This window comes from Thermogemmatispora onikobensis (assembly GCF_001748285.1).
GTDB classification, from domain to species: Bacteria; Chloroflexota; Ktedonobacteria; order Ktedonobacterales; family Ktedonobacteraceae; genus Thermogemmatispora; species Thermogemmatispora onikobensis.
Genome location: NZ_BDGT01000030.1, coordinates 1 through 57,671, shown reverse-complemented (window position 1 = coordinate 57,671; position 57,671 = coordinate 1). Strand labels below are relative to the sequence as shown.

The window sequence follows — 57,671 nt, the reverse complement described above, 5'->3', positions numbered from 1 at the left end:
TCTGGTTGAAGCGCGGCTGGCAGTGGTTCTTGATCTGTCGGCCTCGATGGCCTCGTCTGGCGAGCGGGCCTGTCATCCGGTAGCTCTGGCGCTGGCCCTGGTGCGCCTGCTGCAGCAGCGTGTGACTTCGCTGACGCTCTATCAGGTCGGTGGCAGTATGCCGGCCAGTGAGGAGCTGTTGCCCCAGCCGCGGGGTATGACCGATCTGGCCAGCGCTTTGCTGGAGGCTGCTCGCAGGCAGCCGCAGGCGATTCTGCTGATTACCGACGGCTACGAGAATCTGCGTCAAGGCGATGCCGCCCTGATCTTACAGGGCTTGCGCCTGCTCGGTCTGACCATGCCTGTCTATCAGGTAGTGCCCGTCTATACCAGCTCTGAGCAGCTGACCCGGCGCCGTCTGGGCGACGATTTCGTGCTGTTGCCTGTGCAACATGAGCAGGGAGTGCGTGAGGTGCTGACACGTCTCTTCCTTGATTACGCGGCTGAGTCTATCTCTTCGGTTGAGGCGGAACAGGTGCAACAACTCTTGCTTACGAGGTGATAGCTATGATGGAGATTCAGGTCAAGCAGGAGGCGGCGGAGACCTCTCCTCTTACAGGGCTGCTGGCCCACCTGGCCCCTGGTCCGCTGGTCTCCTGGGGTGTGCTGGAGGTCATCGGCCTTTTTCCGGTCTGCACCGAGCTGGAGCAGAGCCGTGCGCGCTTTGTTCCTCCTATGCGCTCCCTGGAGGTGGTCGGCTCCCCCAACTATGGAACGCTCGTTTTGCGCAATCGGGCCACAGAGGGAGTGCTGGTGCTGCCTATGCATGTGGCGTTCTTCCAGCCAGGGGTGCAGAATCACGCGACCAGCCGTGTGCTGATCCTTGATGCCGATGAAACGCTGACAGCAGACGACTGCTACTGCATCCAGCAGACCCAGAGCGGCACGCTGCGCCAGGCCCAGCAGCGCTTCTCTATGTTGCCTCTCGGGCTCCGCCGCGCTGCCTTCGAGTTGCAGGGAATCAAGGATTTCAGGCGCCTCTGGACGGCAATCGCCGCCTATTCGCGCCGCTACGGGATCAATTACGGCGGCCATCTGGATCGCTGGCTGCGTCCTAACTTCGCCAGTTTGCTGCCTTACCGCCACGCGTTGGAGTGGCTGCCTGGTCAGGTCGGCGCTGCTTTCTTCCTGGCCGGTAGGTTGGTCGGCGTGGAGGTGACTCCGAACAGCGCTTACTGGACCGAGATGCTGCCTGTCCTGCTGATCTACTGCTATGGCTCTGCTGCCTTGCTGGCCGAGCACCAGCATCGCGCACCAGCGCGCCCGGTCCTCGATCTGGAGGGCCTGCGCGATTTGGATGATCTGCAGCAGCGCCTCGCTGAGGCCCGTCGCCAGGAGCAGGAGCAGCGCCTGACGCAGCTCTCCTCGCTGGCTTCGCTCTATAAGCGGGCTCGTCCCGCTGAGGAACATGCCGGCCTGCGCCTGCTCTCTATCAGCCAGGGCGAGTGGCTCGGCCAGATCGTCTACGCTGGCTCTGAGGTGGTCTATCTGTCTCTGTTCCGCAGCGAGCTGTAACCTGTTTCCTCGCTGCCTTGTGGAAGCGTCGGTCTCTCTTTCTTCTCGTGGCCCGGGTGCGTTTCTCCCTTGGCTCGCACCCGGGCCTGGGCCACTCTCCTCGCTTTCCCTCCCCCTCCTCGAATGCCTGACTACCATGCCTTTCGGCAAGTTCTACCTGGAACTGCCAGGCGGGCCACAGATCTTCTTCTCTAACGCTGCTATCGATCCCAATCAGGGGCTGTCGCTGGCACTGAAGACTCTTGGCTGGAGTTGCGGTGAGCTTTGCCCTGCCTCTCGCCTCGCGACGCCTGCTCGATGCCGCTCTCTTCGTGAGCGAGGCCGGCCTGGCTGCGGCTGCAGCTTGCCTGCAGGAGCAAGCTCTGCTGTGTGGTCAGGCGCAGCTCTATCTTGTGCAACAAAAGCGCCAGCTCCTGCAGGACTGCCTCCAGCGCCTGACTGCTCTGGAGGCAGAGCTACCTGCCTTGCTTGCCGACTGACTGCTCGTTGTCATCCGTGATACGGTCCGGCTGGGAAGAACCTCCCTGGACCGCTCCCAGGCTTTGGGGGCCTGCTGCTGGCTGGCTGATCCCTGAAGCTATGTGCTAGAATGGAGGCTGAGCTGTGAGCTGGTTACTGCCAAACTCCTCCTGATAACTTCTCTACTCTGGCATACGCTTATGGACAATTTCCACGCAGATCAACAGAAGCCACCGACTCAGCCTGTATCTATTACAGTGAAAGCGACGCCTCCCCTTCGAGAGACCAGGGAGCCGCCGCCATCGGTCTGGGAGCTGCTGCGTATCTGGGTCTTGATCGGCCTGCAGTCCTTCGGCGGCGGCTCTTCGACGCTCTTGCTGATCCAACGAGAGTTTACCGAAAAACATCGCTGGCTGACCATCGAAGAATTTGCCCGTGATTGGAATCTCTGCATTATGACCCCAGGCATCAATCTGGTGGCCATCACCGTCCTCATTGGACGTAAGCTTGCTGGAGCCTGGGGAATAGTGGTCTCGCTCCTGGGTTTGCTGCTCCCGAGCGCGGCGATCACGACCCTCATCGCCGCCGGTTTTCAGGAAATCCAGCACCTGGCCTTTGTCGAAGCGATGTTCCGCGGGGTAGTGCCTGCCACGGCAGGAATCATGCTGGTGGTGGCCATCAACTTTGCTCGTCCGCTGCTCAAGCAAGGCTATCAGGAAGGCTTCGCCATGCTGGCGCTCAGTCTGGCGTTTATTGCTCTGGTGACCCTGGCGCTCATCGTTGGCAAAATCGCTGTAGTGTTCGTTGTGGTGGCCTCCGCCCTCGCCGGTAGGTTGCTCTTTGTCCGAGCGCCGTCGCTGGCCACGGAAGGGCAGCCGCCTGAGAGGGAGGAGCGGCCATGAAGAATCCGCTCCTCTATTTCTGGCTGTTTCTCAAGGCCTCGCTCTTCTCAACTGGCGGCTTCAGCAACTTTCTCAGCCTGCATCAGGATTTGCTGGCCAACCACTGGGCTGAAGAGAGCGACTTTAGCCAGGCCCTGGTCATTGGCCAGTTGAGTCCTGGGCCAAACGGTCTCTGGGTCATTGCCTTGGGTTATCTGACCTATGGCTATCTGGGTGCGGCGCTGGCGCTGCTGGCGATCATGATCCCGCCGTTTGTGGCGCTGATCTGGGAGGGGCTGTATCAACGCCTTGGGGGATTGCGCTGGGTCGAGGCGCTGATGCGTGGGGTCTCGCTGGCGGTGGTCGGGATCACTGTGGGCAATACCTGGACGATCATCGGCCATAGCGCCAGCGATTGGCGGGCCTGGATCATCGGGGCCGCTGCCTGCCTGCTAGCATTGAGTCGGCGCGTGCACGTCTTTGTCATCCTGCTGCTGGCCGCTGGGGCCGGCTTGCTGCTGTACGGAGGTCTGACACTCCCCTGGTGGCACTGAGCGCCCTCGCGGACCCGGCGCTGGCAAGGTAAGCCTCGCGGTGGCATCGGACTGACTGGTTACCTGCCGCAGCACTGTCCTTTCGTTCAGAGGCGGCCAGCGCTCTTTACGCTATACTAATAAACGAGGCAGGCTTAACCTGGCTTGCGAGGAGATGCTGAGGCGCGCAATCGTTGGAGGGGGGCGGCGGGCAGCCAGAGACGGGGCGGGTCAGCGCTCCTGTGTGGCCTGACGGAAAGGTATGCATCTGCTTGACAATCGCATATCTTATCGAATACAACTAAACAGGAGAGTGCTCTAGTGCTGGCTGACGCGACGCTCTGGCCGGTCCCTCGACTGCCCCATGTGCTCGGGCGCGCGCGTGCTCGTGTACATGCGCATCTGTGTCTGCCCGCTTGCCGGACCTGCTGCCCTGCTGCCGGGTCCGGTTCGCTTTTCTCTCCTTTGCCAGCCAGCTAGCGCGAGCGCAGGCGAGTGGGAACAAGGTGGGCCAGGGCGAGCATGCTCTCTGAAGCGCCATTCTGGTAATCTCTTGGGTATAAAAAGGAGAAGGTCTATGGCATTTGAACTTCCACCTCTGCCCTATAGCTACGATGCTCTGGAGCCGCACATCGACGCGCAGACGATGCAGATCCACCACGATAAGCATCACGGCACCTACGTCGAGAACCTTAACAAGGCACTGGAAGGCCATCCCTTTGCCAGTCTGCCGGTTGAGGAGGTGCTGCGGCGCATCAACGAGGTACCGGAGAATGTGCGCACGGCGGTGCGCAACAATGGTGGTGGGCATGCCAATCACAGCATGTTTTGGCGCATCATGAAGCCGAATGGCGGCGGCCAGCCCAGTGGCGATCTGGCGAAGGCTATCGAGCAGACCTTTGGCTCGTTCGAGAACTTCAAGGATCAGTTCATCGATGCCGGCCTGAAGCGCTTCGGCTCGGGTTGGGCCTGGCTGGTTCTGGACAAGCAGGGAAAGCTGCAGATCATCTCGACTGCCAATCAGGATAGCCCCTACATGGATGGCCTCTATCCCGTGATGGGTAACGATGTCTGGGAGCATGCTTACTACCTGAAGTATCAGAACCGCCGCGCCGACTACTTGAAAGCCTGGTGGAACGTGGTCAACTGGGAAGAGGTTGAGCGCCGCTACGCTGAGGGATTGAGCCAGCAGAAGTAGCAGCCTGACACGACGTTTTCTCCCTGGTCCCACTGCGGAACAGGACAGGGGGCAGTCAGCCGAGCCAGCTCGGCTGACTGCCCCTTTTTTTGTGCACTCCGCTGGCTCTGACCTGCCCGCTAGCCCCCGCGCTCCAGGGCCAGAGAGCTGTCGGGGCCGAACCAGGGGCACGAAGACCAGCCCGGCGGGCCGCATTGAGCAAATCTTTGGTTGACCTTGAGCTATTCTTGAGGTTTTTTTGCTACACTACCCTGCGGAGTGAAAAGCGCAGGCGCTTTCAAAGCGTGATCTGTCGTTGCGCTGTGACAACACCACGGGACTCTCTCGGACCAGGTCCTTCTGGTCCATGCATGACGCCATCACTGATCAGCTTTCAGGCCATTACTGCTATAGAGCTATAGAGAAAAGGCTATGGAGAAAATGAACAAAAAGTCAACAACCCTGGGCGCTACCGCCCTGCGCCCTCTACTCAGTCTCACTTTGTTGTTGACTCTGCTGGTGGCAACGCTGACCCTGACGGCCTGCGCCGGGCATGCTCTGCGCTCGCAAGACCAGGCCGCTCCGGCCAGCTCGCAGAGTCAATCGCTACCGGCAAGCACGAGCAGTCAGGACAGCACTACGCCATCGACATCAACAGGAAATGGCGCTCCGGCGCAGCAGGTGCAATCGATCGATCAGCAGGTTCAGGGTACGCTGCCATCGCTGGACCAGTCTCAGAACGACGCTAACTCTAGCGATCAGGGCCAGGATAACGCTCCTCTCCCCTAAGCGCCAGAGGAACGCGACTGGCTGGCCTGCTGGCGTCTCGTGGAAGATCCTACTATTTCCTGACCATTCATTTGTCACATACATCCAGGCGAACAAGCGAACAAGGAAGGAAGAATAAGCGTAAGAGGCCAAGGAGATGATGATGAAACTCTTCAAGGGGCTGAAGCGACCCGGTCAGCTTACCCTCCTGACTCTGGTTAACCTCATGCTGGCGGGCCTTGTTGCCTATCTGGCGCTGCCGGTCATTGCCCAGGCGGCGCCGGCCTCGGGCGGTCAGTGTGCTCGCAACGATGTCCAATGCGTCATCAACATTGGGAACCAGCTCATCACGGCGCGCCTGAATGCCTTGAATACCCTCAGCAGTCGAGTGACGCAGCAGCAGCAGGCTGGACACATCACTGCCGATGCTGCCAGCGCTCTCCAGGCTGACATTGCCACCAACCAAAACGGCCTGAAGTCGCTGCAGAGCAAGCTCGACGCCGAGACTTCGGCCCAGGCTGCCCGCCAGGATGTCAAAAACATTTTCTGGCAGTTCCGTATCTATGCGGTGGTACTGCCACGTGACTATCAGCAGCTCCACTTTGCTATCGAGCAGAAGCTGGCCAACAAGATGGAGTCAGCCAAGACTTCCATTGAGAAGGCCATCGCAGCCGCCCCTGCCGGCAAACAGGCCCAGCTGCAGAGCCTCTACAACGACTTCAAGGCCCAGCTTGCAACGGCGGAAGCCCAGTTTGATACCGTGCAGAGCACTCTTCCTACACTGACCCCTGAGAACTATAATCAGGACCGCACCGCCTACACCAGCAACCTCACAAAGGTGCGCAGCGCCGAGAAAACGGCCCATACAGCCCTGCATCAGGCCGCCAGCGATCTCCATCAGATTGCCCAACTGCTGAAGAACTAGTCTCCTCGTAACACAGTGTGGGAACAGGGTCCATAGCAACAGAAAGGGAAGAGGTTCATCCTCTTCCCTTTCTGTTGCTCTTCTGGGAGCCTCTGCCTCTGACCCGGCTGCCTGGTTAGACGGCAGAGGAGCGTGCCAATACCGGTCGGTTGGGGAAGGACGCAGGCGATCTCGCTGCAAGCGCCACCGGTCCCTAGCGTTCCCGCTGGCGGTAGCCATTGCGCAGGCGATCATAGGCAATGCGCAGACCTTCCAGAGGGAGGAACTGGTTGACATATTGAATTTCAGGGATGAGCGGAGCCATGAAATTCGCCAGGCCGCCGTGGGCGATGATTTTGACCTCGCCCTGATCGGGTACCTCGGGGATCTCAGCGCGCAAGCGATGGATCAGTCCCTGAACAAGACCTACATGGCCGTAGATGATGCCGGACTGCATGTTCTCTGTTGTGTTCTTGCCCAGGGCCGAACGCGGCGGAGTCAGCTCGACACGGAAGAGGCGCGCAGCGGCGCTGCTGAGGGCCTCGGCGGAGATCATCAACCCTGGGGCTATGGCACCACCGAGAAAGTCGCCCCGGACCGAGATCACGTCAAAGGTGGCGGCTGTGCTGAAAGAGATCACTATGGCGGGGCCACCATACAGCTCGTGAGCGGCGATGGCCGTGACAATACGGTCAGAGCCAACTTCCCACGGGTTATCAACCAGCAGACGCAGACCCAGGTCCAGTGTGTGATCGACAATAATGGCTTCCTGGTGAAAATAGCGCTGGACCAGTTCCTGGAAGACCGGCGTCAACGGTGGCACGACGCACGAGAAAATAACAGCGTGGACATCGCCGAAAGTGTGCCCGCTATGGTTCATGAGCGTGCCCAACAGCATCGCGTACTCGTCAGCAGTACGCTGGCGCACAGTGGAGACGGTCCAGTGATGTTTGAGGGCCTCACTGTTGTAGAGGCCAAACTTGATATTGGTGTTGCTGATGTCAATAGCCAGCAGCATAGGGCACTCCTATCGGTGGCCAAAAGATGGCGCGGAAAGGACAATGAGGAGATGCATGCGTATGCGCACGGCCCACAGGCAAGGCAAGAGAGAAGGAAACTCGCTCGTCAATCCGGCACCGACAGCTTAGGCGATCTGCTGCGCTCTGGCGGCGTATTGTTTCAGCAAAGCAGCGATTAGGAAAGGATCGCCGTAGGCTGTATCCGTCGTGACAACGACCTCGGTATCGGTGCGCGTGTCGATGAAAGCGAGCGAGGTAGGGGCCCGAGAACTCATCACCTTGCGCCGCTCTTCCGGAGACTGGGTCATGCCACGCCCAAAGAGAAAGCCCACCATGTTTTCGCTGGCGCTGCCAACTTGGGCAAGCTGGTTGGTGGGGGGCGTGCGGTCTGGCCTGGCACGGCCTCTGGCTGTCACGTAACGGACGTTGATCAAGGGGACGTGGACGACTTTGCTCCCCGCTTGCTGCACAAAGTCCTCGGGTGTGATGACGATCAGATAGTCCTGCGCTCTGATGAGACGACGTGCGTCGCTGATCAGACACCAAACGCTGCCCAGACCGATGAAGAGGAGCATACCAAGTGAAATCGTGCTGGCAATGGCTCCGAAGGTGCTGTGATAGTTTTCGGGTACCATGACAGGAAAGAAGGCTGCGAATAAGATGAGACCCACAGCCGCCCCAAAGAGCCAGCCGACGATCGAGAGGATCACTCTGCCGCGCTGCAACGGCAGCACAATCCAGCCATCGGGCTTGTCTTCCCCCGCTCTGGCGCGAGTCAATATTTCGGATGCTTCCATGACCAGGAACCTCCCATAGGTGTGAGGACGTGTCCGCTCCCTTGCCGCCGCGCTACGCCTGGCCGTCTCGCCCGCCGCGCGCACCAGGTAGGACTAGCCGCCTGCCTGTCTCCCTCAATTATAGCAAAATCAGGGCCACTGCGCAGAAGGTTTCTGCTCGCTCTCCGCTCTGGGCTGGCCAGTATTTGGCCCCCGTAGGCAGGCATGATATAATGCTGCTGAACCTGTGATCTCCTCTTCTCTCCTCTCTCCGATCCAGCCTGTGCTCTCAAATGAGGCAGTAGAAGACCAGGAAGAGCGAGAGGCAAGGAACGAGTTGCGGGAAAAGAGGCGCCATCGATGGAGCAAGAGACCCGCGCACTGGCCACGCTGGCCGCTCGCTATTTGCGCCAGCGCTATTGCTACGACAGGTCGTTGTGGGAGGCCGAGGCCCTGCCGCTAGATGAGCTGGTCGCCTGGCTGGGACTGGAGGTCGCCACCTTTCACCCTGCTGATCACCCCCCAGGTACCTATGGCTATCTGGAGCCGGGCGACAATCTGATCTGGATCTGCCGCAATCTGCCAGAGCCACAGCGGCGCTTTACGCTCGCGCATGAACTTGGCCATGTCATCCTCCATCGCCCTGTAACGGAGACGATGCGTCTCCTGCTGCCCGGGCTGGAAGAAATCCTGGGACCTCTGACGAGCAGGCTGGCGGCGCTTGCTCAGGAGGAGCAAGACCAGACTGAACGCTGCGGAGAAGGAGAGATCCGTGAGGAGATCGGGGCTCTGGCTGATGAGGGGAGCGTCGAGGAGCTACTCGGCCCTGGTCAGTCCTATAGTCCCCGCAGTCAGCGCGAGCTGGCGGCCAATCTCTTCGCCGCCGAGCTGCTGATGCCCCTGGAGTCAGTGCGCGCGCTCTATGTAGAGCAAGGTCTCCCGCCGGCCTCCCTGGCGAACCGCTTTGGGGTCTCGCAGGCGGCCATGCTTAACCGCCTGACCGGGCTCCTCAAAGAATATCCTCCTGTCATGGAGTCACGGGCACAGCCAGAGCAACAACTGCCAGAGCCGCCGCAGCGGCGTCTTGAGCCTGCTTGTGTATCTGTGCCAGCCCCAGCGGGCGCTGGCCGATCATACGATGAGTTTCAGCAGGCGGCCATTGCGGCGGAGACACCGGCCCTGGTGATCGCCGGGCCGGGCAGCGGCAAAACCAGCACCCTTATCGGGCGCGCCGAGTATCTGATCCGCTCCTGCGGCGTCGCGCCGCGCTCGATTCTGGCCCTCACCTTTTCGCGCAAAGCCGCTGAAGAAATGCAGGAGCGTCTGGGGCAGGCTCTGCGGACCTCGGCGGGACCGAAGTCCGTCGCCTGGGAGCTGCCGACGGTCAGCACCTTTCACGCTTTCTGCGCCGAGTTTCTGCGCCAGTATAGCGAGCTGGCTGGTCTTCGTCCTGACTTTACGCTGGTCGACGACGCCGAAGGGTATTTCTTGCTGCGCAGCCTGACGCCTCGTCTTCCCCTCTATTATTATCATCATCTGACACAGCCCACCCTCTATTTCCCCGACATACTCAAGGCCATCTCGCGCGCCAAGGACGAGCTGGTGACTCCTGAGCGCTATCGTCAGCTGGCGGAGCAGATGCTCGAGCAGGCCCAGACGGTCGAAGAGCGTGAGCAAGCAGAGCGTGCTCGCGAAATTGCCTCCGTCTATGCTCTTTATCAGGAGGAGCTAGAGCGGCGTGGCGACATCGATTTTGGTGGCCTGATTATGCTGACTGTGCAGCTCCTCGAAGGCCACAGCGATCTCCTGCAGCAGCTGCAGCATCGCTACCAACACATCCTTGTCGATGAATTTCAGGATATCAACCGAGCCAGCGGAGTTCTCCTGCGTCTATTAGCAGGAGAGGCACGTCGCGTCTGGGTTGTGGGAGATGCAAATCAGGCCATTTACGGCTTCCGCGGGGCCTCCCCAGCCAACATTGTCCGCTTCCGCGAAGATTATCCGGGGGCCGTGGTCCTCTCGCTGAGCCGCAACTATCGCTCGCGCCCCGATATTGTCGCGCTGGCCGAAGCCTTTCGCCTCCAGCGCCTGGAGGCTGGCCAACTCGGCGAAGAGGCGGCGCTGCGGCACAACGAAGCGGTGCGCCCCTCCCTGCCGGAACCGTATGTGACGCTGGCGGTAGCGGAAGATGAGGCCGCCGAGCTGGCGGGCCTGGTCGCTGATCTGCAGGAGCGCTCTCGCCAGGGCTATCGCTATCGCGACCTGGTCGTGCTCTGTCGCACACGCGCTCAGGCCCGGCGCATCTCGCAAGCTCTGGCGGCAGCGGACCTGCCTGTCATCGAGAGCGGGGGCACTTTGGAGCAGGAACACGTCAAAGATGCTCTGGCCCCACTGCTGTTGCTGGCGGGACCGGATGGCATGGGGCTGCTCCGCGCGGCACGCTGGCCGGAGTACTCTCTCTGTCAGGCCGATATCGAGGCCCTGCTGTTGGCGGCGCGCACGCAGCAGGTGGCCCCGGGTCTGCTCGTGCTGCGTGGCGACATTCCTGAGACGCTGAGCGAAGGCGGACGCCGCGCACTGCGTTTGCTCAGCGAGCTGCTGCAACGCCTGACTACGGCACCCGATATCTGGTCTCTGCTCGCTCAGTATCTCCTCATCGAAACAGATCAGGTGCGCCGCCTCCTGGCTCGCGACGACGCCCAGGCGCGGGCGATCCTGGCTGACTATGCCCTCTTGCTCCAGCTAGCGCGGCGTTTCGACCTGCAGCAACAGCGTCAGCAGCGTGAAGAACCCGCGCCAGCCGAAAGCCAGCCTCTCAGCGCAGCTCAGGCTGGCCCTCTCTATGAACAGGTCCGCAGCTTCCTGGAATATTTGCGCGTCCTTTTCATGCTACGCCAGGATAGCAGCACGCGCCAGCAGAGTCTTGAGGAGAGCCAGGGCGGCGAGGCCGATGTCGTGCGAGTCATGACCGTCCATGCCAGCAAAGGTCTGGAATTTCCTGTCATCTATTTGCCCGGGCTGAATCAGCAGCGCTTTCCTGCCACACGGCGCCATAATCCGATACCGCCGCCCGATGGCATGCTCTCCCTGGAAAGCGACGAGGCCACCCTGCACGAGATTGGCGAAGCCTGTCTCTTCTATGTCGGCATCACGCGCGCCCGCGACCATCTCGTGTTGAGCTATAGTCGTCGTCCAGGCAAGCGTACAGCCAAACCCTCAGTCTTTTTGGAGCCACTGCTGGCCGCTCTGCCGCCGGAACGCCTCGTCAGGACGGAATGGCGCAGACAACAGGACGGATCAGCTGCCGCTGGCGCAGCAGAGAGGCAGAGGCGCGAGGAGTCCGAGGCTGCTCTGCTGCGCCAGCCCCATGAGGAATTTATCCAGGCTATGCAGCCGGGGGTGCTCAATGCCTCCGCTATCGAATGCTATCAGCAATGCCCGCGTAAGTATCTCTACACCTACATCTATCGTTTTCAGCCGCTTCAAGAAGGCTATGCCCTCTTTGTGCAAGCCACGCGCAAGACGCTCGAGGCGCTCTATGAATGGGTCGGGCGGGCGCGTCGAGCTGTCGCTGAGGGGCAGCAGCTGTCAGCGGCCCTGCCGACGCGCGAAGAGGTGCATGAACTCTATGGCCAACACTGGCGCGAGCTTGGCGGCCATGAATCCCCTTTTGCCTCGCTGTACGAGCGACATGGACGTGAGGTCACCGAGCAGCTCCATCGCAAGCTGCTAGAGAGCGCCGAGACCCAGCACTGGCAGCTCTGGCGTGGCTTCACCATAGAGATTGCTGGCCAAACCATTCGCGTCGATGTCGATCGCGTCGAGATGCCACGGCAGCCAGAGCAAGCGGTGCGCTTTGTACGTACACGCTTTGGCCGGCGTAAGCAAGAGCCAGAGCCTGACACGCGCGAGCTGCTCTATATGCGCGCCTACCATGAGCACTATCCTGGACAGGAGGCCGAGCTCCACAGCGACAACCTGACCACGGGCGAGGTCAGAGCCGTGAAACTGGGGCAACGACGCGAGCAGAGCCTCTACGCCAGGCTGGTCGAGAGCCTGGAGCGGCTCAAAGAGCACGATTATGCCGCGGCCCCCGCTGATCCGGGACGCTGTCCCACCTGCCCCTTCTTTCTTATCTGCCCGGCCTGAAGTCTTTCCTCCTATCTCCCCTTGCCCGTCATACCGGGCCTGACCAAAGGGCCTATGGCCTGGCCTGGGCCGGCAGAGCAAGAGGGCTGATTTGCCTCCTCCCGCCAGGATTAGTATGGTATAATGGCCGCCAGGTGAGACGGGCCAGCGCTGCCCGTCGCTTCCGAGAGGATGACCCAGTCTGGCTTGAGTACTCCTGAGAGCAAGAGACGCTCTTCAGGAGAGGATAAAGCCAGGTCATTTTTCAAGAGAGAGAAGTAGCAGGTACAATAGATACAGGGCGTGCTCCTCCATGCCCGCACACGAGGCATCGGCATGTTTATAGGAAAGATCGTCAAATCCGATTCCCATATCAATTACGTCTGCCAGATTTATGGACCGCGCGAGGTCGAAGTCGAGCCGGCGCCTGAAGACTACGCCTTCGGACGCTTTGTGCGCATTGCTGTGCGTGCACGCCAGGGCGGCGACGATCCCGAGGCGGAGCTGCATCGCGTGCTGGGTATGAGCACAGAGCCAAGAACCTACGCTGTAGGCGTGATCTACGATACCATCCTGCTCAATCCGAGCTTTGGCTCTCTGGGGCCGCGTCTCTCCAATGAAACCCAGGTTGAGCTATTCTCGCCGGACTACATTGCCGAGCGGGCCGTGCTGATCTATGTCATGGTGCTCGGAATGATGCAGGAGAGGACCACTTCCGAAGGCCAGACAGAAGTCTTCTCTATCATGCATGGGGTTCCCCTGCTTTCGCTGGAGCTGGGGAGCGAGATTGAGACGATGGATGACGAGCAGGTGCGCGCTTTCCACTTCTTCAGCGACCCTGACAGGCTGGGCGAGCCGCCCTATCTCCATATGGGCTATCTGCCTCACATCATCGCCCAGCGCAATAGCTTACTGCCGATGGTCGCGCTTTGCATCATTGATCAGCTTGAACGCCTATTTCCGCAAAACCTCTCTCTGCTATCGATTGTCAAGCGAAACTTCGCCTGGCGTCTCAAAGTTGAAACCACCGGCTAAATCGGGGGTGCCGGGGCCGGGAGCAATGCAAGACTGCCGTCTGGCGTGCAGTTCAGGACAGGAACTCTCACAGAGAAGATGGAGTTAAGCGGCTATGGTAAGCGATTCTGCCAATGTGCCACCTGTTTCGCCAGGGCGCACGGGTCGCAAGCCTGTGGGCATTACCAAAGGACCGGGCGAGTCGGCCCACGAATATACCTTTGTCTCGCGCGACGATGAGCAGGTCCTAAAAAACGGCGAGTATGTCTATTATGAACTCAATGAGCCTGATGAGTGGGGTCAGAACGGCGCCCAGCCGGTGGCGCGGCGCGTGCTGGGCCGCATTATCAAGCGTGTTCCCCTGCAGCTCTATCCTGACACCTTCCTGGCAGAGCCGGAGGTCTCGCCGGCCCAGGTTGCGGCGATGGTCGGCTACGATGCGCGAGCCAACGAACTCTTCGAGCTGCACGTCGCCATCATGGGCTACTATGATCCCGCAAGCGGCTCCTTTATCAACCCCTGGATACCCCCCCAGTCGGGCAAGCAGATTTTCCTGGCGGACGATGAGATGCTCTCGCAGATCCTTTGCCGTAGGCGCGTTAGTCAGCCTGGCTCGGCGACCATCGGCTCGCTGCTGACGCGGACGCCGGGGGCGGTGCCCATCGTCCTCTCAGTCAAGGATTTTGTCAGTACCCATCTGGCCATTATTGCCAGCACCGGCGCTGGCAAGAGCTACCTGGCCAGCGTGATTATCGAAGAGCTGATGCGGCCCTACAATAAGGCCTGCGTGCTCATCGTCGACCCGCATGGCGAGTATGGCACGCTCGATCAATTGCCCAACCTTCCCGAATTCTCTGAGGAGAGCGGCGAAGAGGGCGTCGAGGGCTACCGGGCCCAGGTGCGCGTCTACCGCCCCGAGCAGGTCAAGGTCCGTCTCTCAACTCTGAACATGGGAGACATGCGTCACCTTCTGCCCGAAATGACTGAGAAGCAGCAGCATCTGCTGAGCCGGGCTTTGCGCAAGGTGAACGAGATGAAGCGAGGTACGCCCTGGAGCGCGCAGGACCTGATGGAGGCCATTCGCAAGGTGGCGCGCAGCAAGAACGACGAAGACGGTGAGGGGGCGGACGACTCCAGTACCGTGCACGCTTTGATGTGGCGTATCGAGCAGCGCTTTGTCGATAGCTTCACCTTCGATGATGTCCAGCATCTGGATCTGCGTGAGATCTTCAAGCCCGGTCAGTGCACAGTATTGCAGCTGAACGAAGTAGATGAGCGTGATCAACAGGTCATTGTTGCCACACTCCTGCGTCGGCTCTATCAGGCGCGCATGAATACTGAGCGTGGCAAAGTGCACTCTGGTGAATCCTATCTGCCCTATCCGGTCTTTGTCTTGCTGGAGGAAGGCCATCATTTTGCGCCGAGCGGCACCGAAGTGGTCTCAACCCAGATTCTCAAACAGGTCCTGGCCGAGGGACGCAAGTTCGGCATTGGTGTGGGCATCATCAGTCAGCGGCCCGGCAAGCTCGACGCCGATGTCCTGAGCCAGTGCCAGACCCAGTGCATCATGCGCATTGTCAACGAGATCGATCAGAAGAGCGTAGCCGCCGCCATTGAGGGGGTCGGTCGTGATCTGCTGGACAATCTGCCTGCGCTCTCGAAGGGTCAGGTCATTGTGGCCGGAGCTGCGGTCAACACGCCAGTGATCTGTCGTGTTCGCCAGCGCCTGACCCGGCACGGAGGCGAAAGTAAGGACGCCCCGGATATCTGGCAGAAGTACTTTAGCTCCGAGGCCCGCGCAAGCCGCCGCCTCCAGGAGGCGCCCCTGGGGAACAACCAGGGGTTCAGTCTGTTGAAATAAGCTATGGCTAAGCAACAGCTACGCTATCGCATCTCTAATCGCGCTGCGCTCTCTCTCCTGGGCGGGCTGGCCCTTCCAGTGTGGGCGGCCTTCCTCCTCTTTACCTATTTTGTTCCACCGCGTGGACTCCTGGCCTTCGTCGCTTTTTTTGTCCTCCTGTTAGGTGCACTCATCTGCACTTTTGCGCCTCTTGCCTACCTCTTCGGCCTGCTCTTCATTTCGTCGCGTCTCTACCGGGCGACGATCCGGCATGCGCTGCGTCAGGGTAGTCTCCTCTCGCTCTGTATTGTGCTCAATCTAATCCTTCGCGCCCTCCATAGCTGGAGCATCCTGGCGGCCCTGGCCATTGTAGCTGCCGCGGCCCTTGTTGAGCTTCTCTCGCTGGCCAAGAAGTGGTGAGCCATGAATGTGAGCAGGGCTGATGAAAAGAGCAGGGAGCTGCTGGTAATTCGTCCTGGGGCGATTGGCGATACGCTGCTGACGTTCCCGGTCCTGTCCGCTCTACGGGCGACCTCGCCGTCGGCCCGCCTGACGCTCGTAGGCAATGCGCAGGTGCTGCCGTTGGCGCGCTGGCTTGGAGTGGCCGACGCTGTTGAGGACTATGCTGACCTGCGCTGGAGCGCGCTCTTTGCAGAAGGAGGTCTGGATCAAAGTGGGCTGGCCCCACGCCTGCGCCGGGCGGAGCGAGTGGTCTGCTGGCTGACTGATATCGAGGGCCTCGTAGAGCGCAATTTGCGCGAGGCCGGCGTGACTGCGGCCACGGTCCGACCTGGTCATCCACCAGCGGGGACACGTCTCCATGTGGCATCTTATCTGGCGCAGACGCTGGGATTGGCCTTTGAGGTTGCCAGTGCGGGGGCCAGCTGCTATCGGCTGCCTCCTGCTGTGCTTGAGCAGGAGCTGCCGCTCTTCAGCGTAGCGCCTCTGGTCATTCATCCGGGCAGTGGCTCTGCACGCAAATGCTGGCCTGCCTCCCACTTTGCAGCTGTGGTGCGCTGGGCCTGGGCGCGCGATTGGCCGGTGCTGGTGTTGGCCGGACCTGCCGATCATGGGCCGCTGGCGGCGCTGCTGGGCGCGTTGCCAGCGCCACTGCCTGATAGGATACAAGTGCTGGTTGATCTGCCGCTGCTACGGGTCGCTGCCCAGATTCAACGGGCCCGCTGCTATCTGGGCAACGATAGCGGACTCAGCCATCTGGCTGGCCTGCTCGGGGTACCGACCGTAGCCCTCTTTGGTCCCACGGACCCGGCAGTCTGGCGTCCCCTGGGGCCTGCAGTGGTGGCCGTGCGGTCACAGCCACTGGATCAACTGGCTGTTGAGGTAGTTGTACGGCACATCGCGCAGCTGGAAAGCACGGTGGCCGGAGATTTGCGGAGATGAGGAGGAGCCCAAATGAGGTGCTCAGATGCCAAAAAGCAGGGCTTCGATCGTTATGAGATAGGGAGAAGTATCTCGCTCGGTGCCTCCTCTACCGGCGGCGGTTGCAGGGGTGTCGATCTGCACAGCGATACTGAAATGTTGATTGAGATTGAGGATAACGCGCGATGCTAGATCAAGAGCAACGAGATGAGCAAGGAGTGAGAGGCCAACCGCTCTCTGGTAAGTTGGTCCTGCCGGCGGCGCCCGGAGCACAGCCAGGAGAGTGGTCTGCTGATCCACAGCAGCAAACAACCTATATCGCTCCAGAGATGCTGATCCGGCGTCCGCGGCAGAGCGCGCCGCCGACGCTATTGGGGAAGATCAGCTATTTCTGGCAAAAGGACCCGGCCTACAAGGTCTTGATGGTTGCCAGCGTGTTGGTGCTGATCGCCGGGGTAATCTTCTCGGTCATTATCGGTAACACTCTCCTTCAGGGAAGCTCTAACATGGAGGCCCGGGTGCCTTTGACCCCACCCCCAGGCGTGGCTCCAACGGGCACTGTAGACCTGCGTCCAACTTTCCCTACGCCAAGTGGTCAGGGAAGTAATGAGAGCAGCCAGCCTCCTATGCAGAGTACCCCCTCGCTGAAACCAACCCGCACCACTGATAACGGGAATGGCGCCACTAACGGAGCAGTGCAGATTACTGGCCTCCCCGGTAGCGTGCCTAACAACAGCGATGTGGTGGTCACGGTCATCACCAATCAGCCCAACAGCTTCGTCCAGCTCCAGGTCACCTATAATGTGGCGCCCTTTGTGACCGTAGTCAATGGAAATACCGATGCTTCCGGTACGGCTACACTGACCTGGCACGTGCAGGTTTTCTCTGCGAGCAAACGCGCCCAGGCCCGCGTCCATGCGACTGTGTTCGGCTCCAATGGCGCTGCTAGCTCGAATACTGTGACCGTGCGCATTACAACGAGTGCTTTTGCTCCTGCCAATTAGCCCGAGCCAGCTTCAGATATCTGCTGGCTCCTGACTGATCGCTCTGTCGCCAGGGAGCTGTCCCGCTTCGCCGCTCTGTACCCGGGCCTGAGCAGCACAGTGGCCACTGGCAACACTGCGCTGGCAAGAGTATGCTCCAGAGGCCGGAGTTGAAAGAGGTGAGCCTGGCCTGGCGTTGGTGAATGCGCTCTGCCAGGCTTTTTCCCTTTGGTTTGAAAGGAAGAGAAGGCTGCCTGACCTGCCCTGGCTCTGGCCTCTCTTCCTGACCTGGCTGCTGTTCACCTCGCCACTGGAAAATCCAGGACTGCTCACCTGCTTCACACCTGCTGCAGCATATGGTATCTTGTAGAAGCAAGCTTATAACCGTCCTGCCCTTGCTCTAGTGGAATGAAAGGAAGGGGCCTACTCTACTCGCGATCATTCCAGCAGGTGCTTCCAGTAGCAGATAGACCACCAGCGCTCCGGCCTGAGAAGGAGGGGGAAAAAGCGTGAAGATGCCGGGTGACTACATTGGACACTATCGCTTGTTGAGCTGCTTGCGGCAGACCCCTCAGTGTCAGTTCTATCTTGTGGAACATGGTGAGGCCCCGGGCACCCTCTATGCCCTACAGCTCTGGCCGACCATTGCTCTGCAATCCAGGCAAGCCTATATCGAATTTGTGGAGTGGATGAAAGCAGCGGTTAACCTGCGAGATCCAGCGCTACTGCCAGTCTTCGAAGGAGATGTAGTCGAGGACCATCCTTACCTTGTCCAGGGAAGTGAGCTGGTCACCAGAAGTGAGACCTTAACGCTGCGGCTGGCGCGTAAGGGCCAGGAGCCATTGTCGAGTGACCTGGTGCGCCAGGTGATAGAGCAGGTCGGTCGAGGGCTTGTGGCGGTCCACGGGCTGGACCTGGTGCATGGCCAGCTAGCGCCGCAGTGGGTCCTGCTGACCGCTGACGGGCGCATTCTTCTGAGCGGCCTGAAACCGCCCTTTGCCGTACCAGATCAGGATGATCCGCGCTACCGTCCGCCCGAGGGCCGGATCAGCAAGCGCGGCGACCAATATGCCCTGGCCATGCTGGTGCGCGATATGCTCAGCGGAGCCATCTCTACGTCGCAGCAGGCAGATCCTGGCCTCAATCTCGCTGCCTTGGAGCCAGCCACCGATCCTGATCCCCAGCGGCGCTTCGCCTCGGTGCGTGCCTTTCTGCGGGCCCTCGGCTGCGAAGTGCCCCTCGTGGAGAGCCCCCTGGAGCGCTGGGAGCGATCGGTTGAAGCGGGCGCAGAGGATACCGATAAGCGTCGGGCCCTTGCCGAGGGGCAGCCTTCGGCACAGCTGCCGCTCACTCCCTTGCCGGAGGGCACCCCAGTCCCGACGCTGCTCGCCTCTCCTCCAGCGAGCGGAGGCAGCTCTGGGCCAGTCACACCAGCTCTCCCCTTGACGCCGACGCCGGCGGCGCCAGTCTCGTGGTCTGGGCCTTTCCTTCCCGAGTCTTCTCCGAGAGAAGGAGCAGGCTCGCTGCCTGGGGCCAGTGAGGAGCAAAGCCCCACCCCCACCGGGATCACTATGACCCAGGCGGCGCCCGGGCCGACAAAGCCGCGCATCATAGGGCGACTCCCTGTACGGCGCCTCTTTTCGCTCTCTCCCCCCAGGCGCAGGCAGGCTCTGAGCGCAGCCGCTGCCATTGTACTCGTTTTGCTGCTCATTTGGGGAGGAACATGGCTGTACGACCTCCTGCCAGCTACTGCCGCAACTGTGACTATCGTGCCGGTACGTCAGGCAGTCGTACAGTCTTACAATTTCTTCCGCGCTCAAAGCAGCAATTTTGCCAATCGTCAGGTCGCGACGCGCGTGCTCAGCTATACGACTCCCAAGCGCTCTAAAACGGTGCCGGGCAGTATCGCCCACGCGAACATTCCGGCCACCTATGCCCACGGACAACTCGTCTTCTCCTCCGTGAGCCGCGACATTCAGCCTGACGAGCCATTGCTGATCCATCTTAACAATGGCTTAGCCCTTATTGTCGTCAATCACGGATTGATTAGCGCTCAAGGTTCGACGACTGTCAATGCTATGGTCGAACAGGCCGGCAGTCAGGGCAATATCCCCGCTCATTTTGTGGATGGCCTCTATCAATTCGTGGGGAACGCAACGAGGGCCGGTTTTACCGCCTACATCTCTAATCCAGCCCCTTTCACCGGAGGCGCTGACGCTTACAATGGGCCAGAGGTTACTCAGCAGGACATCGATAGCGCTCAACAGGATCTGAAGCTGCAGCTGCGCCAGGAGGCAAGGCAGCAGCTGCAGACCCAGCTGCACCCCGGAGAGGACTTTCTGAGCCTTGGCGGAGACGTGCTCGATTGCTCAGCTCAGGAGCAGGCCAATCATCGCGCGGGCGACCGCGCTGCCAACGTCACGGTGACTGAGCAGCTGACTTGTAAAGCCGTAGCCTACGATGCCCAGGCCCTGATTCAGTGGATACAGCAGGATCTACAGCAGCGGGTCGAGCAGCGTCTGGGGGCCCATTTTGGACGGGTAGGTGAGCTGCAAACCGCGGCCTCGCTCGGACTGATCCAGGCGTCGCAGTTTGTGGTGATCGCCAGCGGTCAGTGGGTGTTGCAGCTCGATGCTGCTGGGCGGCAGGCGGTGGCGCAGAGCATTGCCGGCCTCTCTCAGGAGGAGGCGCGGGCGCTCCTCCTCAAGCGTTTTCATGCCAAAACCAGGAATCTACAACTGGCGCCTCTCTGGGGTAAGCATTTGCCGGCCAGCGCCGCTGCCATTACGATCGTCGGTCTGCCTTCCTTACCGCCTGGCTCCTAACAGCGTTAATCTCGTCTGTCCCGGCTGGCTGGTTGGGGTCAGGGGCTGCCTGACCTGTGATGGCCAGCCTCTCTAGTCTCTAGCCATCGGGTCGAAGACAAGATCTGCTCTACGGCTGGCAGTCCTGTCGAGCCGGCATGAATCTGATGGCTGGCCCTTCTGCCAGTCAGAGGACAAAGACTATGATTCAACCGGAAGAGCTTGTTCAAGTCAGTGAGGCGGCCAGGGCACTGCGCGATAACATTGGGCAGGTCATGGTCGGCAAGGAAGCGGTCATTGATCTTCTGTTAGTGGCGCTCCTGTGTGAGGGGCATGTGCTTTTTGAAGATGTCCCAGGGACCGGCAAAACCACCTTGGCCAGGTCCCTGGCTCGCTCGCTGGCTTGCTCTTTCCAGCGCATTCAGTTTACGCCTGATCTGTTGCCCTCTGACATCACAGGGATCACCTTTTTCAACCAGCAGCGGGGCACCTTCGAATTTCGTCCCGGGCCGTTGTTGGCTCAGATCGTTCTGGCCGACGAAATTAACCGGGCCACGCCGCGCACACAATCCGCCTTGCTCGAAGCGATGGAGGAGCGCCAGATCAGCGTCGAGCGCGAAACAATTGCTCTGCCTCGACCCTTTATGGTGATAGCCACCCAGAACCCTATTGAGTTGGAGGGTACCTTCCCGCTGCCAGAGGCCCAGCTCGACCGCTTCTTTATGCGCCTGCGCCTGGACTATCCTACGGCGGCGGAAGAACGCCAGATTCTGCGCCGTTTTCGCCAGCGGCAGCCGCTGACCGGGCTGCAGCCTGTGCTCAGCAGTGAGCAGCTTGCCCGTTTCCAGCAGGTAGTGCGCAAAGTAGAGGTTGAAGAGAGTGTTGAGGGCTATCTGATAGATCTCGTGCGGGCCACCAGGCAGCACAAAGCCATCGAGCTAGGAGTCAGTCCGCGCGGTACCCTGGCCCTCTATCGTGCCTCCCAGGCGCTGGCTGCGATCGAAGGGCGCGCCTACGTGCTGCCTGATGATATCAAGCGCCTGGCTGTACCTGTCCTGGCTCATCGCCTGTTACCAACGGGTCAAGCAAGTTTGCGTGGTCAGTCCTTGGAGAAGCTCATAACCTCGATCGTAGAAAGCATGCCGGTGCCTGTTGAGCCATGAAACGTAGCTGGTACTTTCTTGCGCTCGGTGTCCTGGTGGCCAGCATTCTTTTCCATCAGCTATTGCTCGTGATTGGTGGGCTACTGTTACTCCTCATACTACTATTGATCGATGTCTGGGGAACCTTTTGTCTGGTAAACCTGCGCTATCGGCGCTCTTTCAGCCAGCAGCGGGCTAGCTTTGGCGAAGAGATCGTCCTGACCCAGGTGCTGGAGAATGCCAAGCTGCTGCCGCTCTCCTGGGTTGAAGTGAGTGATCGGGTGCCGCTGGCGCTGGTCTTTCGTGGCCTCAGCCCCCATCTCATCCCAGATGGCGGGAGGGCCATCATTGAGAGCCTCTTTAGCCCACGCTGGTACGAGCGTATCGCGCGCAGCTATCGGCTACGCTGTCTGGCGCGAGGAGTGCACACCTTTGGTCCCACCGTCCTGCGCAGCGGCGATCTCTTTGGCTTTGTGAGCCGGGGTCAGGAACTGGACAACCGGGAGCAGATCCTTGTCTATCCTCCCCTTGTCTCGCTCAGCCAGCTGGGGCTGCCGGCGCGCCATCCCTTTGGTGAGCGGCCCACGCCCCAGCGCCTGCTAGAAGATCCGGCGCGTGTCTGTGGCATCCGTGATTATCAGCAGGGCGATGAACTCAGGCGAGTGCATTGGAAGGCCTCGGCGCGTGCCATGCGCCTGCAGAGCAAGGTCTACGAAGCCAGTGCCACCTATACACTGGCGATCTTTCTGGATATGCCGCCGGCCCTCTCTCTGCTGGATCTGGGGGAAAGCCGGGAGCTGCAGGAGCTGGCCATCTGCGCGGCGGCCTCAGTCGCCGACTGGGGACTGCAGGCTGGCTACGCCGTTGGCCTCTACTGCAATGGCATGCTGGCTGGCCTGGAGGGCGGCAGCGCTCTCCCGGAGACCCTCCCTGTGGAGCAACCGCGGGACCATCTGGAGCCGCAGTCAGACATCATTCGCCTGCCTCCAGCCAGTGGCGCCAGGCAGCGTCAGCGTATGTTAGAAGCCCTCGCGCGCGTCGAGTCTCACTATGGCAAGCCGATCGAGGCGGTCTTGCAGACCGAGCATCCGCGCCTGCCCTTTGGGGCCACCGTCATCCTGGTGACCAGTAGCATCAGCGAGACGCTGCTCTCGGTCCTGCAGCGCTTGCAGCGCAGTGGTCATAGTGTCTGTCTGCTCTGTGTTGGCCAGGTCCCGGTGACAACAGTGCCCGGCATCCTGGTCCAGCACATTGGGGGTGAAGGGACCTGGCGGGCCATTCTCGCCTCGTTTGAGCGAGGGCAGGATACTGCCGATTCTTCTGCTTAGCCTGATCTGACTGGCTCTGCCGCCCGTTGCTCAAAGTTGGCCAGGTCAGGCAGGATCAAACATGATCCTGCTGGCCATCGCTGACGAGTTATGAGAAGGTGGAGCGACAGTAACAGAGCACTGCAGATGGACGAGGCCGAACAGCCCGCTCCAGTGCCAGCCAAAATTGCCCACCCTATGTAGTTCAGGTGCGTAGCTTATTATAGTACTGGCAGAGCACAGGAGAGGGAGGGTGGTGGCCGGTGCAATGGTCGCCATGCCCACCAAAAGCACCTTGCCCTTGCGTTTTTGCTGATGGTAAGACCAGGTCTAGAGGGTGCCAGAATCACGTTACACATGAGGGAGAGAAGGTGTGACAGTTTTGAGGCCGGGCGTCACTCAGGTCTGTCCAAGAGATAGAGAGCGAGGCCGAAGGGAAAGGGAGAGGAAGGCTATGCTGGCATTTCCACCAAGCGAGAGCTTAATCGGTACCACCCTGGGGAACTACTATCTGGAGCAACTCATTGGACGCAACGAGCTGGGACCGGTTTTTCTGGGCAGCACCGACGAAGGAAGCACCTACCTGGTGCGTTTCATTCTTGCTCCGTGCGCTCTAGAGGCCGAGGAACGTGCGGCATATCAAGAGCGCTTTCTGCAGGTGGCGGGCGAAATAGTGGCACTCCAGCATCGTCACATTCTGCCCCTGGTCGACTATGGGAGCTATTTGGGAGGGTCGTACCTGGTAACGCCCAATTTGCCGATGCAGACCCTGATCTCGGCGCTCACCAAGAGTGGCCCACCCAGCTTGAGCACCATCGGCGACTACCTGGAGCAGCTTGCCCAGGGGCTGGAATATGCGCACGAGCAAGGGATTGTTCACCGGAACCTCAGCACGGATTGCATCTTCCTGCTGCGCGATGGACGCCTCGTCATCGGCGATTTCGGGGTCATGCACCTGCTAGAGCTGGCCACACCCGCAGGGCAAGGCTATCCCGACTATGGCAGCGGCGAGGGGCGAGCGCCAGAGCAACTGCAAGAGCGCTCCTGTGGACCTTACACCGATGTCTACGCCCTGGGGGCCGTCCTCTACCGACTCTTGACCACACATGCGGTCTTTCGTGACAGTTCCCGCGAAGGAGTCTACGCGCAGCATCTCCATGCGCCCGTTACCTCGCTCCAGCGCTGGCGCAGCGACTTGCCCGAGGCCCTGGACGAGGTCATCAGGCAGGCGATGGAGAAGGAACCAGCCCGGCGCTTCCAGCGTCCCAGCGAGCTTGTCGCGGCCTATCGCCAGGCCGTTGGCTTGCGCGCCGATGCTGCCGAGCGAGTCGAAGAGAGCACCAGCTCATCCTCCGAGGAAACGACTCTCGGGGAGCAACCGGCAGAAGAAGCTACTCCGGCCTCGTCTATTGTCGGGGAGGCCAGGAGCGGACGAGCCTCCTTCTGGCGCCGCTTGCTCAGACGCCTGCGTGGCCCTGGAAACCGAGAGGGCTTCTCCTCAACCGGCTAAGTGAGAGAAGCCTCCATCGGGCGCGAATCGTCCTGGCCCGGTTCTGGTGGCGACTGTCTTCCGTCGCGCGCCACGGCTGCCCCCTCGCGCTGCTCCGTCTTCCCATGCCTCTCCTGCACGTAACGGATCTCGTGCGCAAAGATGCGGCGGACGATCGCCACGGCGCAAGCATAGGTCGAATCCATGCCGAAGTAGGAGAGGCTGCCGGCGCCCAGATTCTTGCCGCGGGTGTATGGGGTATCCGAGGCATAGTGGAGGATGCCGAGGTCGTAGGGCAGGCGCGCAAAGTTAATATTCTCGCCGATGGGGTAACGTGTGAGATACTGGTCCTCGTAGACGGCGTTGAGGTATGGGCCACTCTCCATCTCCACGACCGTGTAGTTAGCGCTGTAGTAGAAGTCGAAGTACTGGCGATTTTGAAGGAATGTGCCTTTGCCCGAAACAGCTTTCTGATTATCGAGGACCGAGCCATAGATCAGATATGGCTGTACATCCTGGGCGGAGAAGCAGTTATCAAGCCAATAGGTATTCTGACTATGCTCATCCAGCACTACGTTGGAGATCATCACATCGCCGATGCTGCCATTGAGGGTGGCCGCTTTGCCCAGGATATAGATTCCGAGGATTGTCGACGTATTCTCCATGATCTCGCGCAGCATACGATAGGCAGCCATGCCCAGTGGATAATCGATATTGAGAATAATGGCCTTACTCTTGGCCAGCAGATCCATGCCGGGCATGCGGCAGCGCGGATCAACATCGGTCGGATGGAGGCGAGCCAGCTCGAAGATCTGGGCATCGATCTCCAGGCCGTGGCGGGCGCCAACGTGCCAGATGCCGCGTTCCTGTTCCTCGGCAACGCGCTGGCGCATAGCCTCCTGGCCCTCGGGCGTGCGGGTCCACTCGCGGGCGGCGAAGTACAAGAAATTCTGCCAGTTGCCGGGCACTTCGCCGGACTGCAGCTTGCGGCACTCTTTCGCCAGATACTGGTCCTGACCGCTGAGGGCGAAATCGATCAGCTCAGCCTCACGCCGTAGCACCGAGCCGGAGGTCAGATTGACCAGGCTATGCGTATTGCTGGAGACGAAGTAGACCGGGCGCTCGCGCAGCCCCAGCGAGTCGAGCAGGCGCTCGACTGGTGCCCACCATTTCCGTGTCGCGCGAACGAAGCCGACGTGGGAGCCGCCGAGCATGCGCAGGGTGAAGCTCTTGCGCTGGCGTCCGATGATCAGCAGATTTTCCCACAGACGGTCACCCCAGACCACTTCCAGACGGCGCCAGTCGTCGGCGGCGATGTGCAGGCGCTGGCGCAGCACCCGCGTGATCTCTGCGAAGACCGGCGAAGAGCGGTCCATGCGCGTCGAGAGCAGCTGGATCGTTGTCGGGTCCGCATTGATCAGATAATAGAGCTTGTTCCACTCGATCTGGAAAGCCACCAGAATCGGAACTATGTCATCGGTATCGCTCACGCTTGCCACGTAGACCGCCAGCGTTTCCTTGCCATCGTAGAACCACTTGCGGCGGCGGGCTGGAGCTGTCACGGCTTGCCAGCGATCAACCTGGAAGCCCTGTTTGAGAAAGACCTCTTCGGACTGCCCAAGCAGGACGTGCGTGCAGTAGAGAATAGCCGAGGGTAGGCGCAGAGCGCAGTAGATGAGGGCGGACATATCGGGGTAGGGTGAGCGGGCATCTGGGTGCAGGCTAGAGTCAATGTTGTAATGGGCCTGGACCAGGGCCTTCAAACTTACCTCGCCCGAGCTGCGCAACAGCGTATTATAGGTCCGAATGTAGAGTTCAACATCGCGCTTACCCGCCTCATGTCGCCCCTCACCACGCTCTACCATGTATTCATCGCTGCTCTCCCGCGCTACTTCCTCCTGCAGCCGTTCGCTATCCTCCTCCTCATTGACAAACTCCTCGATACGCTCGCGTGGTTCAAAGGCATCGGGGTCGGGGATACGACGTGGAGGTGTTGGCTTCTTCCTTGGCATAGGCTCTGTCCCCTTCTTCTCTCCTCTGCTGCACTGCTGTCAAGCAGATCTGAGCGCTACCTGTTCCTGTTCGCTGCTTTCTGGTAATTATAACCTATGCTGTCCACTCGCCAGGGAACCAGCTCAGGCCAGGCTACGCTGTTGAGCTTAGCTGCGCCGGTTCGCTGCCGGCTTGCGCAGGACAACGATATACTGGTGGGCGATATTCGGAACGTAGGCAGTTGGGTAGCCGTAGGGGCGCAAACGAGTGCCAGCCTGGTACCAGATGATCTCTCCCTTTGGAATAAAGCCCTGCTGGCGGGCGCGTCGGGCGAGGTCCACGTGCGTAAAAATATATTCGCCATGCTGGTAGGCGTTGCGTACGATCACAACCATATATTTGCGCGGCTTCAGGACGCGGAAGCACTGGGCAAAAACCTGTTCCATTGCCTCTAGATAGGCTTCGTAGCTGGCCAGATTGGCGAGGTCGCGCGGGTCATCTGAGCGCATATAATAATCGGTGCGGCGGTTAGGGAAGGTAGCGGCATAGCGCCCGTTGCTCATGGTCTGGGCCAGATGGATATTGTAGGGGGGATCGGTGGCAATGAAATCAAATGAGTGCTCGGCAAAGTCCTGCATCACCTGCAGGCAGTCGCCCTGGATCAAGGTCTGGGGCTGCAGCGAGTCGCGGTGCTCGCTCAGGATGCGCTGGTAGATCTCTACCCAGCGGGGATTGATTTCGATGCCAATGGCCCGGCGCGGCTTCTTACAGATGGAGGCCCCAATGAGGGTGCCGCCGACGCCCGCAAAAGGGTCAAGCACGCACTCGCCAGGCTTGGTAAAGAATTCGATGAGCTGACTCATCAGCTGCGGCGGCTTGTTCGCCCCGTGCGCTTTACGGAGGTCATGCCCATAGACGGAAGGATAGTTTGTGATGAGTACACTTTTGGTGAAATAGAGCCACTCGGCCCCTGTCAATTCATTTAATGTATTTTTCTCAGAGACGCTCTCGGTATCCACATCACCCTCCCGTTGGTAGTGGCGTTGCTGGGCGAGGGGCTATTTGGAGCAGCAGGTTGCTGCTCTGATTCTGGTCGTCTCCTGCGTTCTCCTCTAGGAGGCGTTACCAACAACGTCGGTTGCCCCATTGACCGACGTTTCCCCCTGGCAACGCCTTCTTTCTCTTCTGTGTTCCTCTCTCTTGCCCATGTCAGGCGCGCGGTGTTGGCCGCAGGCGACTGTCCGTGCGGCTGTCTCTGCGCTAACGTGGGCCGGGCCAGATCAGCACATCGTCTGGACCGGGTACCGGCTCTGGGTGCTCGGCCTCTACTGATGGCGGGGTAGGACGAGGACGTCGCCATTCGCAGCGGACCAGGCCCTCGCGCAGCAGGCGTTGAATGATGGCATCGTGCTCGGCCTGAGTGAACTGGCCAAAGGTGCTGCTGATGAGCTGCTGACGCAAGTCGGGCCAGCGCCGGCTCCGCAGAGCGCGCCCGGTCTGCAGGGTTCGCTGATAGAGTTGCTCGCGGGCGCTGGCCCGACGCTCCTCGCGCCGGGCCTGGAACCAGGCGCTGGCCAGCAGGTCCGCCTGGCTCTGCTCCTCAAGCCGGCGCCAGGAGCTGCATACGGCGTCATTCATAACCAGCAGGCTATCCTGGCGGCGTGTGGCAAAGAGCAGGGTATAGGGTGCTGCCTCAATGTGGGCCGGACCGCTTGCTCGTGGCAAAGCGATGCGCTGCGTCAGGGGAAAATGGCGCTGAATCTGGGATAACAAAAGATCAAGCAATTCGGCGAGCGCCTCCGGCGAGAGCGACGCCGCCTCATCGCGAGGCGCCAGGGCCCGCCAGCGATCGCTGCGCAGCAGATTGAGCAGAGCGGTGGCCTGGTGCTCCAGGCGGCGGGCGGCGCGCAAGCGGCTCTCCAGTTGGCGATGCATGATCAGCAGGCAGAGTTCTGTTGGTGCGGCGCGCTGCAAAAGCGGCTCCAGGTCCTCATAGCGGAAGAGGGCTGGAGCCAGGGGGTTCAGTGTAAAAACTGCCGGCGCCTGGTCAAGGACCTGCAGGATAGCCGCGGCGGCTTCTGGCCAGCCAGCGGCGACCAGGCCGCCTTCTCTGGGGATCGCCAGGCTGGTCGCATGAGCGCTGGCGCTGCGCCCGCTGGCTGAACCTGTCAGCAGCAGCCCATAGAGGGCAAAAGGCCGTCCCTCAGCGAGCAGGCGAGCATGGAGGGCGCTCAGCGATTGCAGCCACGGATGCTGCCGCTGAGCCTGGGCGCTTCGCCTGCCACGGGAGACCTGGCGCGCGCCGGGGGCGTTCTCACTCCCGTTCTCTGCTTCGCTGTTGCTGGTGGCCTGCTCTCCTCGCTCTGGCTCGCCTCCGAGGGCATCGATCCAGTAGCAGCGCCGATAGAGTGGATTCTGGCGCAATGCCCGGCAATAGCCAGCAAGGTACTCCTCCTGGAGCCAGAGGCGCAAGGAGGTGAGCAGATCTCCCTGGCGAACGGAGCGGGCCCGCGTTCCCGCGCGTGCTGCCATCTGAGAATATTCTTGATCGACATCTGCCCACAGGTCATGCATGGTGAACCTATTCTACCACAGGCAATGGTTGATAAGTAAGCAGCTGCACCGCTCTCAAGCAGAGAGACAATGAGCTGATGCGCGAAGGGCGAGGCGCCGCTCAGCGTCGGCGGGCGCTACCGAGGCGCTGCAGGGGCAGACCCAATACCTGGATGCTCGACGGCTGACGAGGAGCCTGGCGCCCTTTCCACTCGGCCCCGCGTCCGCTCAGGGCGAGCCGCACCGTATCGAGCATCAACAGGCCGAAGGCGACCCAGCTCACGGGAGCCAGCAGTGACCAGGCAAATGGCTGCCGCTGCTCACGCTCGAAACTGCGGCGGGCCCTGACCTGCAAGATCAGCGTCAAGAAGGCCGGGAGCAGTGTTCGCAAGGAGCGGCCTCGCCGGTGGCGTCGAACGAGCAGCTGGAGCAGGGCTATCAGTGCGCTGAGCACTGGCACCAGGCCATAGCTGATCAAGCCCAGGCCAGCCCCGAGACAGAGCCAGGGGGCCGAGGCCGTCACCGAGTAAACGCTTTTACGCCAGCCCTGCCAGGCGCTGCGCCAGGTGGTCCACTGCTCATTGAAGACCAGGGTGCGCCCGTCGATGAAGTCTTCGCGGCAGCCTCGCTGTTTGAGAAACTGCGCCAGGCCCACGTCGTCGCCGAAGCTGGAACGCAGCTCAGGGGCGCTGTAGCCTCCGCTTGCTTCGTAGGCCGGGCGACGGACCAGCAGATAGTGACCGACGGCCAGCGCGCGATGTGGCTGCCGTGGGTCGCGCATTTCACCGGGGGTTGCAAAGTGGGTCATCAGCACGGCCCCTGCAGGGGTCAGCAAGCGGGAGCCGCTGCCCACAGGACGGGCGTCCGTCAACATTGAAAGGAAGTCCAGCCTTTGCGCCAGAGCATGGGCCATTGCGCGGCGCAGCGCATCGGGCGCATGGCGCGTATCGGCGTCGGTGAAGAGCAGCCACTCGCCACGTGTCAGGCTGGCGCCAGTATGCAGGGCGTGGGCCTTGCCGGCCCAGCCGGCGGGCAGCTCCTCGATGCGGTAGACCCGCAGGCGCGCATCGCGTTGCTGCCAGATCGCCAGCAGGGCTGGTGTTGCATCGGTCGAGCCATCGTCAACGACGAACACTTCGAAGTCAGGATAATCCTGGGCCAGCAGTGAGGCCAGGCAGGAGCCAAGATGCTGCTCCTCGTTGCGCACTGGCACGACGATCGAGACGTGGGGGGCCGGGTTCGGCAGGGCCGCCTCAACGGGTGGCGCTGTCTCTCTGAGTGTGCGTCGAACGCGCCAGAGCTGCCAGCCGGCTCCCAGCACGGTCAGGCACAGATAGGCGCTGTGCAGCCAGGAGAGAAGATGAAAGCGTTTCTCCATTGCAAAGTCCTGTCAGGTAGTGGGCGTGGCAGCTGAGGCGCCCGGTGCCGCTTCGGCCTGGGCGGAGGCCCTCAAGAGCGTGACCTGTAAAAGCCAGCGGCTGAATGGCGCGATGCTGGGGCGGAGCCGTGCGACCTTTCCAGGTTGCGCCACGCCCCCTCAACACGAGCCGTGTGGTATCGAGCATCAGCAGGCCAAACGTGGCCCAGCCCACGGGAGCGGTCAGCGACCAGACCAGGGGCAAGCGATACTCGCGCTCGAAACGCCGCTTCGTATCGACCTGGAAGAAGAGAGCAAGCGTCGCCAGTGCGCTCGCTAGTAACGATAGAGGGCCTCGCTGCCGCTGGCGGACCCGGCGCCGTCCCTGCCACAATTGGCGTGCCAGAGTGAAAGGGGGCAACAGGCCGTAAAGGATCAGGGCCAGGCCCAGAAGCACCCCGAGCAGCGGGCTGCTGGCTACCAGACCATAGTTGCTCTTGCGCATGCCTTCCCAGGCGCTCTTCCAGGTCGTCCATTGGTCGTTAAAGACCAGCCCCCGCTCAGCCACAATATCTTCACGGCAGCCGCGACGCTTGAGATACCAGGCCAGTGTAATATCATCTGAGAAGGTTGAGCGCAGCTCGGGAGCGCTGTAGCCGCCGCAAGCCTGGTAGGCCGAACGGCGCACCAGCAGATATTGCCCGACGGCCAGTACGCGCGTTGGCTGATGCGAATCGCGCATCTCGCCCGGCGTTGCCAGCATAGCCAGCAGCGTTGCGCCGATCGCCGTGAGCAGGCGAGCGGCGGCGCCGGGCAGGCGAGTATCGGTAAAGAGGGTCAGCAGATCCAGGCGATGGGCGATAGCATGGGCTACGGCCCGGCGCAGGGTCTGGGGAGCGTGGCGTGTATCGGCATCGGTGAAGAGCAGCCACTCACCCTGCGTGAGCAAGACGCCGGTATGCAGGGCGTAAGCCTTGCCGGCCCAGCCGGCGGGCAGCTCCTCGATGCGGTAGACCCGCAGACGGCTATCGCGCTGCTGCCACTCCGCCAGGCGAGCGGGCGTGGCGTCGGTTGAACCATCATCGATGACCACAATCTCGAAGTCGGGATAGTCCTGGGCCAACAGCGAGGCCAGGCAGTCGTCGATGTGTGCCTCCTCATTGCGCACGGGCAGAATAATGGAGACGTGAGGAGGTGGCTCCGGCAGAGGAGCCTCATCGAGTCTGGTCAGCTCTTTAATGCCCTTCTTGATGCGATGGCGCTGCCAGAAAGCAACCAGAGCGATGAAGAGCAGGAAAATCAGCTGCAGCTGTAAGAAGAACTGCGAGAGTTTCATGCTAGACACCTCGCCTGTGTAAGGCAGGCCCGCCAAGGGGCAGTCACGATATACCGGAGCTCCGCTGTCGCCGCTGAAGGAGCAGCGCCTGCTGTCCACGGGCCTGTGCCACGGACCTGCGCAGCGGAGCTGTGCTTATCCTAGAGCCGTCCTACAATAAAGGTAGCATATTGGTTCTCGTCAGGCGGGGAGCGCGACGGCCTTTCCAGTCGGCCCCCTGGCCGTTGATGGCCAGGCGCATAGTATCCAGCAGCAGGAAACCGAACGCTGTGCTGGCGACAGGTGCCAACAGAGCCCAACGCGCTGGCAAGCCGAAAGCCTGGCCGAAGCGACGCTTACTGTCGACCTGCAGGCAAAGGGCCAACAGGGCCAGCAAGGCCGAGAGGCGCTCCTGGCGCAAGTGCCCGGGCCGCAGGGCTGCACGCAAGGTCAGGAGGGGGGCCAGGCCATAATAGACCAGGAAGCAACCACCGGCGAAGCCCAGCAGCGGATAGGGGGCCAGTTTCCCGTAGGCGCCCTTGCGCAAGCCGCGCCAGGCGCTACGCCAGGTGGTCCACTGGACGTTTTTCACCAGGCCACAGCCACCGACGATGTCCTCACGCCAGCCCTGACGCTTCAAGACCTGAGCGATGCCCATGTCCTCGGTGAAGGAGGCGCGTACCTCGGGAGCTGAGAAGCCGCCGGTGGCCTCGTAGGCCTCGCGCCGTACCAGGATATACTGACCGAAGGCAAAAGCCTGGCGCGGGCGGGCGGCGCTGCGAATCTCGCCGGGCGTGACCAGGACCGTCAAGAGCAGCCCTGTCATCGGCGTGAGCAGGCGGGCGGCCAGACCCAGGATCTGCATTTCGGTGAACATCGAGAGCAGATCGAGGCGGTGGGCAATGGCATGAGCCACCATGAGACGCAGGGTCTGGGGAGCGTGGCGTGTGTCGGCATCGGTAAAGAGCAGCCACTCGCCGCTCGCCAGGGTGGCGCCAGTGTGCAGGGCATGGGCCTTGCCGGCCCAGCCGGCAGGCAGCTCCTCAATGCGGTGCACGCGCAGGCGGGCCTCGCGCTGCTGCCACTCTGCCAGGCGAGCGGGCGTGTCGTCGGTGGAGCCGTCATCGATCACAATGACCTCGAAGTCAGGATAGTCCTGAGCCAGCAGCGAAGCGAGACAGTCATCGATATTCTCCTGCTCGTTGCGCACGGGTAGAATAATCGAGACGCGCGGGGCCGGCCTGGGCAAGCGTCGCGCCTGCAGTGTGGCCGTCTCGCGAATGGCCTTCTGCATGCGATAGTCCTGCCAGAGTCCCAGCAGCACGCTGGCCCCGAGCAGGGTGGTGCGTAGAGCGCTCAGGAAGCGCGTGACTTTCTGCATACCCTCTATGATTCCGCCTTTTACATACTGTAAGTAGCAAAGCAAGCGTGCTGTTTTCAAGCACAAGCAGGGCCCCAGAGAGAGCCAGAGCCCTGAGCAACGACAGGCGCTCAAGCCAACGTGGAAGGGCCGGCCAGACTAGACTGGCAGTGGGCTTTTCGTCTGTGGAGCGGAGGGAGGTGGCGAAGCGGCGGAGAGCCGCTGCACCTGCTCCTCGACGACGCGCCGCATCTGCTCAGCGGAAGCGAAATCTTTGCGGTAAAGCGGGGGGCCGAAGCGCACGGTCACCCGCCAACGTCGGCGTCGCCCGCCTTCAGAAGTGTAGGCCAGGCCGGCAGGCACAACCGCCACCTGAGTGCGGCCATCGCGCTCCGCCAGCTCGACCAATTTGACGAAGCCGGGGCGGAAGGGCAGGAACTGCTGCAGGTCCCCTTTCGGCGAGGGATGCGGGTCAATATTGGGGTAAGCCTCTGGAAAGATCACCAGCACCTCGCCAGCACGTAGCAGGCTGGCAGCGCGCCTGGCCATTTGCCGCAGGTAGTGCCGAACCTCGCGCGGGCTGTAGGCGCGGGATGTGTCGCTGGCCTGCTGCTCGCGGAACTGCTCGCTGCGCAATACGACAAGCCAGTCGACTAGCGAGCAGCCCAGCTCGATCGCGAAACGCAGGCGCTTCGAACGCAGCCAGTCGAGGGCTACCACCGTGTGCAGACGGCGCGGAATAGCTCGCAGCAGGGCGTAGCCATCGTAAAAGTAGTGGAAGTGGCGGGCTGCGATCAACACCGGCCCCTTGCGCGGTACCTGTTCCAATCCCTCGACGCGGATACGGACCGCCCAGTACGAGATTGCGCGCGCGCCGGAGCGCATCAGCAGCCAGGTCGACTGGCTTAAGGCCCGACGCCCAGGATGCTGGGGACGCGGGTGCGCCTCCTCGCGCGGAAAGACTACCAGCGATTCCGGTACCAGTACGAAGACCGCTGTCAAGAGCAGAGGCGACCAGAGGCCGCTGCCCAGATTGAGAGCCATGATGAAGCCAGTGTTGGCAGTGTAGACGGCAAAGGGCAGCCAGATCGCCAGATGGTGCGCATCGAGGTTGGAGCGCCACAGCCAGCGACTGATAACCATCAGGAGCAGACAGTTGCAGATCCACAGGAAGAGATTGCCCACCGGCAGGCCGTAGGCGCTGCTGTAGCTGTTCAGCAGGCCAGTGGAGGTGGTGAGGTGGCCGCTCACCAGAACCGCGTTCAGCGCCAGATCCCAGACTGTCAGAAAGTAGGTGCCGAGCACCAGCGACCAGAGCGTCTGCCGCTCCAGCCCGAGTCGGTCCGTCAGTTTGCTGGCCAACAGGTAGGATGTAAAGCCCATATAGAACCATGAGAGCGGGAGCGAGTAGGGGACGATGCCGGCCAGCTTCGGACCCGGGAAGGCGGAGAAGGAGGCGGTGCTCAGGGGAATGCCGGTCAGACTGAGCAGGCTCACAACGATAGAGATCAGAACCGAGGCGGCGAAGAAGACCAGCGTACGCCGCGCGTCGATACAGAGCAAGCCGAAGAGCAGCATTGTCGCTGCCCCAAAGAGGATGTGCAGCGAGCCGGCCCAGTGCAGGGCGAACTGGAAGATGCGCACTCCGATGGGTGTGCTGTTCCACAGCTCAGGATGAGGCAGAATGATGAGAAGGCCACCCAGGGCGAAGACGAGCGCCGCCAGGTGGCAAATGAAGAGCAGTTTGACAACTCTCATTTGGCAAGGCTACCTCCACGAACAGGGACAGTCGGGCGGCATCCGGCGCGAACTCTGTTTACATTCTATAACCTCTGAATGCTCCTCGACCAGTCCCAACGCTCGCTCGCTTTTGCCCTTGCCACCACTCGCTTGCTAACTCGTGAGCAAGGCTGCGACCTACCGCTTCCTGCAACAGGAAGCCCCTGGACTGCTCACTCTTCTCGCTCTTGCAAGGCGCGGGCTACCTCGCCGGCAAGGCTTTCCGAGGGAGATTCGTGCCCTTTGACTCGTGAATGGAAAACGCAGGTCTGGCCACACTTGAACTGGACACGAATCAGGCGGGCCACATAGCCATCGCGGCGTAGAGGCTGTGCCTCTTGCGATTGGATGGTTCCCAGGCCGAGGGCTGGATGGATCAAGATATTGCCGTCCTGGTATTCTTGGTGGAACATTTCGTGAAAAGCGACTTCCCAGGAGAGAATGCTGAAGTAGAATGCCCGACGATCGCTCTTTGCTTCAATTGAGGCAGCAAAAGTTGTGGAGGCAGAGGCGATCTCATACAGCCGGCGAGCGATTGCCATCAGGAAATGATGATCTTGAACTTGGTTCATCAGCGTTGGAGGAATGACCTGCAAGCCATGAAAAGCGCCCAGTAGGCTGCCGAGGAAAAGAGCAATCGTGTCGGTGTCGCTGCCGAAAGTATTGACGGCGACGATGATGCCTTGCTGGGGGTGTTGGAGATACCTCAGAAAGAGGTAGATGGCGACGCAGACCGTAGCAATTCCCGAGCCTTTTGTGGCGGGTTCGAGAGCGCCTACAAAGGTATAGTAGTCTTTGGGGTCCCGTGAGAGAAAGGCCGGGATGTGCTTCAGATACTGCACAGCCTCTTGTAGAGTGCGGTGGTAAAGCTGGGCAAAGTCCAGCTCCTTATCCAAGCAACCGCGGTTCCAGGTGTTGATCCAGCGCTGCAGGCGCTCGTCTCCCCGCATAACCTGGGGAACCTGGCGCAGGCCGTCAAGAAGGCACTCGATAAAGCGGGCAGGAGGGGGAGGCGCTGTCAGCGTGAGGGCGCAGTGAACTGCCAGGCCGAAGAGGATCGCTCCCAGAATCGCACGTGGGTGACCATGGGTAATAATAGCGTTGTAGAAGGAATCGCGAATAAGCGCTTGCTTGTCATGTACATTGACCAGGGCAATCGGGAGATTGCGCATGGCGGCTCCATTGGCCCCGGCTTCTCGATAGTCAAGGTCGCCCTGATGATAGAAATTATGGAGCCAGTGAGCTTGCCGGGCCACAAGCTTGCGAGCAGCGGTTTTGACGGTGCGACCGCCGCCGCGCTCGTACTGCAGCCATAGCGGTAGCTCCTCATAGGCGAAGCGCTCCGGCTCAAAGCGCCCCTCCTCATTGATGCAACGGGCAACCGCCAGCGTCAACTGCGTGTCATCCGAGTACTCTCCAGGGCCAACCTTATCTTCATAACCCCACCATCTCCCGCCAACGCGCTTTTTCCAATTGACAAAAGTCTGAAGAGGAAGCTGAAAGGGGGGCTGACGGCTTCTTCCCGGAATCAGGAACTCTGTCGGCCAGCCCAGGGCATCGCCGATAGAGCTGTAAAGCATAGCAGCCTCGAAGCGCTCGCGGGGAGGGAGAGCATTCCCCTGGGGTGGGCGCCGGCGCTGTGGCTCGTCACCAAAGAGTTCTAGCTGCATGGCTCTCTTCCTGGCTATTCCGTGAGATAGAAAAGATAAGAAGCCCGCCTGATCTTATCGAGATAACACTCAAATAAGTACCGACCAGGAGTTAATTTCTCGGTAGGTATATTGTAAGTTCTAATATGAAAAGGTTTAGGGTATAAGATAGGATCGGAAGGCTCATGTTGCTCCCAGACGAGAGCCTCAGTGGGATGATCCAGGCTATATAGTCTGAGATAGATCTCCGTCCCTAGGATAAGCCTAAGCGTCAGGGCTACTCGCAGAAAGGGATGTTCACTTCTAGAATAGATGTTCATAGCCCCTTGATCTAAGTATAACATAGAACTGGCAGGATGTCCCTCGTCAAAAAAATGCAAGTGCTCTACGTAAGGAAAGTGAATATTCTCTGGTGGCTCCCCTCGGGAATCAGTAAAAAGTCTTTTGTCAACCTCAAAAGGAGGATGTGTCAGGCGGTAACACAACCGCTGGGCTTCCTCAACATTCGCCTGGCTCACGAATGCAATTCGTTGGACAAAGCGTAGCGGAACTTGCCAAGGAATCAGGACCTCAGCTTGAACAAACCGCTTCCAGGTCTCTTTATCGATCCTCGTCATGGAGCGGATAATCTGAAAATGTACGAGATCTAGCCCATCCAGACCTGTTCTCCTATTATGATCGTTACGATTGGCATTTGTGTCTGTAAAGATCACTCCTTGTAGCGTCGCTATTTCTGGAGAGATACAAAAGTAACAAAGATTCTTGCGTCTTTTGGTCCGATAGGCCATCGGTGTATATGGAGAGAAGCTTAAAGAAACTTTGTTCCAGTTACCGTTTGCTTTATCTAGAGAAAAGGACAAACTATCACCACCGCTATCTATAGAAGCTAAAATTCCAAATTCTTCCAATAACTCTTTTGAATATAAACAACCTCTATGGCATATAGAGTAAATATTGTCAAAAGATGTAAAGTGGTAGAGGGTAGTAATGCCTTCTTGACTAAGGCGGGCAAGGATGGCATCCGCATCTGGGTGGCGCGTCGGCTCCTCCATAGCGCTTCTCTCTCGAGCAGACTCAACAAAGTTGTGCATATTCCAGGCAACAGCTCCACCTATTATACTTGCCTGCAGGAGATAAGGCTGTACCCGATGATATGAGAAGGAGCAGCGCGTACCGCCGCTGCTCCTTCTCGGCAGATTCTTTCCAGAGGCGAATAAGTTCTTTGGCGGCTGGGGCTTAAGCTAGCGCTGAGGGAGCAGCTCGCGTGCGCGCCAGCGCTCGATGGCCTCGATGACCAGCGAGTGCTCGACCGCCTTGACGCGCTCGTGCAGCGTCTCCTCGCTGTCGCCTTCCTGAATGGGGACCTCGGCCCGGCAGAGCACCGGCCCGGCATCGACCGCCGGCGTCACATAGTGCACAGTGCTCCCCGTGACCTTGACGCCGGCCTCCAGGGCCTGGCGGATAGCGTGCAGGCCCCGAAAAGCCGGGATATGGCTGCCGTCGCTGGCGATGTAGACGTCGGCGCTGGGATCATCGGGCAAAAGCGCCGGATGGAGATTGATCACCCGCCGCGGAAAGCGGGCCAGAAAGTCTGCGCTCAGGATGCGCATCCAGCCCGCCAGCACGACCAGATCGACGCGGAACAGCTCCAGCAAGGCCGCAAGGCGCTGCTCGCTCTCCTCACGCCCACGCCACGGCAGATAGATCGCCGGCAGGTGATGCTTGAGGGCGCGCTGTAGACCCAGCGCTCCAGCTACATTGCTCACGACCAGGGCAATCTCAGCCGCTCGCAGCCGCCCATTCTCGCAGGCATCGATGATGGCCTGGAGATTGGTCCCGCTGCCGGAGATGAGCACCCCCAGGCGCAGGTGAGGCAACGTCTGGGCTTCCCCGCTTGCTGCGGCCTCGCGGCTGTCACGCACGTTCACCTCAGCGCTAGGCACTGGCTCCACCATGACCGCGCACCTCTGCATCGGCGCGCTCCAGCTCGGCAGCAAAGCGCTCGCGATAGGTTGCCAGACGCTGGGCCAGCTCCTGATCAAAGAGCGCCAGCATCTTGGCAGCTAGCAAGGCCGCGCCATCCGGCTCCAGAATCGTCGGCGAGGCGATGCCCGACGGCAAGCGCAACGACGACAGGACATCCATCCCCGCGAAGCGATCGCTATAGGGCGGGCAGGCAATCACTGGAAAACGGGTGTTGGCATCGACCACGGCAGACAGGGCGTTGGAGCGCCCGGCAATGGTAATATAGACAATGGGGTCGCTGCTTCCCTCGTAGCTCTCCAAGATCTCCAGCAGGCGGCGAGTAGCCTTGTGAGCTGAACAGACGCGCAGCTCATAAGGAAGGTTCAGCTCCTGCAACGTCTTGACAATGCTCTCCGCATGGCCATGATCGCCTTTGCTCCCCATGATGATCACAACTTTCGCTGCCATAATGACCGGATAATCTCCTTTTCTACTGAGAGAGTCAAATCAGGCAAGAAGACCTTCAGAAGCCGTATCTGTGAGCCAGGCGCGCGCTGGTCTCAGCCAGTCTGGGACTGCAGCGCGCGCAGGCCGCGTTTGGCGATATCGCGGCGGTAGTGCATGCCTTCGAAGTGGATCAGGCGGGCCGCTTCGTACGCACGCTCCACCGCCTCTGCAAGCGTAGTGCCGTAGGCGGCCACGCTCAGAACGCGCCCACCCGCCGTCACCAGCTTGCCATCGTGCAGAGCGGTGCCGGCATGGAAGACCTGCACCTGCTCCAGTCGTCTCGCTTCAGCCAGGCCCTCAATGGGCAGACCCGTGCGGTAGCTCCCGGGATAGCCACCCGAAGCCAGGGTCAAGCTGACCGCGTAGCCTGGATGCCACAGCGAGGCGCTCGCCAGGCGCTCAGGCGCTTGCAGCAGATCGAGCAGGTCGGCTGCCAGCAAGAGCATCATGGCCTGCGTCTCGGGGTCGCCGAAGCGTGTATTATGCTCCAGCACCATCGGTCCGCGCTCGGTCAGCATAATATTCGAATAGAGGACACCCGAGAAGGCGATGCCACGCTCCTGCAGCGCACGCAGCGTCGCCGCGATAATGCGCTCGTGCACGACTCGCTCGGTCTCAGCGCTCACAAAGGGCAGCGGGGCATAGGCTCCCATGCCGCCCGTATTGAGGCCCTCATCGTTATCCAGGGCACGCTTATGATCCTGTGTCAGCACCAGCGGCACGAAGCTGGTCCCATTGCAGAGCGCCGTCGAACCGATCTCATCTCCCTGCAAATAGTCCTCGATGACCACCACCTCGCCAGCGCCGCCGAAGATCCGCTCGACCATCATCTGCCGCACCGCTGTCCGAGCGGTCTCCAGATCCAGAGCTACAATGGCCCCCTTGCCGGCAGCATTGCCATCGGCCTTGACAACCACAGGAGCGCCGTGCTCCTCCAGGTAAGCGAAAGCGGCGGCGGGATCACGAAAGGTTCGATGCTGCGCTGTAGGGATGCCCGCCGTCTCCATCAGCTCTTTGGCGAAGGCCTTGCTACCCTCCAGCATGGCGCCGGCCTGCGTCGGCCCAAAGATCGGCAGGCCCCGGGCCCGGAAGACGTCGACAAGACCTGCAATTAAGGGCGCCTCGGGACCAACCACCGTCAGCTCGATCGCCTGCCGCTCGGCAAAATCGGCCAGGCGCTCCAGCTCGTTCAAGCCAATAGGCACGCACTCCGCCAGCGCGGCCATGCCGGGATTCCCTGGAGCGGCCCAGAGCTGCGAGACACGTCGGCTCTGCGCCAGCTTCCAAAGTAGCGCATGCTCGCGTGCGCCCGAACCAATTACCAGTACACGCATAATCGCTAGCTCCTCCTTATACCCCTCTTCACTCCTCACACCTGACTCTGCGGAGTCTCGCCTCAAGCACTGAATGATCAGCTCGCATCAGCTCGCACTCTTACTCATCCTTTCCTTTGATCGATCGGACGCTTGCCTGCCGACTGGCCTCACGAGGGCGAGGGCTGGCGCATGAGCGGCAGAGGGGACGACTCGTCGGCGGCCACGACGGGATCAAAGGGCCAGCCCTGACGACGCATGCAGCCGTAGCAAAACTCGCGATGCAGCAGCTCTTCATAGAAGGCGGTCATTTCGCTCTCCTCAACTGGCTCCGCGTCGCGCTCTCCCGGCTGTGTCGCTGCCGGGGCCGTTCGCCCGCTCACGCGGCGGACCGAAGCAATGGCGCGCCCCAGACCGGCGATACTGAGGTAACCCAGGCTGTCAACGCCGATATAATCAGCCACCTCCTGAATGCTGCGACCAGCCGCAACCAGCTCGCTCTCGTGAGGGATATCAATGCCGAAGTAGCAGGGATGCCGCAGCGGCGGCGCACTTGACCGCAGATGGATCTCACGCACTCCCTGATGGCGCAGGGCCGCCACTAGGCGCTTCATCGTGTTGCCGCGCACAATCGAATCGTCGACAATCACCAGGCGCTGACCCTCCACCTTGGGACGGACAAAGTTGAATTTGAGATCGACCTCCATCTGGCGCAGGCGCTGGTCGGGCTTAATAAAGGTGCGGTCGCTATAGCGATTCTTAATAATCGCCTGGCCGTAGGGAATACCCGAAGCGGCAGCATAGCCAAGCGCTGCCGGAATCGACGAATCGGGAACCGGCACCACCAGATCAGCCTCGACCGGGTGCTCGCGGGCCAGCTCGCGGCCCAGGGCCTCGCGCACCAGGTAGACGTAGCGGTCATTGACGTAGCTGGTGGCGTCCGAAAAATAGATATACTCGAAGACGCAGAGCGTCTGGCGCGGGGCCTGGAGCAGAATCTCGGAGTGCAGGCCCTGCTCATCGATCGTGATCAGCTCGCCTGGCTCGACGTTGCGCACAAAGGTGGCCCCAATGCGATCGAAAGCGCAGGACTCCGAGGCAGCGATCCAGATGTCGCCGATACGTCCCAGGCACAGCGGACGCATGCCCCAGGGATCGCGCACCGCATAGAGCTTACCCTCAGCCAGGATCACCAGACTGTAAGCACCCTTCAACAGAGGAAAAGCTGTCAGCATGCGCTCACGCAGCGTCGAACCCTCCGTCAGCAAGAGCAAGAGAGCGATGGCCTCACTGTCCGTTGTCGAAGAGAGCAGATGCTGTGGCAGGCGCGCGCGCAGGGCCGGGCCATTGACCAGGTTGCCATTGTGGGCCACCGCAATCGCCCCAGGGTGGGCGCCATCCGGGTCCTCGCCATTCTCGCCAACCACGAACGGGCCTGCGTTCTCTACGCAGCTAGAGCCGGTGGTAGAATAGCGCACGTGACCAATGCCGCAGTGCGTGGCTGGCAGGCCCTGACCCATATCCGTAAAGACCTCGCGCACCTTGCCCATGCCCACGCGATGGGCGATGCGGCCCCGCCGATCGTAGACCGCCATGCCCGCGCTCTCCTGGCCGCGGTGCTGCAAAGCCGTCAGTGCCAATGTCAGATACTGACGCACATCGATACTCTCATCTCCCGGCCTGGCATAGATCCCAACAATACCGCAGGCATCGCGCAGTCGCTCCATGGCTTTCTTCCTGCATCTCCTTCAAGACGCTGCGGGCGGTGCAGAACGTCTACTGCACCGCCCTACAGCGTCGATCAAATGCGCAGTTTCCCAGTCAAATCGGCCACCAGGGCATAGCGATCGGCGATTCCCTGCAGATCCTGCTCGGTGACCTCCTTAAGATTGCGGTAGACCTGCTTGTCGAGCATGCGATTCTTATCGCCGCCAGGCCAGAGTCGCCAGCTATCGTTGTCGATCACGTCGGCGACCAGCAACTTCCCCTCGCTGTCGCGCCCGAACTCGATCTTCAGATCGACCAGGGTCACATCCACGCTCGCCCAGGCTCGTTCAAGGGTCTCGAAGACGCGGCGCCCCTGCTCGGCCATCCAGGCGATTTCCTCAGCAGTGGCCAGACCCATCTTGATGATATCCTCGTCCCAGATCTGAGGATCGTGGCGGGCGTCGTCCTTCAGGAAGGTCTCGATGACCAGGGGATCAAAGCGTGTTCCCTCGCTGATCTCGGGATGACGCTTCAGATAGGAGCCGGTGGCGATGCGGCGCTGCACATGCTCGATGGGTACCATCTGGCAGCGCTTCACCAGCAGGGTGGTATCGTTGATCTGGCGCACGAAGTGGGTAGGGATGCCCTCCGCGTTCAGCAGACGGAAGACATTGGCTGTAGTGATGGTACTCCAGCGCCCCTTGCCCGTCAGCTCGTCGCGGCGCGCCCCATCGCCCGCCGTGATCTGATCTTTGCTGACCATATAGACCAGATTCGAGTCCTCGGGGTGGGCATAGATCCGCTTGGTCTTGCCCTCAGCCAGCAGAGGCCCGAAAGTCACCTGCTCCTCATGCTCTGTACTCATACTAGTACCTGCTCCTTTCCTTCTCTATCTTGTGCTCTTGATGCTAGCACTAGCTGAATCTTCCCGAGCGGGTGAACGTCTTGCTCTCAGGAAGGCACCTCTCCGGTCAGAACAACCCCCTCGCCCTCACGAATTGTGCCGATTGGCACCAGCTCGGGCACCAGGCGCAGGGCCTGGTCCGCCTGGTCCTCGGCGACCACCAGCACCATGCCGATGCCCATATTGAAGGTACGGTACATCTCGGCATCGTTGATCTGGCCCAGGCGAGCGATCAGCGTAAAGAGGGGGGGGACTGTCCAGGCCGTGGTCTCGATGACCGCCTGTGTGCCCGGGGGCAGAATGCGTACGACATTGCCCTGGAAACCGCCGCCAGTAATATGCGCCAGGCCCTTCAGGGCTGGGCCCAGCCCGGCGCGCAGGCGCATAATCTCCGGCAGATAGCAGCGGTGGGGACGCAGCAGAGCCTCGCCCAGTGGCTCCCCCAGCTCAGGAAAGACTGTTTCCAGGGGATAAGCGGCAAAGACGCGCCGCGCCAGCGAATAGCCATTCGTGTGCAGGCCGCTGGAAGGCAGTCCGAGCAGGAGGTCGCCGGCGCGAATTGTCGCCGGATCGATGCGCTCCGTCGCCTCGACCACCCCGACCAGTGTCCCGGCCAGATCAAAGCTACCGGGCACATACATATCGGGCATCTCGGCAGTCTCGCCTCCCAGCAGGGCGCAATCGACCTCTTGACAGGCCCGGGCCACGCTCGCCACAATTGTCGCCGCCTGCTCAGGATCAAGCCGGCCCGTAGCCAGATAGTCCATGAAGAAAAGTGGCTTTGCTCCCTGGGTCAGCAAATCGTTGACGCAGTGGTTGACCAAATCGTAGCCAATCGTCGAAAAGCGGTCCATCTGGACCGCCAGTAAGGTTTTCGTGCCCACGCCATCAGTGGTAGCCACAAGCACCGGCTCGCGCATCTCCTGAAGGATTTCGGCCCGGAAGGCAGCCGCAAAGGCGCCCACACCAGCCAACACCGCCGAACCGTGAGTCGCGCGAACCGCGGCCTTCATCAGCTCAACAGCATGTTCACCCGCCTCAATATTCACCCCACTTGTCGCATACGAGAGCGAGGCCGGCTCATCTCTCGTCACCGCTAGCGCGACTGTTCGCTCCCGCAGATCGCTCGTTGCCACCGCCGCCGGGGCAGCAGGCGTACGCAGGTCCCCGGCCCCAGGCAGCCCATGGCTCTGGTTCTCTCTCTCTCCATCCAGGCCAGGCGTCCAAAGGCGCCGCTTACTGCTCTCATCAGCACCTGGGCCACCTTCGACAGGGGGTACTGGCGGTTCCAGGCCCAGCAGCTGACAGACGTAGGCAAAGGCATTCTGGAACAGCAAGAGACCATCAGCCGGGCCACGCTGCTGTGGGTGCTGCAACGCGCGCACGTAGCGCTCGGGATGGGGCATCAGGCCCAAGACATTGCCAGCCGGATTGCAGACGCCGGCCACATTCGCCAGGGAGCCATTGGGATTGGCCGGATAGCCATCGCCGTCGTAGAGGAGCGCAATCTGCTCGTGCTGGCGCAGCTCCTCTAACTGCTCTGCACTGGCCACGACAAAGCGGCCCTCGCCATGCGCCACCGGCAGCTCCAGCGGACGGTAAATGCCGCGCGTAAAGATACAGCGGCTGCTCTCAGTTACCAGCGAGATCCAGCGGCATTCAAAGCGTCCCGAGCTATTGAAGGTCAGGCTGGCCGTCTGCTGGAAATTGCCCCAATCGGTGTGTGGCAGCAAGCCGGCGCGGACCAGCACCTGAAACCCGTTGCAGATGCCCAGCAGCGGGCGGCCCTCCTCCACGAAACGCTGCAACTGCCGTCCCAGATGCACCGTCAGATTCTTCGCCAGGAGTGTGCCAGCTCCCAGGTCATCGCCATACGAGAAGCCTCCTGGCAGGACCAGGAAATGGTAGCTCAGCAGGTGCTCTGGCTCCCGCAGCAGGGCATTGATATGAACCAGCTCCGTCTCGAAGCCTGCCAGACGACAGGCATAAGCGGTCTCGCGTTCGCAGTTAATGCCCGGTGCCCGCAGCACCAAAGCGCGCGGTCCAATGCTCATGGCAGCTCCCCCTTCCAGGCGGCCTGCAGCTCAGCAATCGAAAGGTCGATCAGCGTCGCCGTCCCCTGCTTGATCACAAAGCGCCCACTGGCCGTCACATGGCCAAGCGCCGCCAGGGGCGCCACCCCACGAGCGCGCATATGGGACTCAAAAGCCTCGCGCTGGCCGGGGGCCACCTCAACCAGGAAGCGCGACGGGCTTTCACTGAAGAGCAGAACCGTGGGGCGAAAGCCCTCAGCCATTCCCTCCAGGCCAGCCGTCGGCTGACGCGCCAGATCGAGGCTCACGCCGAGCAAGCCAGCCAGGGCCATCTCCGCCGCCGCTACAGCCAGTCCCCCTTCCGAAAGATCATGGCAGGACTGCACCAGGCCGTGGCGAATCGCCTCCCCAAGTGCCTTCATCGTCCTTCGCGCCTGCTCAAGCTCCACCTGCGGCAGGGCCGTTGTCGGCAACAGCTCCGCACCCACCATCTCGGCATAATGGGAAGCCGCCAACTCGTTGCGCGTCAGGCCCACCACATAAAGCAGATTACCCGCTGCCTTCAGTGCCATATCGACCGTGTGGGCAGCGTCTTCAATCACCCCCAACGCCGAGATCAGCAGCGTTGGAATCACCGGCAGACGGCGCTCGCCAAAGCGATACTCGTTATTCAGGCTATCCTTGCCCGAAATGAAAGGCGTACCAAAGCCCAAAGCGGCGTCATAGCAGCCACGCACCGCCCGCACCAGCATCCCCAGCTGCTCAGGATCGGCAGGATTGCCCCAGCAAAAATTATCCAGCAGGGCCGTCCGCTCAATGTCGCCGCCCAGGGCCGTCAGATTGCGCAGTGCCTCATCCACCGCATTGAGGGCCATGTGATAAGGATCGATCTTGCCGTAGAGCGGATTAAGACCATTCGTCAGCACCACCGCGGCGCGCGGCAACGTCAGATCCTCCAGCAGTGGCTGCAAGACCGCCCCATCGCCGGGACCATTGCCGGCGCGTCCCACCAGTGGCTTGCGCACGGTGGCTCCCTGCACCTCATGGTCGTAGCGCCGCACAACTCCCTCTTTCGAGCCAATCGTCGGGTGGCGCAGCAGCGTCAACAGAGCATCAGCCGCATCGGGCAAAGCCTCCGGAGAGGCTGTCGCCGATCCGACTGTCAGCGGGCGCTGTTGCCAAACAGCTTCCAGAGCGCGCTGAGGACGGCCCTCGTGCAAGAAAGCCATCTCCAGGTCGGCCACCACCTCCTCTCCCCAGGTTACCGTCAGCCGTCCATCGGCAGTAAACTCGCCCAGGACTGTGGCCTCCACCTCCTCCAGCGCGCACAACGCCAGCAGCTCATCGAGGCAGGCCGGCGGCACAGCCAGCACCATGCGCTCCTGCGCCTCCGAGAGCCAGATCTCCCAGGGGGCCAGCCCCTGATACTTCAGCGGCGCCTGCGCCAGGTCCACTCGCACCCCCGTCTCAGCCCCCATCTCACCGATCGCTGACGAGAAGCCGCCCGCACCACAATCGGTGATAGCATGATAGAGACGGCGCTCACGGGCCTGCAGAACCACATCGGCCACCTTCTTCTCCGTAATCGGCGCCCCGATCTGCACCGCGCTGCCGGCCACTGCCTGCGTCTCGCTACTCATCTCGCCGGACGAGAACGTCGCCCCGTGGATTCCATCGCGCCCTGTACGACCACCGAGGACCACCACCAGATCGCCCGGCTCCACGCGCCGGGGATGACTCCCGTGAGGCAGCAGGCCGAGACAGCCACAGAAGACCAGCGGATTGCACAGATACTCGCGGTGGTAGAGCACAGCCCCATTGACCGTCGGAATGCCCATCTTATTGCCGTAGTCGCGCACCCCGTTCACCACGCCCGAAGCCACGCGCCGCGGCGCCAACACGCCCGGAGGCAGCGCTTCCACCGGCGTATCGGGCGGCCCAAAGCAGAGCACATCGGTACAGGCAATAGGGCGGGCCGAAACTCCCAGCACATCGCGGATCACCCCGCCGACCCCCGTATTGGCCCCGCCAAACGGTTCAATCGCTGACGGATGATTATGCGTCTCCACCTTAAAAGCCAGATCGTACCCATCCGTAAACTGCACCAGCCCGGCATTATCACTGAAAGCCGAGACCACCCAGGGACGAGCCAGCTCACTCGTTGCCCGCATAATGAAAGAGCGCAGCAGGCCGGGGATCGTCTCCTCCAGCGCGACCTCCCCGGCGGGTGTCAGCTCGCGGTAAGCCACCGTGGCCTTAAACGTCTTATGAGAACAATGCTCTGACCAGGTCTGAGCCAGCGTCTCCAGCTCCACATCGGTCGGCTCGCGCCCTTGCCGGCGGAAATACTCCTGAATCGCCTGCATCTCCTCGGTCGTCAGCGCCAACATTCTCTGTCTACTTAAATTGCTCAGCTCTTCAACGTTCATTTCAGAGAGGGCCAGGCGAGCGACATGGGGGGAAGAGGAAGGAGAAGGAGCAGGATCAGTCAACGAAACGCGAGAAGCTGAGCGTCCAGGGCTGCCGGTTGCTCGCTCGCCTTCTGCCGGCAGCAAGCGGTAGAACTGAATGACCGGGTTATAGAGCAAGGCCTCAGCAATAGCACGTACCTCCTGCCGACTCAGGCGCTCATCCAGAAAATAACGCCGGCCCGTCGAAACTCGTTCCAGGCCGGCGATTCCCAGCAATGAGGCGGCAAGTAAGACGCTCTCCGCCAGGGTATCAGTGACACCTGGAAGAAAAAATACGTCTATGATATGGCCAGTAGCACCAGAGGAAGAGCGCGCAGCAGAAGGCAGCAAAGAGAAGGTCTGAGTGACAGGATCGGCCAGCAGCTCGCGGGCGAGGCGTAGCATCTCTTCAGGCGAGCAGGCTCCACTAAGAGAATAAAGCTGAGCAGTGCGGAGAAAAAGGGGGGGATGGCTCTCGGAGAGAGCAACCAGCGCGGGCAGCCTGGCGCGCGAAAGATAGGACAGCTCGCGGGCGAGCTGTTGGGCGGGAATGTCATACTGCGGCGAGGTTGCCCGTACCTCAATATGGTAGTCAGTCACAGTGCTTCTACCCACACTTCGTCCTGTCCAAAGGACAGATTGCTGTTTCCATTGAATGGAACAGCCTCATTGTAGCACTTTCGGGTAATCTCTGGCAAGGCCGGGGGAGGGTAGCCTGCTATGCTTTCTACAGAACAGAATCGGTATAGTTTCGGTGACCGATAACTACCATCTTGCAGTACAATATCTTGATGCAAAATAGCCTTTCAGCCTATACTACAATGCAGTAAAACTCTGCTTTAGAGAAAAAACTATTTTCTCGCGAACTCGGGGCAGATATCCATCTTACCCCGTAGGACTGGCGTTTGAGGTGAATGAAGGAGTGCATTTCATGGTGGCTTCCCAGAACCACATCCTGAGAGACTGCGGCTACGTACTGGATGCGGAGAACGCAGCGGAGACGGCGCGTCTCATGTTGCGGGACAGGCTAGTCAACGAGGCGATGGGGGGAGTTCTGCCGGAAGGAGTCGAGGGCCTGCGATTAGAAAGCATCCTGGACCTGGCGTGTGGACCTGGGGGCTGGGTACTGGAGACGGCCCAGGGCTATCCGTGGGCGAAGGTCACGGGCATAGACATCAGTGAGACCCTCGTCCAATATGCGCGAGCCCAGGCGCAGGTGCAGGGACTAAGCAACGCGCGTTTTGAGGTTATGGATCTCTTGGAGCCATTGCCGTTGCCCGACGACCATTTTGACCTGATCAATGCCCGCGACCTGACGGGTCTCCTTACGCCTGCCACCTGGCCACGAGTCTTGCATGAAGCCTGGCGTATCTGCCGGCCTGGGGGCATCCTGCGGCTCACCGAATTTGAGCGACCAATCAGCAATGGCGCGGCCTTTATGCAGCTTCAGGAGCTGACCCGGCGGGCCTTTCAGCGTACGGGGCGCAGTTTCCCGCCACCCAGCCATCATCTCGGCATCCTGCCGCGGCTGGCCGCCCTCCTGCGCGAAGCGGGCTGTGGTCAGATCCAGCAGCGGGCCTATGTTCTGGACTTCTCTGCTGGCAGCGAAGCCCATGAAGCCCTCTCGCGCGGCTACGAAGTCGAGCTATGGCTGAGCCGGCCCTTTCTCCTGGACGCGGGGGTCACCACGCCGGCTGAATTTGACGCCCTGTATCGCCGCGCCATTCTAGAAATGTTGGACGAAGACTTCGCCGGTCTCTGTTACATCCTGACCGCCTGGGGCAAGAAGGTCTGCCCTGATCCTGACTTTAGCGAGAGAGGGGCAGCATCATCCTGGCCCGATTGATCTCGCTGCTGCACCCGCCGGCAGCGAGATCGCCACGACAGATCTGTCTTGGACTACAAGCGGGCGTAGCAAGGAGGGGGAGCCGTTGTCGCTCGCACCACCAGCGTTGTTGCCAGACGGAGGCGCACCGGCTCCGCGCTCTCCAGCGTAGCGGTGGTCATTGCTGATTGCGACTGCGGGAGCGACGAGCCAGCAAAGTGCGCCAACAGCGGCGAAGCGCGTAGCAGAGCAACCCCAGGGCGGTCAGGGGTCTCTAAGAGCGACAGCAGCAGCTCTAGCGCGCAGCGGCCCATCTCCGCCAGGGGCTGGCGCACGGTAGTCAAAGGTGGGCGCATATGGCCAGACGAGGAGATATCATCGAAGCCAACCAGCGAGACATCTTCCGGGATGCGTAGGCCAAACTCCTCGGCGGCTCCCATGACACCATAAGCCATCAGATCGCTGGCGGCGAAGATGGCCGTTGGGCGGCTCCGCTCCGGCATAGCGAAGAACTGGCAGGCGCAGGCCCGGCCTCCAGGGGGCATAAAATCGCCCTGCAGGATCAGCGACGGTTCCAACGGAATATCATGGTCCTGGAGAGCCTCGCAATAGCCCTGGAAGCGCTCGCGCGAAACCTGATACTTGAGCGGTCCTTGAATATGAGCGATGCGCCGATGGCCCAGCTCAATCAGATGACGGGTCGCCGCATAAGCACCGGCGCGATTATCCGCTGTGATCCACGGAAGCTGCTCGGGCGGCAGTCCCTGATCATCGAGCAAGACCACAGGCAGGCCCTGCCGCTGCAGTGCAGGCAGGTAGCGTGCGGACTGACCCGGGAAAATCGCCAGCAATCCTGCGATCAGGCGATTCGCCAGAATGCGGTTAATGACGTCGCTGCGGTCGCGCTCGTGGTTGCTGCTCTTAATACTATAGAGCACCAGCTCATAGCTGGTCTCTTCAACAACCTCGGCAATGCCTCGCATGATGTCAGGGATCAGCGGCCAGGTGAGGGCCGGCACCAGAACCCCGATCAGGTGGCCCTTGCCGGCAGCCAGGCCCGAGGCGGTCACGCTCGGCACAAAATTATGTTCTTCCATAATGCGCAAGATGCGCTCGCGCGTCACCGGATCAACGTCCGGCTTGTGGTTGAGGACCCGCGAGACCGTGGCCTTGGAGACACCAGCCAGGCGGGCGATATCGCTGATCGTCATGCGCGTGCTCATGCTCCTGCCTCACTGCGTCTTGCATGCAACCTCTGCCATGCTGTCGCCTTCTAGACGTTACCGGTTACGATACCGGTATCGTAACCGGTTACAAGGTAAAGTGTAATAACGAACGCTTGCTGTGTCAAGGGGACAGGACCGTAGTCGGCAGGCAGCAGGTGGCGGGCGGGTGCAGGTCATAGGCCGATGGTCACATTGACAGGGCAGATAGCGCCTTCTATCCTGAAGTACTGGAAATTCTTTCGGCGGAGGCAAATATTCAGCCATGGCTCCCGACTTTGCCCATCTGCACGTCCATACGGAGTACTCCCTACTCGATGGCCTCAGCCGCATCAACGCCCTGGTCAAGCGCACAAAAGAGCTAGGCATGAAGCATCTGGCCATTACCGACCACGGCGTCATGTATGGGGCCATCGAGTTCTATAAAGCCTGCAAAAACGAAGGTATTCACCCTGTTATCGGTGTCGAAGCCTATTTGACTGAAGATCTTCATGATCGCACCAAGCGCTATAAAGAAGATTATAACCATTTATTGCTCCTGGCGAAGAATTATACGGGCTACCGCAACTTAATGAAGCTGACCACCATTGCCAACACCGAAGGGGTGCATCTCAACAAACCGCGCATCGACCGTCGCTGTCTGGAGCAATACGGTGAGGGTCTGATCGCCACCTCCTCCTGTCTGGGGGGCGAGATCCCGCAGCTTCTCATCCATGACAAGATTGACGAGGCGCGCAAAGTCATTCGCTGGTATCAAGATGTCTTTGGTCCAGAGAACTTTTATTTCGAAATCCAGGAGCACTCTGGCTATCCCGAGCAAGAGATCGTCAATAAGCGCCTCTACGAGCTTCATCGCGAGCTAGGCGTACCTCTGATTGCCACCAACGACCTGCACTATGTCAATGCCGAGGATGCTCACACCCATGAGGTGCTTCTCTGCGTCCAGACTCAGAGCCAGCTGAGCGATCCGCGGCGCTTCAAATTCGAGAGCCACGAATTCTACTTACGCAGTCCCGAGGAGATGCTGCAGCTCTTTCCTGATCTGCCGGAAGCGCTGCTGAACACGGTGCGTCTTGCCGAATCCTGCGAGGTTGATCCTCTGGCGTACAAAGCCTCGCTGCCGGCCTATGCCATTCCCCCCGAATTCCCCTCTCAGGAAGCCTATCTCTATCATCTCTGTCTGCAAGGTGTCAAGGAGCGCTTCGGCGAGATGACCGAGCGCATCAAGCAGCAGCTTGACTACGAGTTCAACCTGATTGTCCAGAAAGGCTTTGTTCCTTATTTCCTCATCGAGTGGGACTTCGTGAACTACGCGCGCCAGCACGGCATCCGTTGCTCGGCGCGTGGCTCGGCGGCGGGCAGCCTGCTGGCCTACGTGCTCGGCATCACGAACGTAGATCCACTGCGCTACCAGTTGCTCTTTGAGCGCTTCCTCAATCCCGAGCGCTCGGACATGCCTGATATCGATATGGACTTTCCCGATGACCGGCGTGCTGAGGTCATCGACTACGTAGCGCGCAAGTACGGGCAGGAGTGTGTCGCTCAGATGGTCACCTTCATGACGATGGCCGCCAAAAACTCGGTGCGCGACGTTGCGCGTGTCATGGGGCAGCAGGAGTTAGGTGATCGCATTGCCCGTCTGATCCCGGCAGGTCCCAAGGTCACACTGCGCAGCGCTGTTGACGGCGTCCGTGAGCTGCACGCCCTCTATGACCAGAGTCCCACGGCACATGAGCTGCTCGATCAGGCGATGGCCCTTGAAGGGTCGGTTCGCGGCACCGGTGTCCACGCTGCTGGCGTCATCATTGCCAACGAGCCGCTGGAGCACTTCGTGCCCTTGCAGGCCATTAACCCGAAAGATCCCTCGCAGGGTTGGAAGACTCAGTACGAGCAGGTTCACCTGGAAGAGCTGGGCCTGATCAAATTCGACTTCCTGGGCCTCTCCAACCTGACCATTCTGGACAACACCCTCAAGTTCATCAAGCAGTCGCGCGGTGAGGAGGTGATCCTGGAGCAGCTGCCGCTTGATCCTCTGCCCGAGATCGACGAGCGCAGTCGTGAGCTGAACGAGAAGCGCGCCCGCGCCTTCGCCCTACTGGCTGAAGGAGAGACCACAGGCATCTTCCAGCTTGAGGGTGCCAAGATGCGCGAGTACATCAAGCAGCTCAAGCCGACCTGCATCGAAGACATCACCGCCATGGTGGCCCTCTATCGTCCCGGGCCGATGGATAGCATTCCCGACTTCATCGCCGCCAAGCATGGCAGGAAGCAGGTCAGCTACCTTGATCCACGCCTCAAAGAGTGGCTAGAAGAGTCCTATGGAGTCATCGTCTATCAGGACCAGGTGCTGCAGATTGCCGTCAACCTGGCTGGTTTCTCGTGGGGCAAGGTCAACAAGTTCCGCAAGGCTCTCAGCAAGAAGAAGATGGACGAAGTCGAGAGCTACAAGGGCGACTTCGTGGAGGGCTGTCTCAAAAACGGCATGAAGCGTGAAGTAGCCGAACAGCTCTTTGAGCTGATCCTGCCCTTTGGGGGCTACGGCTTCAACAAAGCGCACGCCGCCAGCTACGCAGTTGTGGCGTACTATACCGCCTACCTCAAGGCCAACTACCCCGCAGAATTCATGGCAGCCACCATGACCACGGAGGCGGCAGATGCCAAGAAAATCGCCAACGCCGTAGCCGAGTGCAAGCGCCTTGGCGTTCCCGTCTGGGGGCCGGACGTCAATGCCAGCCAAAAGGGCTTTACTGTCGAAAACGGCGGCGTCCGCTTTGGTCTATTGGCCATCAAAGGCATCGGCGAAGGCCCTATCGAAGAGATCCTCAAAGCCCGGGCTGAGGGTGGTCCCTTCCGCGACCTGGCCGACTTCTGCATCCGCGTCGACCCACGCACAGTGACCCGGGCCGTGATCGAAACGCTCATCAAAGCCGGAGCGATGGATAGCCTGGGCGATGGCAAACGCCATCAGCTCCTCGATGGCGTCGAGCGGGCCATGCAGATCGGCAAGAGCGAGCGCGCTGCCCGTGAAAAAGGGCTGGTCAGCCTCTTCGGCGAAAGCCTGAGCCTGGAGCAAAGTTTCGCCTTTCGCCTCAATCCTGAAACACCCGAAATCCCACGCAAGCAGCTGCTCAACTGGGAAAAGGAGCTACTGGGCGCCTATATTTCCCGCCATCCCCTGGCCTACATCAGCGATTTGCTGAGCAAGCGCACCACCCATACCACCAGCCAGCTCAGCGAAGAACTGGAGAACCAGGAAGTGACGCTCGGCGGCACCATTCTAGAGGCGCGGCGCATTACCACCAAGAAAGGCGAGACCATGTGCGTGGCGAAGCTGGAGGACCTGACAGGAACGGTCGAAGTAACGGTCTTCCCGCGTGTCTACGAGCGTACCGCAGATCGCTGGGTTGAAGAGGCGGTAGTCCTCATGCGTGGCAAGGTGCAGCTGCGTCGCGATGAGCCAACGCTGATCTGCGACGAAATCGAGCCGCTGCAGGCCGCCGAGGAGGAGCTGAATCGCCGCCGTCATCAGGTCTGCCTGCGCTTCCGCACCGGCGGCGAGAGCGAGCGCGCTGTCTCCGACGACCTCATCAAGTTGCAGGACCTCTACCGCTACATTCAGGAACGGCCCGGGCGCGACCGCTATGAGCTGATCATCGAAAACGGCCATTGGCGGGTACGCCTGCGTCCACGCGATAACACGATGCATTATTCGCCAGAGCTGCATGCAAAACTTGAGGAACTGCTCGGGCGCGAGGCCATTACGGTCCAGGCGCTTGACGCCTGATGCCTGACTTCCTGACCGGGCAGCTCAGCCAGCCTTGAGCAGGCAAGGAGGCCCTACCGGGCGAGCGGACCAGGGCTTGACAAAGGAAAAGCCATTCTGCTATACTGCAGTTGTCAATGGCGGGGCGTAGCGCAGCCCGGTAGCGCACCACAATGGGGTTGTGGTGGTCGGAGGTTCAAATCCTCTCGCCCCGACCTGGCGAGGCACTGGTTGAAAAACCAGTGCCTCTTTTTGTGTGTTGTGCTGCCAGGAGCTGACCCTCCGACAGGCGGCGCAAGCGCGATCCCAGTCAGAGTGCGGCATTCCTCGACCGACCAGCGCGCCACGCAGGAGGATCAGGGAGAGCGACCCACAGCGGCGGAAGCACGGCAGGAGCGGGAGTGGCTCAGGCCAGAGGGGCAGTGAGCGAGTGGCAGAAATCAGAGGCAGAGGGACATATTCCGCCAGAGCTGGGCGGACCAGGCGCGAGCGAGCTACCATCTGCACGGATCGAGGAAGGGAAAGAAGAGCGGGAGGGCAGGCAGCGTTTGGGTCTGTCCTGCCCAACTGAGCAACGAGCTCAGTGCAGGACAGGCAGGCGTTCCCAAACGGCGCGCAGCCAGCGTGAACGCAGCTCCTCTCCAGCTACCAGCAGCGTGATGCAGATGCCGATGAACGTGCCCATTACCCAGCAGACCAGCATCAGTGTCGTCGCATCCATCGATTGCAGTAGATGGGTGAAGGAGGCCAGGAGACCGATCAGCGGGCTACCCTCCAGCGGGAGCAAACGAAGAACAGCTGGCTGAGTCAGCAGGCTACCCAGGGAAGCGATTGTTGCCAACAATGCGGCGGCCAGCAGCTCGCCGGGAGAAGGGCGCAGCTGGGCAAAGATCGAGGCAGGCTGTTGCTGCGGGGTCAGAGCAACGCGCTCCATAATCCGCTGAGAGAGATCCTCTGGCTCAGGAACCAGCTGAAAACTCTCCAGATGGTGCACAACCTCCTCAAGCAGCTCCAGCTCAGCGCGGCAGTGTGAGCAACGCGCCAGATGGCTCTCCAGAGCCGGCAGGCGCTCGCCAGGCAAACGCCCATCGAGATAGAGCTGAAGCTGAGAGGCAGCCTCACTGCAGCGCATTCGTCACCTCCGCTTTCTGTGAATCCGCCTGGCGCTGGGCTTGTAGAGCCTGTAGGCGCTCCTTGAGCAGATTACGGGCTCGGAAGAGATGAGTTTTAATCGTACCGATCGGCATCATCAAAATCTCCGCCATCTCCTCATAGGTCATTTCCTGCAGGTGTCGCAGCACCAGAACAATGCGGTACTTTGTAGGTAACGCCTCCAGTTGTTCACGAACGAGAGCCAGGCGATCACGGGCTTCGAGAGTAGACTCGGCCTGACGTCTCTGGTCACCGGCTTCATCCAGGAGCTGCTGTTCCTGCATAGCGTTCTGGAGGGCCTTATCGCGTCTGCGCTGTTCGAGCTGGCGCAGGCAACAATTGTAGGCGATGCGATAGAGCCAGGTAGGGAAACGGGCCTCGCCGCGGAAGGTAGGCAGGCCCTGCCAGGCGGCCAGGAAGGCCTCCTGTGTGATCTCGCAAGCCTCCTCGTAGTCCTGCAGCATGCGCAGAATCATATTAAAGATGCGTCGCTGGTAGCGTTGGACGAGCAGAGCGAAAGCCTCGCGGTCTCCACGCTGGCTGGCTTTCACGAGCTGAGCGTCGTCCTGCTCCAGGCGAGCGCGGGCAGCGCTGGAGAGGGGAAGATTCAGGCTGCGAGCGGAATGCAGCAGATCCTCGTTCATAGGTTGTGCATCAAGCCTGGTACGACTGGAGAGCGAAGCTCGGCCAGGAACGAAACAAATTCGTAGTGCAGGACCCTTTCTCAACCGACTTATCTTATATATTATACACGCGAGGCAACAGTAACGAGGTCAGATGCATGTCATCGAACGTCCTGGCAGCCCTTTTGGGCTGGCTCCTGGCCCTGATAATCTTCTGTGGCTTTATCGTCCTGCTGCGCTATCTTGACCATCGAGAGCGCATGGCGCTGATTGCCCGCGGCCTGGATCTGGAGAACCTGCAGAGGCGCAATCGCAGCCGGCGAGCCTTACGGGCGGGACTCATCACCATGATGGTTGGGTTGGCCTTGACTTTTGGTCTCTATCCCCTGGGCTTCATGCTCCCTCCGACTCTGACTGCTGCCCCCTTTCACCTCGGTCCCTGGCTGCTACCGGGCCTGATCCCTCTGGGAGTGGGCGCAGCCCTGGTAGTCAGCTACTATCTCGAACAAGATGGGCAGCCACCCCGTGATCGCGGCGGACCACCCCCACCTCTCACGCCACCACTCACAACCGGCCCGGAGGAGCAGCCTCCCTGATCCTCCTTTTGGGCCTATCTCTTGACAGTCCTCTCTTGCCGGCCTATACTCAGAGCAAGTTCTTTTAGTAGATCAACTAAGTCAACAATAGCTGCGGCGGGAGGAGCCATGTCACTTATTGAGGAGCTGCTGGCGGCCAACGAACGTTACGCCTCCACCTTTCAGAAGGGGGAGCTACCGCTGCCGCCAGCCAGGAGGTTAGCGATTGTCACCTGTATGGATGCGCGAATTGATCCGGCGCGTATCCTGGGATTAGAGGAAGGTGACGCTCACGTCATTCGCAACGCTGGGGGACGCACGGCGGAGGCCCTGCGCTCACTCATCATTTCTCAACAGTTATTGGGGACCACAACTATCCTGGTGATTCACCACACCGACTGTGGCATGCTCACCTTCGAGAACGCTGATCTGCAACGACGCCTGCAAGAGCAATTCGGCGCAGACGCCTCTGGGATTGACTTCTTACCATTTAAAGATCTGGAGCAGTCGGTGCGCGATGACATCGCCCTGCTCCGCTCTTCTCCTTTTCTTCTAAAAGAAAGCGAGATTATTGGATTCGTTTACGATGTGCATAGCGGGCGACTCTTGCCCGTGCACTAGCAGGCCCGCTGTCTCTCCCGAGCGGCGGGCCTACCCTACCTACGGATAGAACGCTGAGGAGGAGGAAAAAACAGAGCGGTATGGAGCGCGATAGCCTGGTGCTGGGACCACTCGTCTTTCGAACCAGCCACGAGGGGTTGATCGTTGAAATCGCTGAGCGGCGCTATATCCTTGACAGTCAGCATAGTCAGCAATTGCATCAGTTTCTCCATAGCTATCAGTGTGAGCAACGACCGGTCAGGGAAAGCGAGGGACGGGAGCATCGTCTACCCCTCTGGGTCTACGCCATGCATGAGCTGGGATGAGAAAGAGGATCAGGCCCTCTCTCCTCTTGTTGTAGCGCGCTCGCTGCAGAGCTGCAATTGCCCACTCCTGGCCGACCGACCATCCTGATGAATATATGCCTGCCTTGGGTATGGTCCACTGGCCCAGCAGGGAAGACCTTCGGATTTTTTTCCAAATTCCTCGCCTCACCCCCTTGACAGCCGTGCCAAACAGTGCTATCATCTCCACTGCGCTCGGGAACGCAGAAACAAACACCAAACCTGCCCCGGGCGCTCGATGGATCACATGGCCATAGTGCCAGGTGTACCTGAACAACTGAAGAGTGATAAGGCTTTGAGTTGAGTGACGACCGGAAACCTGGGTATACAGGCAGCTAGCCTTTACCAGAATGCCATTGAGGGTCTCCAGAAGAGGAGACTTTCAGATAGATCTTCTGGATGGCGAGTTTGATCCTGGCTCAGGACGAACGCTGGCGGCGTGCCTAACACATGCAAGTCGAACGTCCTTTCCGCGAGGGGAGGGCGTGGCGGACGGGTGAGGAACACGTGGGTGACCTGCCCTA

44 protein-coding genes, 1 tRNA gene and 1 rRNA gene (1 of these 46 running past the window's edge) are annotated in these 57,671 nt (G+C 60.7%); 25 read left to right on the top strand and 21 right to left on the bottom strand.

What is annotated here, in order from left to right:
• The 8 genes from BGC09_RS13915 to BGC09_RS13880 all read left to right on the top strand — a co-directional run.
• On the top strand, nt 1–541 hold the end of the coding sequence (locus BGC09_RS13915) for a VWA domain-containing protein (RefSeq protein WP_069804595.1). Its footprint begins 833 nt before the window's first position; the window shows 541 of its 1,374 coding nt (coding positions 834–1,374); its start codon lies off the left edge, out of view; the stop codon is at nt 539–541.
• Between the two features lie 5 nt (nt 542–546).
• Nucleotides 547–1,554 (top strand): ARPP-1 family domain-containing protein, encoded by a 1,008-nt coding sequence (locus BGC09_RS13910; RefSeq protein ID WP_141727787.1) that lies wholly within the window; start codon nt 547–549, stop codon nt 1,552–1,554.
• A gap of 257 nt (nt 1,555–1,811) precedes the next feature.
• Nucleotides 1,812–2,033, top strand: a complete 222-nt coding sequence (locus tag BGC09_RS13905; RefSeq protein WP_069804593.1) for a YobF C-terminal domain-containing protein — start codon at nt 1,812–1,814, stop codon at nt 2,031–2,033.
• 180 nt (nt 2,034–2,213) lie between these two features.
• Entirely contained in the window at nt 2,214–2,915 is a 702-nt protein-coding gene (locus BGC09_RS13900) for a chromate transporter (RefSeq protein ID WP_084658815.1), read from the top strand.
• A complete protein-coding gene (locus BGC09_RS13895; protein WP_069804591.1) occupies nt 2,912–3,448 on the top strand; it encodes a chromate transporter in 537 nt (178 codons plus the stop codon). The genes BGC09_RS13900 and BGC09_RS13895 overlap by 4 nt, the downstream gene beginning before the upstream one ends.
• A gap of 556 nt (nt 3,449–4,004) precedes the next feature.
• Nucleotides 4,005–4,625, top strand: coding sequence for a superoxide dismutase (locus tag BGC09_RS13890; RefSeq protein ID WP_069804590.1), 621 nt, complete (start codon nt 4,005–4,007; stop codon nt 4,623–4,625).
• 411 nt (nt 4,626–5,036) lie between these two features.
• A complete protein-coding gene (locus BGC09_RS13885; RefSeq protein ID WP_069804589.1) occupies nt 5,037–5,393 on the top strand; it encodes a hypothetical protein in 357 nt (118 codons plus the stop codon).
• 136 nt (nt 5,394–5,529) lie between these two features.
• Nucleotides 5,530–6,297, top strand: a complete 768-nt coding sequence (locus tag BGC09_RS13880) for a hypothetical protein (protein WP_141727786.1) — start codon at nt 5,530–5,532, stop codon at nt 6,295–6,297.
• Between the two features lie 193 nt (nt 6,298–6,490).
• Here BGC09_RS13880 and BGC09_RS13875 read toward each other — a convergent pair whose 3' ends face one another.
• Both BGC09_RS13875 and BGC09_RS13870 read right to left on the bottom strand, forming a co-directional pair.
• A complete protein-coding gene (locus BGC09_RS13875) occupies nt 6,491–7,294 on the bottom strand; it encodes a type III pantothenate kinase (RefSeq protein ID WP_069804587.1) in 804 nt (267 codons plus the stop codon).
• 126 nt (nt 7,295–7,420) lie between these two features.
• Nucleotides 7,421–8,092 (bottom strand): hypothetical protein, encoded by a 672-nt coding sequence (locus BGC09_RS13870; RefSeq protein WP_141727785.1) that lies wholly within the window; start codon nt 8,090–8,092, stop codon nt 7,421–7,423.
• A 339-nt stretch (nt 8,093–8,431) separates the two neighbouring features.
• Between BGC09_RS13870 and BGC09_RS13865 the strand changes: the two genes are divergently transcribed.
• The 10 genes from BGC09_RS13865 to BGC09_RS13820 all read left to right on the top strand — a co-directional run bounded on the left by BGC09_RS13865 (nt 8,432) and on the right by BGC09_RS13820 (nt 24,179).
• A complete protein-coding gene (locus BGC09_RS13865) occupies nt 8,432–12,220 on the top strand; it encodes a UvrD-helicase domain-containing protein (RefSeq protein WP_069804585.1) in 3,789 nt (1,262 codons plus the stop codon).
• A gap of 315 nt (nt 12,221–12,535) precedes the next feature.
• The gene (locus BGC09_RS13860) at nt 12,536–13,234 is read left to right on the top strand and encodes a DUF8166 family protein (protein WP_069804584.1); all 699 of its coding nucleotides are present in this window, start codon (nt 12,536–12,538) and stop codon (nt 13,232–13,234) included.
• A gap of 94 nt (nt 13,235–13,328) precedes the next feature.
• Nucleotides 13,329–15,074, top strand: coding sequence for an ATP-binding protein (locus tag BGC09_RS13855; protein ID WP_069804583.1), 1,746 nt, complete (start codon nt 13,329–13,331; stop codon nt 15,072–15,074).
• Nucleotides 15,075–15,077: 3 nt separating this feature from the next.
• Complete coding sequence (locus tag BGC09_RS13850; RefSeq protein WP_069804582.1) at nt 15,078–15,473, top strand: hypothetical protein; 396 nt, start codon at nt 15,078–15,080, stop codon at nt 15,471–15,473.
• A 3-nt stretch (nt 15,474–15,476) separates the two neighbouring features.
• Nucleotides 15,477–16,454, top strand: coding sequence for a glycosyltransferase family 9 protein (locus BGC09_RS13845; protein ID WP_069804581.1), 978 nt, complete (start codon nt 15,477–15,479; stop codon nt 16,452–16,454).
• Between the two features lie 164 nt (nt 16,455–16,618).
• A complete protein-coding gene (locus BGC09_RS13840; RefSeq protein ID WP_069804580.1) occupies nt 16,619–17,437 on the top strand; it encodes a hypothetical protein in 819 nt (272 codons plus the stop codon).
• 488 nt (nt 17,438–17,925) lie between these two features.
• Nucleotides 17,926–20,241, top strand: coding sequence for a hypothetical protein (locus BGC09_RS13835; protein WP_141727784.1), 2,316 nt, complete (start codon nt 17,926–17,928; stop codon nt 20,239–20,241).
• A 182-nt stretch (nt 20,242–20,423) separates the two neighbouring features.
• Nucleotides 20,424–21,383 carry an AAA family ATPase gene (locus BGC09_RS13830; protein ID WP_069804578.1) on the top strand — a complete coding sequence of 320 codons (960 nt, stop codon included), beginning with the start codon at nt 20,424–20,426 and terminating at the stop codon, nt 21,381–21,383.
• Nucleotides 21,380–22,690, top strand: coding sequence for a DUF58 domain-containing protein (locus tag BGC09_RS13825; protein ID WP_069804577.1), 1,311 nt, complete (start codon nt 21,380–21,382; stop codon nt 22,688–22,690). The genes BGC09_RS13830 and BGC09_RS13825 overlap by 4 nt, the downstream gene beginning before the upstream one ends.
• Nucleotides 22,691–23,123: 433 nt before the next feature.
• Nucleotides 23,124–24,179, top strand: coding sequence for a serine/threonine protein kinase (locus BGC09_RS13820; RefSeq protein ID WP_069804576.1), 1,056 nt, complete (start codon nt 23,124–23,126; stop codon nt 24,177–24,179).
• Here BGC09_RS13820 and BGC09_RS13815 read toward each other — a convergent pair.
• The 16 genes from BGC09_RS13815 to purL all read right to left on the bottom strand — a co-directional run bounded on the left by BGC09_RS13815 (nt 24,176) and on the right by purL (nt 47,657).
• On the bottom strand, nt 24,176–26,170 hold the full coding sequence (locus BGC09_RS13815) for a DUF6909 family protein (RefSeq protein ID WP_176728927.1): 1,995 nt from the start codon (nt 26,168–26,170) through the stop codon (nt 24,176–24,178). The genes BGC09_RS13820 and BGC09_RS13815 overlap by 4 nt on opposite strands.
• Nucleotides 26,171–26,317: 147 nt before the next feature.
• The gene (locus tag BGC09_RS13810) at nt 26,318–27,169 is read right to left on the bottom strand and encodes a DNA methyltransferase (protein ID WP_069804575.1); all 852 of its coding nucleotides are present in this window, start codon (nt 27,167–27,169) and stop codon (nt 26,318–26,320) included.
• Between the two features lie 241 nt (nt 27,170–27,410).
• A complete protein-coding gene (locus tag BGC09_RS13805) occupies nt 27,411–28,682 on the bottom strand; it encodes a hypothetical protein (protein ID WP_141727783.1) in 1,272 nt (423 codons plus the stop codon).
• A 142-nt stretch (nt 28,683–28,824) separates the two neighbouring features.
• Nucleotides 28,825–30,024, bottom strand: coding sequence for a glycosyltransferase family 2 protein (locus BGC09_RS23285; RefSeq protein WP_275935514.1), 1,200 nt, complete (start codon nt 30,022–30,024; stop codon nt 28,825–28,827).
• The gene (locus BGC09_RS13800; RefSeq protein ID WP_069804573.1) at nt 29,957–31,396 is read right to left on the bottom strand and encodes a glycosyltransferase family 2 protein; all 1,440 of its coding nucleotides are present in this window, start codon (nt 31,394–31,396) and stop codon (nt 29,957–29,959) included. Before BGC09_RS13800 ends, BGC09_RS23285 begins: the two co-directional genes overlap by 68 nt.
• Before the next feature lie 151 nt (nt 31,397–31,547).
• Complete coding sequence (locus tag BGC09_RS13795) at nt 31,548–32,756, bottom strand: glycosyltransferase family 2 protein (protein ID WP_069804572.1); 1,209 nt, start codon at nt 32,754–32,756, stop codon at nt 31,548–31,550.
• A 138-nt stretch (nt 32,757–32,894) separates the two neighbouring features.
• Complete coding sequence (locus BGC09_RS13790; RefSeq protein WP_069804571.1) at nt 32,895–34,493, bottom strand: carotenoid biosynthesis protein; 1,599 nt, start codon at nt 34,491–34,493, stop codon at nt 32,895–32,897.
• A gap of 194 nt (nt 34,494–34,687) precedes the next feature.
• Nucleotides 34,688–36,184: an ADP-ribosylglycohydrolase family protein gene (locus BGC09_RS13785; protein WP_069804570.1), complete on the bottom strand. Its 1,497-nt coding sequence runs from the start codon at nt 36,182–36,184 to the stop codon at nt 34,688–34,690.
• A gap of 14 nt (nt 36,185–36,198) precedes the next feature.
• Nucleotides 36,199–37,215 carry a DarT ssDNA thymidine ADP-ribosyltransferase family protein gene (locus tag BGC09_RS22245; RefSeq protein WP_176728926.1) on the bottom strand — a complete coding sequence of 339 codons (1,017 nt, stop codon included), beginning with the start codon at nt 37,213–37,215 and terminating at the stop codon, nt 36,199–36,201.
• A 189-nt stretch (nt 37,216–37,404) separates the two neighbouring features.
• Nucleotides 37,405–38,118, bottom strand: a complete 714-nt coding sequence (purN, locus tag BGC09_RS13775; protein WP_141727782.1) for a phosphoribosylglycinamide formyltransferase — start codon at nt 38,116–38,118, stop codon at nt 37,405–37,407.
• Nucleotides 38,099–38,596, bottom strand: a complete 498-nt coding sequence (locus BGC09_RS13770) for an AIR carboxylase family protein (protein WP_069804568.1) — start codon at nt 38,594–38,596, stop codon at nt 38,099–38,101. Before BGC09_RS13770 ends, purN begins: the two co-directional genes overlap by 20 nt.
• A 92-nt stretch (nt 38,597–38,688) precedes the next feature.
• Nucleotides 38,689–39,969, bottom strand: coding sequence for a phosphoribosylamine--glycine ligase (gene purD, locus BGC09_RS13765; protein ID WP_069804567.1), 1,281 nt, complete (start codon nt 39,967–39,969; stop codon nt 38,689–38,691).
• 149 nt (nt 39,970–40,118) lie between these two features.
• The gene (gene purF, locus BGC09_RS13760) at nt 40,119–41,675 is read right to left on the bottom strand and encodes an amidophosphoribosyltransferase (protein WP_069804566.1); all 1,557 of its coding nucleotides are present in this window, start codon (nt 41,673–41,675) and stop codon (nt 40,119–40,121) included.
• A 74-nt stretch (nt 41,676–41,749) separates the two neighbouring features.
• Nucleotides 41,750–42,496 carry a phosphoribosylaminoimidazolesuccinocarboxamide synthase gene (locus BGC09_RS13755; protein ID WP_176728929.1) on the bottom strand — a complete coding sequence of 249 codons (747 nt, stop codon included), beginning with the start codon at nt 42,494–42,496 and terminating at the stop codon, nt 41,750–41,752.
• Nucleotides 42,497–42,606: 110 nt separating this feature from the next.
• On the bottom strand, nt 42,607–44,613 hold the full coding sequence (gene purM / locus BGC09_RS22240) for a phosphoribosylformylglycinamidine cyclo-ligase (RefSeq protein ID WP_084658806.1): 2,007 nt from the start codon (nt 44,611–44,613) through the stop codon (nt 42,607–42,609).
• A complete protein-coding gene (gene purL / locus BGC09_RS13745; protein ID WP_218104049.1) occupies nt 44,610–47,657 on the bottom strand; it encodes a phosphoribosylformylglycinamidine synthase subunit PurL in 3,048 nt (1,015 codons plus the stop codon). The genes purM and purL overlap by 4 nt, the downstream gene beginning before the upstream one ends.
• A 316-nt stretch (nt 47,658–47,973) precedes the next feature.
• On the opposite strand from purL, the gene BGC09_RS13740 reads away from it, so the two are divergent.
• On the top strand, nt 47,974–48,888 hold the full coding sequence (locus tag BGC09_RS13740; RefSeq protein WP_069804564.1) for a class I SAM-dependent methyltransferase: 915 nt from the start codon (nt 47,974–47,976) through the stop codon (nt 48,886–48,888).
• 53 nt (nt 48,889–48,941) lie between these two features.
• On the opposite strand, the gene BGC09_RS13735 is transcribed toward BGC09_RS13740, so the two are convergent.
• Entirely contained in the window at nt 48,942–50,090 is a 1,149-nt protein-coding gene (locus BGC09_RS13735) for a LacI family DNA-binding transcriptional regulator (protein ID WP_084658803.1), read from the bottom strand.
• Nucleotides 50,091–50,355: 265 nt separating this feature from the next.
• Here BGC09_RS13735 and BGC09_RS13730 point away from each other — a divergent pair, with 265 nt between their 5' ends.
• On the top strand, nt 50,356–53,874 hold the full coding sequence (locus BGC09_RS13730) for a DNA polymerase III subunit alpha (protein WP_069804562.1): 3,519 nt from the start codon (nt 50,356–50,358) through the stop codon (nt 53,872–53,874).
• Between the two features lie 120 nt (nt 53,875–53,994).
• A tRNA-Pro gene (locus BGC09_RS13725) sits at nt 53,995–54,068 on the top strand.
• Between the two features lie 365 nt (nt 54,069–54,433).
• On the opposite strand, the gene BGC09_RS13720 is transcribed toward BGC09_RS13725, so the two are convergent.
• Together BGC09_RS13720 and BGC09_RS13715 are read right to left on the bottom strand one after the other, a co-directional pair.
• Nucleotides 54,434–54,985: an anti-sigma factor family protein gene (locus BGC09_RS13720; RefSeq protein ID WP_069804561.1), complete on the bottom strand. Its 552-nt coding sequence runs from the start codon at nt 54,983–54,985 to the stop codon at nt 54,434–54,436.
• Complete coding sequence (locus BGC09_RS13715; RefSeq protein WP_084658801.1) at nt 54,972–55,649, bottom strand: RNA polymerase sigma factor; 678 nt, start codon at nt 55,647–55,649, stop codon at nt 54,972–54,974. The genes BGC09_RS13720 and BGC09_RS13715 overlap by 14 nt, the downstream gene beginning before the upstream one ends.
• Before the next feature lie 137 nt (nt 55,650–55,786).
• Between BGC09_RS13715 and BGC09_RS13710 the strand changes: the two genes are divergently transcribed.
• The 4 genes from BGC09_RS13710 to BGC09_RS13695 all read left to right on the top strand — a co-directional run.
• Nucleotides 55,787–56,224, top strand: a complete 438-nt coding sequence (locus tag BGC09_RS13710) for a DUF6249 domain-containing protein (protein ID WP_069804560.1) — start codon at nt 55,787–55,789, stop codon at nt 56,222–56,224.
• Nucleotides 56,225–56,332: 108 nt separating this feature from the next.
• The gene (locus BGC09_RS13705) at nt 56,333–56,824 is read left to right on the top strand and encodes a beta-class carbonic anhydrase (RefSeq protein ID WP_069804559.1); all 492 of its coding nucleotides are present in this window, start codon (nt 56,333–56,335) and stop codon (nt 56,822–56,824) included.
• An 80-nt stretch (nt 56,825–56,904) separates the two neighbouring features.
• The gene (locus tag BGC09_RS13700) at nt 56,905–57,129 is read left to right on the top strand and encodes a hypothetical protein (RefSeq protein WP_069804558.1); all 225 of its coding nucleotides are present in this window, start codon (nt 56,905–56,907) and stop codon (nt 57,127–57,129) included.
• Nucleotides 57,130–57,543: 414 nt separating this feature from the next.
• Nucleotides 57,544–57,671 (top strand): 16S ribosomal RNA (locus BGC09_RS13695); the annotation flags it as partial.

Excerpts from the sequence above, each read along its gene's own strand:
- BGC09_RS13910 (WP_141727787.1), top strand. The coding sequence starts at position 547 with ATGATGGAGATTCAGGTCAAGCAGGAGGCGGCGGAGACCTCTCCTCTT.
- BGC09_RS13900 (WP_084658815.1), top strand. The coding sequence starts at position 2,214 with ATGGACAATTTCCACGCAGATCAACAGAAGCCACCGACTCAGCCTGTA.
- BGC09_RS13895 (WP_069804591.1), top strand. The coding sequence starts at position 2,912 with ATGAAGAATCCGCTCCTCTATTTCTGGCTGTTTCTCAAGGCCTCGCTC.
- BGC09_RS13890 (WP_069804590.1), top strand. The coding sequence starts at position 4,005 with ATGGCATTTGAACTTCCACCTCTGCCCTATAGCTACGATGCTCTGGAG.
- BGC09_RS13885 (WP_069804589.1), top strand. The coding sequence starts at position 5,037 with ATGGAGAAAATGAACAAAAAGTCAACAACCCTGGGCGCTACCGCCCTG.
- BGC09_RS13880 (WP_141727786.1), top strand. The coding sequence starts at position 5,530 with ATGATGATGAAACTCTTCAAGGGGCTGAAGCGACCCGGTCAGCTTACC.
- BGC09_RS13875 (WP_069804587.1), bottom strand. The coding sequence starts at position 7,294 with ATGCTGCTGGCTATTGACATCAGCAACACCAATATCAAGTTTGGCCTC.
- BGC09_RS13870 (WP_141727785.1), bottom strand. The coding sequence starts at position 8,092 with ATGGAAGCATCCGAAATATTGACTCGCGCCAGAGCGGGGGAAGACAAG.
- BGC09_RS13865 (WP_069804585.1), top strand. The coding sequence starts at position 8,432 with ATGGAGCAAGAGACCCGCGCACTGGCCACGCTGGCCGCTCGCTATTTG.
- BGC09_RS13860 (WP_069804584.1), top strand. The coding sequence starts at position 12,536 with ATGTTTATAGGAAAGATCGTCAAATCCGATTCCCATATCAATTACGTC.
- BGC09_RS13855 (WP_069804583.1), top strand. The coding sequence starts at position 13,329 with ATGGTAAGCGATTCTGCCAATGTGCCACCTGTTTCGCCAGGGCGCACG.
- BGC09_RS13850 (WP_069804582.1), top strand. The coding sequence starts at position 15,078 with ATGGCTAAGCAACAGCTACGCTATCGCATCTCTAATCGCGCTGCGCTC.
- BGC09_RS13845 (WP_069804581.1), top strand. The coding sequence starts at position 15,477 with ATGAATGTGAGCAGGGCTGATGAAAAGAGCAGGGAGCTGCTGGTAATT.
- BGC09_RS13840 (WP_069804580.1), top strand. The coding sequence starts at position 16,619 with ATGCTAGATCAAGAGCAACGAGATGAGCAAGGAGTGAGAGGCCAACCG.
- BGC09_RS13830 (WP_069804578.1), top strand. The coding sequence starts at position 20,424 with ATGATTCAACCGGAAGAGCTTGTTCAAGTCAGTGAGGCGGCCAGGGCA.
- BGC09_RS13825 (WP_069804577.1), top strand. The coding sequence starts at position 21,380 with ATGAAACGTAGCTGGTACTTTCTTGCGCTCGGTGTCCTGGTGGCCAGC.
- BGC09_RS13820 (WP_069804576.1), top strand. The coding sequence starts at position 23,124 with ATGCTGGCATTTCCACCAAGCGAGAGCTTAATCGGTACCACCCTGGGG.
- BGC09_RS13815 (WP_176728927.1), bottom strand. The coding sequence starts at position 26,170 with ATGCCAAGGAAGAAGCCAACACCTCCACGTCGTATCCCCGACCCCGAT.
- BGC09_RS13805 (WP_141727783.1), bottom strand. The coding sequence starts at position 28,682 with ATGGCAGCACGCGCGGGAACGCGGGCCCGCTCCGTTCGCCAGGGAGAT.
- BGC09_RS13800 (WP_069804573.1), bottom strand. The coding sequence starts at position 31,396 with ATGAAACTCTCGCAGTTCTTCTTACAGCTGCAGCTGATTTTCCTGCTC.
- BGC09_RS13795 (WP_069804572.1), bottom strand. The coding sequence starts at position 32,756 with ATGCAGAAAGTCACGCGCTTCCTGAGCGCTCTACGCACCACCCTGCTC.
- BGC09_RS13790 (WP_069804571.1), bottom strand. The coding sequence starts at position 34,493 with ATGAGAGTTGTCAAACTGCTCTTCATTTGCCACCTGGCGGCGCTCGTC.
- BGC09_RS13785 (WP_069804570.1), bottom strand. The coding sequence starts at position 36,184 with ATGCAGCTAGAACTCTTTGGTGACGAGCCACAGCGCCGGCGCCCACCC.
- BGC09_RS22245 (WP_176728926.1), bottom strand. The coding sequence starts at position 37,215 with ATGGAGGAGCCGACGCGCCACCCAGATGCGGATGCCATCCTTGCCCGC.
- purN (WP_141727782.1), bottom strand. The coding sequence starts at position 38,118 with ATGGTGGAGCCAGTGCCTAGCGCTGAGGTGAACGTGCGTGACAGCCGC.
- BGC09_RS13770 (WP_069804568.1), bottom strand. The coding sequence starts at position 38,596 with ATGGCAGCGAAAGTTGTGATCATCATGGGGAGCAAAGGCGATCATGGC.
- purD (WP_069804567.1), bottom strand. The coding sequence starts at position 39,969 with ATGCGTGTACTGGTAATTGGTTCGGGCGCACGCGAGCATGCGCTACTT.
- purF (WP_069804566.1), bottom strand. The coding sequence starts at position 41,675 with ATGGAGCGACTGCGCGATGCCTGCGGTATTGTTGGGATCTATGCCAGG.
- purM (WP_084658806.1), bottom strand. The coding sequence starts at position 44,613 with ATGAGCATTGGACCGCGCGCTTTGGTGCTGCGGGCACCGGGCATTAAC.
- BGC09_RS13740 (WP_069804564.1), top strand. The coding sequence starts at position 47,974 with ATGGTGGCTTCCCAGAACCACATCCTGAGAGACTGCGGCTACGTACTG.
- BGC09_RS13735 (WP_084658803.1), bottom strand. The coding sequence starts at position 50,090 with ATGAGCACGCGCATGACGATCAGCGATATCGCCCGCCTGGCTGGTGTC.
- BGC09_RS13730 (WP_069804562.1), top strand. The coding sequence starts at position 50,356 with ATGGCTCCCGACTTTGCCCATCTGCACGTCCATACGGAGTACTCCCTA.
- BGC09_RS13720 (WP_069804561.1), bottom strand. The coding sequence starts at position 54,985 with ATGCGCTGCAGTGAGGCTGCCTCTCAGCTTCAGCTCTATCTCGATGGG.
- BGC09_RS13715 (WP_084658801.1), bottom strand. The coding sequence starts at position 55,649 with ATGAACGAGGATCTGCTGCATTCCGCTCGCAGCCTGAATCTTCCCCTC.
- BGC09_RS13710 (WP_069804560.1), top strand. The coding sequence starts at position 55,787 with ATGTCATCGAACGTCCTGGCAGCCCTTTTGGGCTGGCTCCTGGCCCTG.
- BGC09_RS13705 (WP_069804559.1), top strand. The coding sequence starts at position 56,333 with ATGTCACTTATTGAGGAGCTGCTGGCGGCCAACGAACGTTACGCCTCC.
- BGC09_RS13700 (WP_069804558.1), top strand. The coding sequence starts at position 56,905 with ATGGAGCGCGATAGCCTGGTGCTGGGACCACTCGTCTTTCGAACCAGC.